Source organism: Microbacterium sp. NPDC055599, assembly GCF_053618975.1.
Window position 1 is genome coordinate 119290 of the sequence record NZ_JBSHIM010000002.1, and the last position, 56326, is coordinate 175615.

A 56326-nucleotide genomic window follows, 5' to 3' on the forward strand; every position below is an offset into this window, starting at 1 on the left:
AGCCCAGGGTCGCCAGGGCCGCCGCCCGCACCGGGGCCGCGTTCTCGCCGACGCCCGCCGTGAAGGAGATCACGTCGACCCCGCCGAGCTGCGCGATGTACGCCCCCGCATAGGCGCGGAGCCGGTGCACGTACACGTCGAAGGCCAGCACCGCCGCCTCGTCACCCTCCGCGACCCCGGCGAGGATGTCGCGCATGTCGCTGCGCCCCGCCAGCCCCGCGAGTCCGCTGCGGGTGTTCAGCAGCGTGTCGAGGTCGTCGATCGTGTACCCCGCGCGTCGCGACAGATGCACGAGTGCCGCGGGGTCGAGGTCGCCCGACCGCGTGCCCATGACGAGCCCCTCCAGCGGCGTGAGCCCCATCGACGTCTCGACCGAGCGACCGCCGTCGATCGCGGTGACCGAGGCCCCGTTGCCGAGGTGGAACACCAGCTGGCGCAGCTCCCCCAGCGGTCGGTCGAGGAAGCGGGCCGCGGCCTCGCTCACGTACTGGTGGCTCGTGCCGTGGAACCCGTAACGGCGCACCCGGTGCTCGGCGGCGAGCTGCGCGTCGATCGCGTAGGTGTAGGCCGCGGGCGGAAGCGTCTGGTGGAAGGCCGTGTCGAACACCGCCACGTGCGGGACGGCGTCGAACACCGCACGCGCGGCCCGGATCCCGGCGAGGTTCGCGGGGTTGTGCAGCGGGGCGAGGACGGCCAGCTCGCCGATCTGCCGCTCCACGTCGGCGTCGATCAGCGTGGGGGCGTAGAACCGCGCCCCGCCGTGCACCACCCGATGCCCGACGGCGACCGGCGGGTGCGCGTCGAGGGAGGGCCCGTGCGCCGCGAACTGCTCGCGCATCACCTCGAACGCGGCCGCGTGGTCAGGGATCGGCCGCTCCTCGCGGTACGTCGCATCGAGCATGGTCGGCACCGCGTCGGCGGCCATGACCGGGCGGACGGTGTGGGCCACCGGGCTCGACTCCTGGCCGATGCGCTCGATCAGCCCGCTCGCGAGCTCGTCCTCCCGCTCGACGTCGATCAGGCTGTACTTCAGCGAGGAGGATCCGCTGTTGATCACCAGGATCGCGCTCACGCCCGCTCCCCCTCTGCGCTCTGCGCCTGGATGGCGGTGATCGCGACCGTGTTGACGATGTCGTCCACGAGCGCCCCGCGCGACAGGTCGTTGATCGGCCTGTTGAGACCCTGCAGCACCGGACCGATCGCGACCGCTCCCGCCGACCGCTGCACGGCCTTGTAGGTGTTGTTGCCCGTGTTGAGGTCGGGGAACACGAAGACCGTCGCGCGGCCGGCCACCGCGGAGTCGGGCAGCTTGGCCTTGGCGACCGCGGCGTCGGCGGCGGCGTCGTACTGGATCGGGCCCTCCACGGGCAGCTCCGGCGCGCGCTCCCGCACGAGCGCCGTGGCCTGGCGCACCTTGTCGACGTCGGCGCCGCTGCCGGACTCCCCCGTGGAGTACGACAGCATCGCGACGCGCGGGTCGATCCCGAACTGCCGCGCCGTCGTCGCCGACGAGATCGCGATGTCGGCCAGCTGCTCCGCCGTGGGGTCGGGGATCACGGCACAGTCGCCGTACACCAGGACGCGGTCGGCGAGCGCCATCAGGAACACGCTGGACACGACCTCGACCCCCGGCTTGGTCTTGATGATCTCGAACGACGGGCGGATCGTATGGGCTGTCGTGTGCGCAGCCCCCGACACCATGCCGTCGGCGAGACCCAGGTGCACCATCATGGTGCCGAAGTACGACACGTCGGTGACCGTGTCGGCCGCCCGCTCCAGCGTGATGCCCTTGTGCGCGCGCAACCGGGCGTACTCCTCCGCGAACCGCTGCACCAGCTCGGGGTCGGTGGGGCTGAGGATCTGCGCGTCGGCGATGTCGACGCCGAGCTCGGAGGCCCGCGCGCGGATGGCGGCCTCGTCGCCCAGGATCGTGAGGTCGGCCACGTCTCGCGCGAGCAGCGTCGCGGCCGCGCGGAGGATGCGGTCGTCGTCGCCCTCCGGCAGCACGATCCGGCGACGGTCGGCCCGCGCCCGCTCCATCAGGCCGTACTGGAACATCAGCGGCGTGACCACGTGGGCCTCGGCGAGCCCGAGCTGCTCGGTCAGCTCGGCGATGTCGACGTGCGCCTGGAAGAGACCGAGCGCCCGCTCGTAGCGCCCGCGGGCATCGGCCGTGATCCGTCCGCGCGTCCCCATCACGCGCACCGCCGTGTCGTAGGTGCCCAGGTCGGTCGTGATGATCGGCACGGACGACGCGAACCCGTCGAGAAGCTGCAGGATGGGCGCGGGCAGCGGAAACGGCCCGTTGAGCACGATGCCGGCGATGCGCGGGAAGGTCCCGGAGGAATCGGCGAGCAGGGCGGCCAGGAGGACCTCCGTGCGGTCGGCGGGGATCACCACCACGGCCTCCTCCGTGATCCGCGGCAGCACGTTCACCATCGACATGCCGGCGACGACGATCGACAGGGCGACCGCGGTCAGGCGCTCCTCGTCGCCCGCGAGCAGCGTGCCGTCGATCGCTGCGAGGATGCCGCGGATGGACGGCGCCACGAGGGCGCGGTCCTCCGGGATCGCCCACACTGGGGTGCGGTCGGCCGGAAGCACGGCGCGAACGGCGGCGACGATCGGCTCCAGCGCCTCGGGGTCGGCGCGGTTGACCGCCACGGCGAACAGCTCCGCCCGTTCCGCGGCGAGCTCGGACAGCGCGAGAGCGGCGATCTGCCCCACGGCGGCCGGCGTGCGGGCGGTGGTGGTGCCCAGCTGCTCGGCCTGACGCTGCTGGTCGCGGCCGCTCAGCACGAGCAGCACGGGCGCGGCGAGGTTCGCGGCGATGCGCGCGTTGAACCCGAGCTCCGCGGGGCTCGCGACGTCGGTGTAGTCGCTGCCGACGATCACGACCGCGTCGCACTGCGCCTCGACCGCCTTGAACCGCGCGACGATGGTCGCCAGCGCGGCCTCGGGGTCGGCGCGCACGTCGTCGTAGGTCACGCCGATGCAGTCGTCGTAGTCGAGCTGCACGCCGTCGTGCGCGAGCAGCAGCTCGAGGATCTCGTCGCGCTCGGCGACCGACCGCGCGATGGGTCGGAAGACCCCGACGCGCGGGGAGACGCGCATCAGGGCGTCGAGCGCCCCGAGGGCGATCGTCGACTTCCCGGTATGGCCTTCGGCCGAGGTGATGTAGATGCTCCGCGCCACGCCCCCAGCTTAGGCGGGGCGCCGTCGGACGCGCCCGGACGGTGCCGTGACTAACGCGCCGTCACTCGCACGGTCCGGACAGAGCGTCGACCACGGCCGTCGCATCCTCCTGGTAGCGGGCGTAGTACTCGCGGTCGGTGTTGATCTGCACGCGGTGGATCGCGTGCGACGCCGGCATCGACTGCCACTCCGGAAGCCGCCCGAGACGCTCGTAGAACAGCGTGGCCGAGGCCGCGGGGTCCATCCGCTGCTCGACGCTGCCCCACCAGTCCTGCTGCTGGAACAGGCCGATGCTCGTGGTGCGCGAGCCGTCGGGGTTGGTCCAGCCGCGGGTCTCCCAGTCGCCGTAGTCGATCGCGCGCAGGCTGCTCTCCCCCATCGCGGTCATCACGCCGAGGATCTGCCCGTCGCGCCCGAAGCCGAGCGCGGAGGCCGTGCGGATGATGGTCGCCGCGTTCTCCAGCTGTTCGCCGCGCCACCCCTGGATGCCCGCCGCGGGGAAGGTCTCCGGGCGGTCGATGCAGACCGGCGCGGGGTCGCGGGCCAGGCCGAGCGGGATGAGCACCAGGAGCCCCGCGACCACGGCCACCACGCCGGCGGACACGAGCAGACGCCGGCCGCGCGTGCGCCAGCGCGCACGGGATGCCGTCCGGCGCCGCGCGGCCGCGCGACGCCGAGCCGCCGGAGACCTCTTCGCCGCGGGCCTCCGCCGGGCGGCGGGCTTGCCCGCCCGCGGCCTCGCGCGGGACGCGGTCACGGGCGCACGGCTCCCGCCGCCGGATGGGAGCGCCGCCCGATGAGCGCCGCGACGCCGCCGCCGATCGCGCCGAACAGGTGCCCCTGCCACGAGACGCCGTCGGCCACGCCGATCACGCCCGCGAGCATCGTGCCGCCGTAGACGCCGATCACGACCACGGCGATCACGGCGTAGAGGATGCGATGGGCGACGCGCCCCGGCGCGAACACGCGCATCACGACGTAGCCGAAGTAGCCGAACACCAGGCCGGAGGCGCCGACCGTGAGCGTGCCTGGAGCGTTCACGAGCCAGGTGCCGACCCCGCCGATGACCGCGACGATCACGGTGACGGCCCAGAAGCGTCGCGCCCCCTCGACCGCGACCAGGCAGCCGAGCACGAGGAACGGCACCGAGTTGGCGATGAGGTGCGCCCAGCTCGCGTGCAGCAGCGGGGCGAGGACGATGCCGCTGAGCCCCGACAGGTCCCACGACCGCAGACCGAAGCCCGTGAACGATCGGGGCAGCACGGCATCGGCGAACTGCACGAGCCACATCACCGCCAGCAGCAGCACCGGCGAGGCGAAGCGGGCGAGCGGATGCGGCGGCCGCGAAGGAGGGGGGACGGTCACCGCTCGATTGTCGCAGGCCCGTCCGACGAACGCCTGTGTACCGTGCCCGGCAAAAGAAAAGACCCTCCGCGCACCCAGCAGAGCCCGGTTACCCTTGCTGCGTTTCCGCCCTGGGGGAATTGGCCTGGATGCCGCCACGCGGAGAGCCGTCGTCCACTCTACCCGACCAGCGGCGGGGCGACGAACCCACGCGGGCATGGTCCCGCACGCCGCGCGGAGCGTACGATCGATTCACGCGCATCGTTGCGTCGACGTGAGAGGGATCGCATGCCTGAGAACGCCCCCCTGACCCCGGTCACGATCGACGCCGAGCGATTCGCCGCCCAGACGGCGGCGATTCTCGGCTCGATCAGCCAGGTCATCGACGGCAAGCCCGACGCCGTACGCAGCGCGCTCGTGTGCCTGCTCGCCGAGGGCCACCTGCTCATCGAAGACGTGCCGGGCGTCGGCAAGACGATGCTCGCCCGCGCACTGGCCGCGAGCATCGACGCCACGGTCCGCCGCATCCAGTTCACGCCCGACCTGCTGCCCGGCGACGTCACGGGCGTGTCGGTGTACAACCCGGTCGACCGGGAGTTCGAGTTCAAGCGGGGCGCCGTGTTCGCCCACATCGTGATCGCCGACGAGATCAACCGCTCCTCCCCCAAGACGCAGTCCGCGCTTCTGGAGGCCATGGAGGAGGGCCAGGTCACGGTCGACGGCTCCACGCACCGCCTGCCCGACCCGTTCCTCGTGGTGGCGACGCAGAACCCGCTGGAGATGGAGGGCACCTACGCCCTCCCCGAGGCGCAGCGCGACCGCTTCATGATGCGCATCTCGATGGGCTACCCCGACCCGGGCGCGGAAGCCCTCATGCTGCGGCAGCGCGACGTGGTGAACCCGCTCGCCACCGTGACGCCCGTGGCCGACGCCGCGTCCGTCGCGCAGCTCATCGCGTGGGCGCGGGCCGTGCACGTGGCCCCGGCCCTGGAGGAGTACGCGGTCGCACTCGCCCAGGCCACCCGCTCCGACCCGAGCCTGCATCTCGGTGCCAGCCCCCGCGCCACCCTCCAGCTCGTCCGCGCGGCGAAGGTGTGGGCGGCCCTCGACGGCCGCGACTACGTCATCCCCGACGACATCACGTCGCTGCTCCTCCCCGTGTTCGCCCACCGCCTGCTCCCCGCGCGCGGCGCCCATCGCGCCGGAGCCCAGCCCATCGAGGCCGCGCTCACGCAGATCGCCGAGCGCGTGCGCGTCCCGGTCGCCACCCGCTCCTGAGACCCCCGCCATGCGACGACGCCGCCTCCTCACCCGCCGGGGCACCGGCACGCTCGTCGCGGCGTTCGGCTGCCTGGTCGCGGCGAACGTGCTCGGCGCGCGCATCCTCCTCTTCATGGCCGTGTTCCTGGCGGCCCTCACCCTGTTCTCCGCGCTGGCGGTGCGGCTGCCACGGCGCTCAGGGACGGTCGCGCGACAGATCTCGACCGACCTGCTCACGGTGTCGGAGGCCTCGCGGGTCACGGTGCGCTTCACGCTGCGGGCGCTGCGGGTGCCGCACGGCCTGTGGCATGACGTGCTGCCCGACGCGGTCGCCGGAGACTCCAGCGGCGAATATCCCGCCGAGACCGCGCAGCTGAGCTACCTCATCACGGGGGTGCGGCGCGGCGTCTGGCCGCTCGGCCCCCTCATGCTCCGCACGGTCGACCCGTTCGGACTCGCGCAGCGGGAGCAGGCGTTCGGCGACACCCGGACGATCACGGTGGTGCCGGAGGTGTTCGCCCTCACGCCGCTCGCCGTGCGCATCGGGGCGGCGGGAGGGACGGCCCACACCTCGTCGACCCGCCTCGGACAGGGCAGCGACAACCTGTCCCCCCGCGGCTACGCCCCCGGGGACTCCATGCGCCGGATCCACTGGCGGGCCACGGCCCACCGCGGCGAGCTGATGGTGCGCCAGGAGGAAGAGGAGTCCAGCCCCGACGCGCTGGTCGTCCTCGACCGGAGCTCCGGTCGCTGGGACCCGCAGGGCGACGCCGCCGACCCGGCCTTCGAGTCCGCGGTGTCGCTGTGTGCCTCGGCCGCCCTGCACCTCGCCGCCGAGGGCTACAGCGTCGACGTGATCGACACCGCGGGCACGCTGCTCGGCGCGCTCCGCGGACACGAGGACGACCGCGACGGCCTGCTCGTCGCACTCGCCCTGGTGACCCCGCGCGGCGAGGCCCGGGAGCTCGCGGCCCTCGTCGGCGGCACCCCGCCCGGGCCGCTCGTGTTCGTCACCGGACGCGTCGACGAGGAGGACGCGGCGCTGCTGCGTCCCGCGGGAGCCGCGGCCCCGCTGCTGTTCGCGACCGAGCCGCTGCCGGGTGCGGCCGACGCGGCACGACAGCACGGGTGGACCGTCGCCGCCCTCGGCACCGACGTCGCCGAGGCCTGGGACGACGCGCTGGCCGCGCGGAGCGGAGCGGGCGATGTTCCGCGCTGAGCAGCCGCGCGCCGCGACCCCGCCGCCGCGCACCGTGCCGCGGTGGCACCGCGACCGCGACGAACCGGATCGCGTCGTCGCCACGGGCGTGCTCGCCGCGGTCGGAGCGCTCGTGGCCCTGTGGCCGTTCACCTCGGTGATCACGCCGGGGGCCTGGTCGTTCACGGTCGTGCTGATCGTGGTGGCCGTGGTGGGCACCGGGATGCTCGCCCGTCACCTCCTCCGCCGCCGGCGCGCGGGACTGGGCGACCTCGGCGCGCTGCTCGCCCAGGTCGCGGTCGCGGTCGCCGTGCTCACGCTGCTGCTCGCGGGCGACACCGCGATCCTGGGGGTCGTTCCCACCGCGACGACCCTCGCGGTGTTCCAGGGCCTGGGGGCGGCCGCATGGGAGCAGATCGTGTTCGGCTCGGCGCCGCTCGACGCCTCCCCCGCACTGGCGGGTGCCCTCGGTGCGGGCTTCGCCGTGGTGGCGATCCTGCTCGACCACCTGGTCGCCCAACGCTCGGCCGTGCTCGCCACCGTGCTGATCGGCGTGATCGGCGCCGTGCCGATGATCGTGACCTTCGGCGACCCGAACGTCGCCTGGTTCGTGGCCCTCGCGCTCACGGCGCTGCTGCTGTTCCGGGTCACCGCGCAGCGCGACGGCTCCTCTCCGCGCCGGAGCTCGCTGTCGGTCGCCGTCGGGGTCGGCGCGGCCGCCGTCGTCTCCGCGCTCGTGGTGACGCCCGCGCTGCCCGTCGCCCCCACCATGGCCGGCACCGGCGTCGGCGTGACCGTCGACGCGTCGCTGCGCCTCGGCGACGACCTGCGCCAGCCCAACCCGGTCGAGGTGCTCACCCTCGCCACCGACGCCGCCTCCGCGCCCTATCTGCGCCTGACCACGCTGTCCCGCTTCGACGGCCGTGTGTGGCAGCCCGACCGCGGCGACCTGCAGTCGCAGGCGGACGGCTTCGGGGAGCCGGAGTGGAGCGAGGGCGTCGCGACCGAGGACGCCACCACGTCCATCCGCATCCTGCGCATGTCGAGCGCCTGGCTGCCGGTGCCGTACCCCGCCACCGACGTGTCGGGATTGAACGGGTCGTGGCGGGTGGCCCCCGAGAACCGCACGCTGTACTCGCGTCGGTCCGACGCCGCCGGCAACGACTACACCGTGAGCTCCACACGCGTCACGCCGACGCTCGAGCAGATCCGTGCGGTCGACGCGGCCCCGCCGCTCGCGGATCCCGACATCGAGGACGTCGAGCTGCCCGGGATCATCGGCGAGCTCGCGGCCGAGGTGACCGCCGACGCGGACACCGACTACGACCGGCTCGTGGCGCTGCAGAACTGGTTCCGCGCGCAGTTCGACTACTCGCTGGAGACGCCGGTGGAGGAGGGCTTCGACGGCACCGGCGCCGACGCCGTCGCCCGCTTCCTGGAGGAGCGCTCCGGGTACTGCGTGCACTTCGCCGGCGCGTTCGCCCTGATGGCCGAGAGCCTCGACATGCGGGTGCGGATCGTGGTCGGGTACCTCCCCGGTTCGCTCACCGACGAGAAGCGCGGAGACGAGTCGATCTTCTCCGTGACGAGCGACCAGCTGCACTCCTGGCCCGAAGTCCTGTTCCCCGGCATCGGCTGGGTGTCGTTCGAGCCCACCGCGTCGCTCGGCGTTCCGACGGCGTTCCGCGCGGGCGAGGCCCAGGGCGGTGCGACCGGCGGGATCACGGAGCCCGCGCCGACCACGGCGCCGCAGACGCAGGAGACGCAGGGCCCCGACGTCGACCGGGGTGACGCGGACCCCGGGTCCGCGGGATCCGGAGAGCTGCGCCGCCTCGACCCGACCCCGGTCGCGCTCGTGACGCTCGGGGTGGTCGTGCTGCTCCTGCTCCCCGGGATCGTGCGGCTCATCGAGCGGCGGATGCGGATGCGTCGCGCGGCCCGAGGCGACGCGGCCGCCGCGTGGGCGGAACTGCGCGACACCCTGCTCGACCTGGCGCTGCCGGTGTCGCACGCCGACAGCCCCCGTGCGCGAGCCGCCGCCCTCGCGCGCGACCGTGGCGCGGACGCCGCAGCCCTGCAGCGCCTCACCACCGCGGTCGAGCGCGCCAACTACGCCCGCCCCGGCGCACAGGGGACCGACGATCTCGCGGAACCCCTGCGTGCGGTGCTGTCGAGCCTGCAGCACAGCGTCGACGGCCCGACCCGGGTGCGCGCGCGACTGCTGCCGCGGTCGCTGTACGCCCCGCGCGGAGCGGATGCGGCGCTGCTGGCCTGAGCGCCCCCGCGGGTGATCAGGACGCGGCGGCCTCGGCGGGGTGCGCGGCACAGCGCACGGTGTCGCAGTCGTCGCACACGACGAACTGCGCCCGGCACGAGAGGTCGGGGCAGTTCGCGGTGCGCTTGGTCGCGGCGCCGCAGCCCGCGCAGCGACCGATCACCCGGGCGTGATCGCTGAAGTCGACGGAACCGCGGCCGTCGAACACGTACAGCGAGCCGTCCCACAGTCCGTCGTCGCCGAACTTCTCGCCGTAGCGCACGATGCCGCCCTCGAGCTGGTACACCTCGCCGAACCCGCGGGCCGTCATCAGGCTCGACAGCACCTCGCAGCGGATGCCACCCGTGCAGTACGTCACGACGGGCTTGCCCTTCAGGTCGTCGTAGACCCCGGAGTCGAGCAGGTCCACGAAGTCGCGCGTGGTCTCGGTGGCGGGCACGACCGCGCCGCGGAAGCGCCCGATCTGCGCCTCGAGCGCGTTGCGACCGTCGAAGAACACGACCTCCTCGCCGCGCTCGGCCACGAGCTCGTGCAGCTGTTCCGGGGTGAGTCGCGCTCCGCCGCCGACGACGCCGTGCTCGTCCACGCGCAACTCGCCGGGCGCCCCGAACGACACGATCTCGTCGCGCACCTTCACGCTCAGCTTCGGGAAGTCGAGGCTGCGGCCGTGCTCGTCCAGCCCTGTGCCCTCGCTCCACTTGAGGTCGACGTCGCGGAACGGCGCGTACGACCGGAACGAGCGCGCCCACTTCTTGAGTGCGGGGAGATCGCCACCGAGGGTGCCGTTGATGCCGTCCTTCGAAATCAGCAGTCGTCCCCGCAGTCCCAGCGCCTCGCCGAGGTCGCGCTGCCACACCCGTATCGCCTCGGGATCGGCGAGCGGGGTGAAGGCGTAGAAGAGGACGATCTTGGGGGTTGCCACCCCGGAATCCTACGTCGCCGACCTGACCGCGGCCGGGGTCAGAGGCGGTCACGTGACGTCGCGGCTCAGGAACGCGAGGCTCCCCCCGCCGACGGCCGCGAGCACCCAGGCCGCCGTCAGCCCGGCCGGGAAAAGGCCGTACAGCTGATCGCCCGTGGAGAGCCCGACGGCGGTCACGTCGAACCCGAGGGTCTGGAGGAACGCGAGCAGCGGAAGACTCGCGGCCCCGGCGCTCCAGAACAGCGCGACGAGCGTCGCGACCCCGAGCGACAGGGACGTGACGAAGAGCGCGACGAGGTGGGCCTGGACGATCATCCCGATCCCCACTCCCCACAGGCCGGCGAGGGCACCGAGCGCGAGAGTGGCGCCCACCGCCGCTGCGTCCAGGGGAATGCCGCCCATCGTGGCCCACAGCACGACGTGGCCGCCGAGGAGTGCGACGAGCGCGACGGCCGCTCCCCCGATCGCCGACGTCGGCAGCCGGACCAGAAGGACCGCCCACCGCGGCAACAGCATCAGACGCTGCGCGATGACGCCGTCGCGCCGATCGACCGTGTACCGGAACGAGCCGTAGACCGCCGCGAGAACGGCCGCGGAGGTCGCCAGGACGGTGTGGAGCGGCGCGGTGAGGGTGTCACGGACACCGGCAGGGGCATCCGCGAGCTCTGAGGGAATGCTCGCCGCGAGCGGGAGCGAGATCACGAGCGCCGCCACCGCCGCACCGAGCAGTACGAGGTCGCCGCCGACGTCGCGCGCCTGCGCACGCAGAGCCCGACCGATCACGCGACGGCCCGGCGTCCTCGCGCCCACGCGATCCCGACCAGACCGCCCGTCCACACGAGCGCGACGCCCAGCGCCGGAAGGAGGTCGAGCAACCGCCCCTGATACGCGGGGGCTCCGATCGCGGCGAGGACCATGCCGGGCGAGTACCTCGCGACCTCCGGCGCCGTCCGCAGCAGCGCGAACTCCACGGCCAGCGGATAGGCGAGGAGGATCGCCGCCGTCACGTAGTAGTTCCGGGTGATCCAGCCGATCGCACCTCCGAGGAGAGCGCCGAGGACGGCGCCGACGAGCGCGCCTCCGTACATTCCCCAGGCGTCGTCGCCGAGGACGAAGGACTGCCCCTCCCGTGTCAGGAGGATCGCGGCGGCCGCCGTCCAGAGCACGCAGATGACGAGAGAGGTGCCGACGGCGACCAGCGCCCCCGCCACGAGCTTGCCCGCGAAGGCGCGCCGGAACCCCACGGCGACGAGGGTACGGTCCATCGAGCCGTAGTAGTACTCGCGGGTGACGGTGTAGGCGCCCACGAACGCGGCCGAGAGGGCCGTCCAGGCGAGGGGCTGCAGAACCTGGAGTGTCGCGGCGGCGGGCTCGAGGCCCGCGAGGTCGAAGTGCGAGCCATCCGAGCAGAGAACGTACACCGGCAGCAGGACGGCGACCAGGAAGATCGCGAGCACGGAGAAGCCGCTCACCGAACGCAGCAGCTCGCTGCGAATCACCGACGTCACGCCGACACCCCCTCGATCAATTCGAAGTACCTGCTCTCCAGCGACTCGGCGTCGCTCGTGACGAGATCCCGCAGCGGCCCCGCGAACAGGGCGCGACGCTTGAGCACGACCACCTCATCGACCACCTGTTCGAGCTCGGGAAGCTGATGGCTCGCGATAAGCACCGTGCCGGCACGGTCGGCGAAGCTCCGTAAAAAGCCGCGAAGCCAACGAATGCCGTCCGGATCCAGCCCGTTCGCCGGCTCATCCAGGATCAGTGTCCGCGGCGAGCCGACGAGCGCGGTCGCCAAGCCCAGTCGCTGCGCCATCCCCGTCGAGTAGGTCTTGACGCGGCGGCGGGCGTCGGGCGCGAGTCCCACCTCGTCCAGCACCTCATCCACGCGCTGCGACGGAGCCCCCGCCGCCAGCCGGGCGATCTCCAGATGCCGTCGCCCCGTGATGCCCACCTCGAACCCGAACCCGTCCATGTGGACTCCGACGTGCGTCGCGGGGTTCTCCAGCGACGCGAACGGGCGGCCGTCGATGAGGCACTCCCCCTCCGTCGGTCGCAGCAGCCCGACGATCGCTCGGAGGGTGGTCGACTTACCCGCCCCGTTCGGGCCGAGCAGCCCGACGATCGACCCGCGCGGCACCCCGAATGAGAGCCCATCGACCGCCGCCCGATGGCCATACCTCTTGGTGAGCCCTCGGACCTCGATCGCCCGATCCTTCCTGTTCATCCTTCTCCTACCTTTCGTCCATGAGAGTCGACAACGGCTCGGTCACTCCCGCCGTCCAGAGCGCGTGCCACAGATCGGTCGTTCCCAGATGAGCACGCGCCTGCCCGGTGCCCGGCGGGGCCGGGTGGTCTGGGGATAACTCGACGACGCCGATACTCACCGCGGCGACGGAGACGTCGGGGGCGGACACGGGGACCAGCGCGTCCAACGGCACCGTCACCGGGGTCGGGGACCGGTGCACGACCGTCCCGGTGCCGATCACCGCGCTCCCGAGGATCCCGCTGGTCATCAGGTCGACGCGGGTGCCGTCGGGGATTCCGGAAGCGCGTCCTCCTCCGGCCTGCACGAGCGACATCCGGCCGTCATGCGTCCAGAAGCCGAGCGTGACCGTGCGTGGCACGGGGATCAGGGCACCGGCGATGACGACAGCGCCGGTCATCACGGCGAGCACGGTCGCGAATCGGACTCGGGACACTCCGGCCCGGAGCACGCGCACGAGCGCCCGAAGCACGATCGTCAGCCCGGTGATCGCCACGATGACCTCCAGAGCGAGCGTGAGGACGGAGAGCACCGGGCCGCCCGCGGTACCCGCCTTCGCCACCCGTGCAACAGCGAGGAACACCAACACGCACGGCGTGAACAGGCTCGCCAGACCGAACGGCACGCTCCACCACGGCGGCACTCGCTTCTCCGACCGCCCACCCCCGAAGAGGAGCCGGACCAGGCGGTCCGAGGCATCGCGGATCGTGCGTTCGCGCAGATTCGGCTCGTCGAGAGCACTCATGAGCGCGATGTATCCGTCGAAGCGCACGAAGGGGATGAGATTGATCAGGACGATGAGGACGCACGAGACACCCGCCAGCAGCACGGCCTGACGAAGCTCGGACGGCGGGAGCGCGAGAGCGGCGACCAGAGCGACTCCGGCGGCCACCACGTGCACGGCTGGTCCGGCGAGGGCGACCGACACGCGTTGCCCACGGTCGCGGAGACGCCAGCCGTCCGTCACATCGACGAAGAACGCGGGAGCGAGATAGAAGATCATGAAACCGGCCCGACGGGGCGTGCCGCCGAAGCCGGTGAGTGTGAGGCCGTGGGCCGTCTCGTGGAGCAGGGTGAGCAGCCCGAGCACGATGACGGTGCCGAGGAGGGCGGCCAGCGGCACCGGTGTCACGACGACCCGGACGACATCCGCCGCCTGAAGAAGGGCGGCAACAGCCCCGAGCCCGGCCATGACGACCGGGATCAGCATCACCCTCTTGGGAAGCGACGGGAGCAGACGGTGCAACCGTCGGAAGAGCTCGGGCGCACGCAGGGTCGCGACCTGCAGGGTGAGCGGGGCACGATACGACAGCCGCCCCGGCGGGATTCTTCCTGCGCCCTCCAGCAATCCGCTCGCTCGGAAGCGCTCGACGAGTCGAAGGAAGCTTTCCGAGGACTCGGACGGTGCGAAGCGGGTGCGGAGGACGTGGAGCGGTGTCTCGCCGTCCATCGCCTCCAGCAGATCGACGACGGAGCGCGAGACCCGCGACGTCGGAACGCCGTGCACGGACGCGACCCACACCGCGTCCTCCCCGACACGTTCGAAGGAGACGTCTGCGGAGCGCACGGGACGGTCCTCGGCACCCAGCGGGGCGGTCCCGCGAAAGCGCTGCCGGTGGGGCGGCTCAGGCGACGGCATCGTCAGCCGCGATCGTCGTGGAGGAAACCGCGGACGTCGTCACCATCACGATCTCCGCACCCTGCGGAGACCGTACGGGAGAAACGTTCGGTTCCTCGAACCCGGCGTCCGCGATCTCACGGCAGATCTCATCCAGGCCGAGAACCTGCAGGCGGCTCGTGAACACCGTCACCCTTCCCCCCGGTACCAGATCGTCCGCGCGCAGCCAGTTCACGAGTCGGGCGGAGCCGTCGTCCTCGATCTGCTGGCTGAACAGATACCTCTCCGCGCCATCCGGCCCCGGGACCCAGATCTTCTCGGTCCTCGTCACGCGCAGTTCCGCTTCCGCGATGGCCCCCGCCAGCGTGAATGCGAAGAGACCGCCCGGAGCGAGGTGCCGCCGAACGGCGGCGTACAGCGCAGCGCGGTCTTCCCCGTTCAACAGGGTGAGAGAGGTGGCACCCAGGATGACCAGGCGGAAGCGTCGCGCGAGCGTGAAGTCGCGCATGTCCGCCACGACGCACTCCACGGCGGATTCCCCCGGGAGGACGTGCCGCACGAGGGCCAGCATGTCGGCCGACAGGTCGAGCGCGATCACGCGCCGGCCCGAGCGCACCAGAGGGATCGTGAGCCGTCCGCTTCCCGCCGCGAGGTCGAGGATCGGACCCTCGGTCTTCCGCGCGAGCGCGAGCACCTCCCGGATCTCGGCACGATCGGAGCCGACGAGCCGTTCGTAGAAGGTACTGCCCGCAGCCGCGTACAGGTCCTCCGGCACGGCGTGCGCGCCGACCGCGCGGAGCCGTGCGGCCACCGCCTCCGTGATCAGATCTGCCATTCGTCTTCGCCTTCCCGGTGTGAGCGGGCGCGGGCCCCCGCCTGCGGCCCGCACCCTTCTGTCAGGTGGCGATCGCCACCGCCCCGCCGATGATGGCGATGATGTAGCTGGCGTGCTCCCACCACTCCATCGGTGTGTCGAGTTGCTCGAGCTCCACGAACTCGATCGATGCCTTCTGCACTGTGCACCTCCTTGGGCACTCGTCCGAGTGCGTCTCCTACGTCAGAGCGAGGATCCCGATGATCACTCCGACGGCGAAACCCCGCATGAAGTCATCGCCGTCGTTGAGCGCGTCCATGGCCTCGAGTTCTGTGAACTCGAGCGTCGGCGTCGCAGCGTGCATGCTCACCTCCCTTCGCTCTCTCCCGCCGTCAAGTCAGATCACGTGGCCATCGCCGCGCCCGCACCGATGAGGATCAGAGCACCGATGACGCCCTTGTAGAAGCTGTCCCAGCTCGGGGCCTCCATGGGATCCAGCTCTTCGAATCGGATGCACGTGTCACTGCGTGGTTCCATCTCGTTCACCTCCTTCCTTCGTCGATCGTCCGGCTTTCGCCGCTGCGTTTCGGAGGCTCCATCTGCCGTCGCCCAGCACAGCGCGGAGGTCTCCCGCGTCGAGCCCGTGGAGCATCGGCCGACGCCCGCCCCACGACTGCTCGGCGGCCTCGGCGATGCTGTGCAGGAGCGCTGCGGCCGGCCGGGGCGGACTCGGAATCCGCCACCGCTCGAGCAGCGCGTCGATGCCGTCCGCCGGGTCGAGGGGAAGGGCCACCGCGTGAGCGACACGCGCCCAGAAGTCCGCGAGACTCTCCCGGTCACCCCAGCGAGCGTCGCCCGCTCCGATTCGGCGCCAGACCGCGCCGATGACCGCCGCCGTCGCGACCATCTTGCGCACGCCCAGGTGAGAGGAAACCTCGTTCGCCAGATACCAGTGCCGCGCGCTGAAGGGATCGCCTCCACGCAGCGCCGCGCTGCGCTGCGTGGCTCCGCTCAGACGCGCGAGGCGCTGTCTCCCCGAGGGCGATCCGGCGTCGTGCGCCGCGGTCTCGAGCAGGGCCCTTCCGAGAGCGACGGCGTCGCTGTCGGCCCTCGGGCTTCGTTGGACGCTGGTCGCCGCACCCGCGATGCGCAAGAACGCCTCCAGCGCTCCCTCGCGCACCGCACCCGGGCTGAGGGTGGAGAAGTTCCACGGGTCGACCAGGGCGTGGCGGGGGCGGAGGGCGCGGCCGACGATCAGTCGAGAGCCCCGTTCGTTCGTGAGGATGCCGACGCCGTTCGTCTCCGACGAGGTCCCCAGCGTCGTCGGCACGGCCACGAGGTCGACGGGCGGGAGTGCGTCGGGCAGGACGGTGAGCGCGGACAGCCGCGCGTGCCCGATGGCGTAGTCGAGGAGATGACCCCGGGCCAGCGCGAGCGCGGCGATCTTGCCCGCGTCGAGGATGCTTCCACCTCCGACGGCCACCACCACCTCCGGCGGGCGGTCCATCATCTCGCGAGCGATCGCGAGGACCGCTCTGACATCGGCGCGCCCGGTGTCGAGTGTCCGCGTGCGCACCGAGCGTCCGGTGGGAAGCGGGAGCACCGCGGCCGGATCTGCGATGACGAGCGCCTCACGCCCTGCCGTCAGCTGACGCGTCATCCGACGGGCGATCCCCGGTCCGTGCCAGAGAGTCGGAACGCGACCCGCGAATCCGCTGGTCATGAGAGCGCCCCACGTGCCTCGGCGAGGCCGGCGCGGACGGCGGTGTCGACCTCTCGCAGCTCCGGCGCGCCGAAACCGTACGCCGGGATCAGCTCGATCGCACTGGGCCCCGGATGCACGACGACACCGTGATCGGCGATCGCGGAGACGACCCGCAGGACGGCGGCTCCGGAGAGCTCCTGACCGTGCTCGTCACGAAGGGCAAGCCCGACGAAACACCCGCGACCGGTGCTGTCGGCGATCAGCTGCTCCGTCTTCCACGACCGCACCAGGTTCTGCAGTTCGACGGCCAGCGCCTGTGTCGCCGACTCCACGTCGATACGACGCAGCTCATCGATCACGGCGAGGATCGCTGCCGCGCACATCGGGGTCCCCGCTTGCGTCTCCCCGTGCACGAACGTCCATCCGCCGTCTGTGAATGCGACGGCGATCTCTTGCCCCACCAGGAGTGCGGCGGCCCCCATCGCGCCGTTGGTCAACGCTTTCGACAGGATGAGCACGTCGGGTGCGGCGGGCCAGGTGTCGGTCGCGAACATCGTGCCCGTGCGGCCGAAACCCGTCGCGACCTCGTCGGCGACGACGAGGAAGCCGTACTCCTCGCGCAGGGCGAGAAGGCGATCGACGAACGCGTCGGAGAGCGCGTGCGCGCCGCTGCCCAGGATCGGTTCCACGACGACCGAGGCCACCCGCGAGCCCTCCCGTGCCATCAGGGTCGCCAGCTCCTCACCGTCGTCGTGCGCCGACACGTGCCGCACGGAGCGGCGGTCGACGGCGTACACGGACTGCAGGAGATCGTCACCGCTCAGGGCGTGACTGCCGTACATCGTGCCGTGATAGCTGCCGCGGAGGCCGACGCTGATCGTCCGGTCCCGGCGCCCCTTCTGCGCCCAGTACTGGCGGACGAGTTTCATGGCTGCGTCGTTCGCCGCCCCGCCGGAGGTGGAGAAGATCACGCGGCGGTAGCGGAGCGAGCCGGCGAGGTCGATGAGAGCGTCCGCAGCGTGTTCGGCGTAGCGATGCGGAGCCCGGAAGAGGGAGAGATACGAGGCGTCGCGGCTCGCCCGACTCACGGCTTCGGCCACGGCAGGGTTGCCGAAGCCCAGCGGGACGTTCCACAGCCCGCTCGTCGCACAGAGCCGCGTCGAGCCGTCCGCGAAGGCAATCCGATGACCCGCGGCTCCGACCGCGACCCGGTCCGGCGCGAAGGTCGTGTCCGCCGGCAGCATCGAGGTCCAGAGGGCGTGCGGCGCGCTCACCGCACGGCTCCTGTCGTCGAGGACGAGTCGACGGCTCGCCGCCCGCAGTGCACGCCGAGCGCATCGATCGCTTCGAGGCAGAGCGAGAGCGCCTGGGACTTCGGCACCTCGAGCTGTCGCGCCACGCGCGCGGCCGCACTCTCCGTATCGCTGGACGTCTGCGTGACCGCCACGACCCTGGCCGTGTCGGGGGACAGCAGCTGCCGGCGCCGCGTCGTGAGATCCGCGAGCAGAAACCCGTCCCCCGTCTCGAGGAGAAGCGGATCGGCGGTCCGGGGTTCGGCATCGCAGAGCCCGTCGTCGAAGGGCGTCCAGCCGAAGCCCGCGATCGCCGCGTCGGTGCTCGCGAGGGAGAGGGTTCTCATCAGCTCCAGTGCCGTGAGGTATCGCCCGACCCAGCCCCGCGTGCGGAGGTCGTCGAGCACCCTGTCTCGGGGCATGACTCCGCCCACCAGGGCGGCCCCCGGCAGCGCTGCAGCGAGAAGAGACGGCAGCTCGGTGACCGCACCGACCACCTCGCCCTGCATGCCCGCCGAGACCCGCCCGTCGCTGCGGACGCGGACGGCACTCGGACGCATCAGCGCTACGGGAGAAGCGAGCGCGACGCGGTCCGCGAGGAGCACGCGGGCATCGAGCAGGGCGGCGGGAAACACGCCGGTGCGTCGAGCGAGCTCCGCATCGTCGAGGAATGCCCGCCAGCTCGTCTCATCGGAGAATCCGACGACGATCGGTCCCACGATCTGTACGAAGGCCGCCGCGATGTAGTCCTGGCGCTCGACGCCGTGCGGGCCGAGGAACAGCTCATCGCCGATGTCGTCCCACCCACCCCCGTAGCGGATGACCTCGGCGTGGGTCTCGCACGGCTCACTCCCATCCGGCAGGAAGACCGCGTCGCGGCCTTCGGCGGCCGCCAGGACCTGGCGGGCGGGGGCGTTCCGATCCACGAAGAACACCCGCGAGTAATGATGGCGCTCACCGGTTATCCACTCGCGCAGAGCGCGCGCACCGAAGATCTCATCGCCCGACATCAGGGCGTCCCTCTTTCTTGCGCTCGCATGATTCCCCCGGGGTGCGACCTCCCCAGTGTCGGTCGCGTCCTCACTTGAGGTTATACAGCACCCTCGTGAGGTGCAATATTACACATCTGCCTCTTCGGATGACGTCCCCGGGCCCGGTCACGCGCACCACATCGCATCGGATAGGATGGACAGGTTGTTCCCTGGTGACGTGTCCGAGCGGCCGAAGGAGCACGCTTGGAAAGCGTGTGTTGTGCAAGCAACCGCGGGTTCGAATCCCGCCGTCACCGCCAGAAAGCCAGAAGGGTCTCCGCGCCAGCGGGGGCCCTTCTGGCTTTCTCCCGAGCATCGTGGGATTCGGGGAGGAGTGAGCGCAGCGAGCACCGGAGTCCCGCGTCACCGCCAGAAACGAGAAGGCCCCCGACGTTGCGGGGGCCTTCGTCGTCGGATGGGGAGGCGTCAGCGCGCCCCGGCCTCGTCATCGAAGCGCACGCCGTAGGTGATGCCGCCGGGGGTCTCCGCGAGACGGGTCATGCCGAGCCGGTCGTAGAACGCCGCCGCACCCGCGTTGGCCGGATCCATGCCCAGGTGCAGGGCGGGCACACCGCGGCGGCGGAGCTCGTCGAACAGCGTCTCCACCAGGCGTCGCCCCATCCCCTGCCCCTGCGTCTCGGGCAGCAGGTCGATGTGCAGGTGGGCCGGGTACGCGGCGGCGTGCGGCTCGGCGCCGGGCTCGCGCGTGTAGGCGTAGTCGATCAGGCGGCTCTCGCGTCCGTCCACGGCCTCGGGGCGCGGGTAGCGCTCGCGGAACGGAGGCCACCACACGTCGCGGAACCAGGCGTAGAACGCGTCGGTGTCGTCGGTCGCGACGAGGTAGCCGATCGCCCGGCCGTCGTCTCCCTCCACGACCCACGCGAGGTCGGGGTGGCGCTCCACGTACGGCACGGCGAACAGCGCGCCCCACAGGTCGTCGTCCGACAGGATGCCGGTGGCGTCACCGCCGGCATCGGCGGTCTTGAGACAGATCTCGTACATCGCGGCACGGTCGGTGGGCCGGTAGGGGCGGATACGCGCCACGGAGCACTCCTCGGGTCGGGTCAGGTCTGGCTCAGCCTATCGGCGCGGGCCGCACGGTCCGCCACGTCGGCGCGCACCCACGGCAGCAGCCAGGCGGCGAGCGCCAGCACCACACCCGCACCGACGAGAGCGCCGCCGAGCGTGTCCGTCGCCCAGTGCACCGACAGGAACGTGCGCGACAGCGCCATCGCCAGCACCCAGACCGCTCCGGCGATCGCCGTCCAGACGCGGGGGAAGAGGACCCAGACGACCACCGCGATGGTCGCGGCGTTCGCGGTGTGCCCGGACGGGAAGGAGCCGTAGTCGCTCACCACGAGCATGTCGTCGGGACGAGCGCGCCCGAAGATGTTCTTCAGCAGCTGCACCGCTCCGGCACTCGCGAGGAAGCAGATCGCTGCGAACAGCGCCCCTCGCCAGCGCCGCAGCAGCAGGAGGATCAGGATCGCCAGGAGCGGGACCCCGAGGATGGCGACCCAGCCGCCACCGATCCAGTTCAGCACCAGGGCGAAGTCGAGCATCCAGTCGGCACGGATGCGCACGATCGTCTCGTTCCACCACCGGTCGAACCCGAAGGTCTGCGGGGAGGTGAGCACGACGACCGCGCCCAGTGCGGTGGCCAGGAGCAGGCAGGCGACGCCCCACCAGAGCAGCATCCGTCGATTCATCGTCCTATTCTGACCGATGCTCGGGCGACCTCAGGGCGTCAGCATGCCGACGGTGCGCGGGCGCACCACGAACCACAGGGCGAGGATGCCCACCGCGGCGCAGCCCACCATGACCGAGGCCATGGTGGTCGCGGTGATCCCCGCGTCCTGCGAGATCCAGCCCACCAGCGGCGAGATGAGCCCCGCGACGCCGAAGTTCGTCGCGCCGATGATCGACGCGGCGGTGCCTGCGGCCTTGCCGTGACGGTCGAGCGCGAGCACCTGCACGTTCGGGAACGTGAAGCCGCAGGCGGTCATGAACACGAACAGCGGGATCACGGTCCCCCACAGGCCGAGGCCGAGCTGGTCGGTGATGACGATGGCGGAGGCGGCGAGTAGCAGCACCGCAGTGGAGTACGCCATGACCCACTGCGGCCCGAAGCGCGCGGCGAGGCGCGACGCGGTCTGCACGCCGATCACGACGCCGAGGGAGTTCACCGCGAACAGCAGCCCGTACTGCTGCGGGTCGAGCCCGTGCGTCACCTGGAACAGGAACGGCGACGCCGACAGGTACGAGAACAGGCCGGAGAACGTCATGCCGCCGATCACGAGCACCCCGAGGAACACCCGGTCGGTCAGCACGGACCGGTACCGCTCGCGCATGGTCGCGCCACCGGGGTCCTTGCGTCGCGCGACCGGGAGGGTCTCCCGGATGAACAGCACCGTCGAGACGAGCATCACCACGCCGTAGGCCGCGAGCACGCCGAAGATCCCGCGCCAGGGCATGAGCGTCAGCAGCCACGAGCCGATCAGCGGGGCGATCACGGGTGCCACGCCGGACACGAGCGCGAGCCGCGAGAGCATCACCACCAGGCGTCGCCCGCCGAACAGGTCGCGCACCACGGCCATCGCGACCACGCCGCCCGCCGCGGCGCCGATGCCCATCAGCACCCGGGCAGCACCGAGCAGCGGCAGGTCGGGGGCGAACGCGGCACCGAGGCTGGCCAGCACGTGCAGCGCGGTCACGGCGATGAGCGGAGTGCGGCGGCCGATCTTGTCGCTGAGCGGTCCGACGATGAGCTGACCGAGCGCGAAGCCGATCATGGTGCCGGTCAGGGTGAGCTGGATCGCGGCGGCCGTGGTCTGGAAGTCCTCCTCCAGCACGGGGAACGCGGGCAGGTAGAGGTCGATCGTGAACGGCCCGAGGGCCGTGAGGGCTCCGAGCAGAATGATCGTGAGCGTGCGACGTCCGAGCGGGATCGCGTCGCCCGGGTGCAGCATGATCGGCGCGGTGGCCGGGTTCGATCCGAGCGTGCGGATGGCGCCGGTGGGCGACGAGGTGCGGATGCTGCCGGTCGCGGTGCGTTCGGGCGCGGGCCCGGGGGTGGTCGGAGTGCTGTCGGTGCGAGGGGCGTCGGACACGAGGTCCTTCCAGAATCGGCGGAGCGTGGTCGAATCGATTCGGCCAGGGGAACCCTTCATGCTACCGTCGCCGCCTCGTCCAGCGGGACGGCAAACGCACCCCCGGAGCGCTCCGGGGGTGCGTCGTCGATCCCGTACGGGGAGTGCTGAGGCCGGTCAGCCGAGGCGCGCGAGGCCCTCCTCGAGATCCGCGATCAGATCCGTGACGTCCTCGATGCCGACCGACAGCCGCACCACGTTCTCGGGCACCGCGAGCTCGGTCCCGCGCACCGAGGCGTGCGTCATCTCGGGCGGGTAGCCGATCAGCGACTCGACCCCGCCGAGCGACTCGGCCAGCTGGAACACGCTCGTGCTCTCCGCGAACGACCGCGCCGCCTCGGCACCGGCCGCGAGCCCGAGCGACAGCATGCCGCCGAAGCCGCTCATCTGCCGCGCCGCCACCGCGTGACCCGGGTGCGACGACAGGCCCGGGTAGTACACCTCGGCGAACTCCGGTCGCGCGGCCGCCCACTCCGCGATCGCCTGGGCGTTCTCGGAGTGCTGCCGCATGCGCACCGCGAGGGTCTTGATGCCGCGGGTGGTGAGCCAGGCGTCCAGCGGCGCCGAGACCGCACCCACCGCGAACTGCTGGAACTTGACCGGCTCCACGAAGCGGTCGTCGCCGAACACCACGGCCCCGCCGAGCACATCGGAGTGCCCGCCGAGGTACTTCGTGGTGGAGTGCACGACCAGGTCGGCGCCGAGCGCCAGCGGCTGCTGCAGCGCGGGCGACGCGAACGTGTTGTCCACCACCACGAGCACCCCGGCCGCGTGGGCGATCTCGACGATCAGCGCAATGTCGACCACCTTCAGCAGCGGGTTGCTCGGCGTCTCCAGCCAGACGATCCGCGTCTCGGGGCGGATCGCCGCCCGGAGGGCATCCGGGTCGGACAGCTCGGCGGTCGTGGTGACGATGCCCCACGGCGCCAACACCTTCGTCAGCAGACGGTAGGTCCCGCCGTAGACGTCGTTGCCGAGCAGCACGTGGTCGCCCGGCTTCAGGATGCCGCGCAGCAGCGCATCCTCCGCGGCGAGCCCCGACGCGAACGACAGCGCGCTCACGCCGCCCTCCAGAGCCGCGAGCTGCGTCTCCAGCGACGACCGCGTCGGGTTGCCCGCGCGGTTGTACTCGTAGCCGTCGCGGAAGCCGCCGATGCCGTCCTGCACGTGGGTCGAGGACTGATAGATCGGTGGGATGATCGCCCCGGTGGTCGGGTCGGGCGCTTGGCCCGCGTGGATGGCTCGGGTGGCGAAGGCGTGCTCGGACATGTCTTCAGCCTACGACCGGGCTTCGCGCGCCGACGGCCCCTGTTACGCCCCGCGTCAGCGCGACAGGTACGCCAGCAGGTCCTGCCGGGTGAGCACCGTGTGCGGCTTGCCGTCTTCCGTCACCAGCAGCGCGTCGGCCTCGGCGAGGGCCGCCCTGGCCTGCGCGACCGGCGCGTGGATGCCGACCAGCGGCAGCCGCTCCCCCACGTGCGCACCGACCGCATCGCTGGGCTCGGCGTCGCCGCGGAACAGCAGGTCGAGCAGGCCCTTCTCGTCGACGGTGCCCACGACCTCGCCCATCATCACGGGTGGCTCGGCGCTCAGCACGACGAGCTGCGACACGTCGTACTCCGTCATCATGCGGATCGCCTCCAGCACGGTGTCGGTGGGATGCGCGTGGACGAGGTCGGGCAGCCCGTGTCCCGTCCGCGACGGGCGGGCGGCCAGCACGTCCGCGACGGTCTCGCCCTCCTCCACCTCGCTGAAGCCGTACGAGCGCATCCAGCCGTCGTTGAAGATCTTTCCGAGGTAGCCGCGCCCCCCGTCGGGCAGCAGCACGACCATCACCGCCTCCGCGGGCAGGTCGCGGGCCACCCGCAGGGCGCCGACCACGGCCATGCCGCTCGACCCGCCGACCAGGATGCCCTCCTCGCGCGCCAGCCGTCGAGTCATCGCGAAGGCCTCGGCGTCGCTCACGGCCACGATCTCGTGCGGCACGGAGGGGTCGTAGGCGCCGGGCCAGATGTCCTCCCCCACGCCTTCGACCAGGTACGGCCGCCCGGTGCCTCCGCTGTAGACGCTGCCCTCTGGATCGACGCCGACGATGCGCACGCGGCCGTCCGACACCTCGCGGAGGTAGCGCCCCGTGCCCGTGATGGTGCCGCCCGTGCCCACTCCGGCGACGAAGTGCGTGACCGTGCCCTCGGTGTCGCGCCAGATCTCCGGCCCGGTCGTCTCGTAGTGGCTGCGCGGACCGTTCGGGTTCTCGTACTGGTTGGGCTTGAACGCCCCGGGGATCTCCCGCGCCAGCCGGTCGCTCACGCTGTAGTACGACTCGGGGCTGTCGGCGGCGACGGACGTGGGCGTGACCACGACCTCGGCCCCGTACGCGCGGAGCACGTCGATCTTGTCCTCGCCGACCTTGTCGGGCACGACGAACACGCACCGGTAGCCGCGCTGTTGTGCGACCAGCGCGAGGCCCACCCCGGTGTTGCCGCTGGTGGGCTCGACGATCGTGCCGCCGGGGGCGAGGTCGCCGTTGGCCTCGGCCGCATCGATGATCCGGGTCGCGATGCGGTCCTTCGCCGAACCGCCGGGGTTGAGGTACTCGAGCTTGACGAGCACCGTGCACGCGATGCCCGCCGTGACGCGCTGGAGCTTCACGAGGGGCGTGTCGCCGACCAGGTCGACGATCGATTCTGCGTAGGCCATGAGCCCAGAATACGGCGGCACCACGGCGCCCACGCGGGTGTGACGACGCCGACGGGCCGCCCGTCGTGGCGGGTATACCGGGTGATCGCCGCTGCGATGCTAGCCTGCCCGCGCGGCGGGGAGTCCATCGGAAGCGGCGGGGACCCCGTGAAGGAGCACCACCATGTCCATCCGACCATCGAGCCCCTGGATCCGCGCCGCCGCCGCCCTGGCCCTCGGCTGCCTCCTGCCGCTCGCCGCGGCCACCGGCGAACAGGCTCTCGCCGCGAGCGGGTCCCCCGCGCGACCGGCCACCCGCGACGCCGGCACCTCCCCCGACCGTCATCGCCACGAGCCGCTCATCATCGCCCATCGCGCGGGCACGGCCGACTACCCCGAGAACACCCTGGAGGGCATCCGCGGCTCGCTCGACGACGGCGCCGACGGACTCTGGCTCACGGTGCAGCTGTCGAAGGACGGCGTGCCGGTGCTGTACCGCCCGGTCGACCTCGCCGCGAACACCGACGGCACCGGCACGGTCGCGGAGCACACCGCCGACGAGCTGACCGGGTTGAACGCCGGCTGGAACTTCCACCCCCGCGGCAGCACCGACACGCCCTACCGCTCGGGTGCGGCACTGCTGCCCACCCTCCGCCGGGCGCTGGCCGAGGTGCCGGCGGATCGACTGCTGTTCCTCGACCTCAAGCAGGCGAACCCGGAGCCGCTCGTGCAGGCCGTGCTCGCGGTGCTGCGCGAGACCCACCGCACGGCGAACACGGTCGTATACTCCACCGACGCGGTAGCGAGCGGCGCGGCCAGGACGGCCGGAGACGTGCAGGTCGCCGAGGACCGCGACCTCACGCGCGAGCGGCTGCTCGAGATCGCCCTGGCCCACCACTGCGACGCGCCTCCGGCCGCGGGGACGTGGATGGCGTTCGAGGACCGGCGGACGGTCGCCGTGAGCGAGACGTTCACCTCGGGCACCGCGACGACCGAGGTGGAGGTGACGCCGTGGGACCGCGAGTCGGTCGCGTGTCTCGACCCGAAGGACCGCGTGAACCTGATGGTGATCGGCGTGACGGACGCGGAGCGGTACCGCGAGCTCGGTCGCCTGGGCATCGACGCCGTGCTGGTCGACTCTCCCCGCGACGCGGTGGCGTGGCGAGACGGCCGCTCCCGCTGAACCGGCACGGGTATGACCGAAGGGGCCGGGCACCTGGTGGTGTCCGGCCCCTCCGTGTGCCCCCTCGGCTTCGGCTTCTGTTCCTCCTCACGACCGCGGCGGGTGCCGCGGCGCGTGTCCGTGGCGGGTTATCGCGGCATGGTGAGGGCGGCGTCGAAGGTGAGGTCGGGTGTGCCGCGGTAGTTGGCGTGGACCGACGCGGCCAGCACGTTGGTCCCCTCCTTCACCAGCGTCGCCGGAACCTGGAACGTCACCCGCGCCCCCGCCGCGGTCGTCGCCCGCGGCGCCGCCGTCGCATACGTGTTCTGCGTGATCGACCCGGCGGGCAGGTTCGCCCGCCCCAGCTCCACCCCGTTCAGATACAGCACCACCCCGTCATCGGCGATCACCGACACCGTCCCGTCCTTCACCGACGCCGCATCCGACACGGTGAACGACGTCCGGAACTGCGCACTCAACGGGTTCGTGGCCAGGTTCGACGGATCGATGTTCGTCGCCACCGTCGCCCCCCGCCCCAGCACGCCCTTGCCGACTGCCCACGACGACGCATCGAACCCTGTCGTGTTCCAGTCGCCCGGCAACGCATCACCGGAGTACCGCCACGACCAGGCCGACCCGTTCGGCACCGACACCGCCGGGCCCACCGGAGCCGCAGCCGTCGTCGTCGCCTGCACCGTCGCCGGAGTCGACGCCACCCCCGCAGCCGACACCGCCGTCACCGCATACGTATACGCCGTCCCCGCCACCAAACCGGTATCCGTGAACGAGGTCGCCGGGGCCGTCACCGTCCCCACCTTCACCCCGTTCCGCGACACCACATACGACGCCGCCGCCGTCGAACCCGCCGGAGCCGTCCACCCCAACGCCACCGACGTCTGCGCCGTCGTCGCCACCAGACCCGTCACCGCGGCCGGAGGTGCCGCCCGCTCGCCCGTGAACGCCAGGTCGAACCCGAGGTCCGCGGTCGTGCGGTAGTTCGCGTGCACCGACACCGCCAGCACGTTGGTGCCCTCCGACAGTGCGCCGGCCGGAACGGTGAACACCGCGCGCGTGCCCGCCGCCGACGACTGCGTCACCGCCGCCGTCGCGTACGTGTTCTGCGTGACCGCGCCGGCCGGCATCCGCACCCGCCCCAGCTCACGGCCGTTCAGGTACACCACGGCGCCGTCGTTCGCGATGAGAGAGACCTTCGCATTCGTCACGCTCGCCGCACTGGTCACCGTGAACGTCTTGCGGAACTGCGCGCTCAGCGGCTTGGTCGCCAGGTTCGACGGATCGATATTCGTCGCCGCCCCCGACACGCCCCGCCCGAACAGCGCCTTCCCGACCGGCCACGACGACGCGTCGAACGTGGTCGCGTTCCACGTGGCCGGCAGCGCGTCCGACGAGTACCGCCACGACCACGAGTCCCCGTTGCCCACGAACGTCAGCGCGTTCGCCGGGGCCGGAGCGACCGTGAACGCCGCCGTCGACGCCGACCGGTTGCCCACCGCATCCCGCGCCCGCACGAAGTAGTTCGCGGCGGTCGAGGTCACCGGCACGGTGTACGAGGCCGAGGTCGTGGAGGCGATCACACGGTTGCCCTGCAGCACCTCGTACGTCACACCCGAACCCGCATCCGTCGACGCGCCCCACGTCAGCGTCGCCGTCTTCCCGTCTGCCGATGGGGTCGACGACACCGCCCCCGGGGTCGTCGGCGCCACCGCATCCCGCGGCGCGAAGCGGATGAACCCGCCCGACCACTGCTCCGCACCACCCGGAAGCTGCGACCGGTTGAAGTCGCCACCCACCCACAGGGTGCCGGTGCTGTCGAAGAACGTCCCCCACGCGCCGTACCCCGCACGCGCCTCCACCATCGGCGACCAGTCCGGGATGTAGGTGCCGGACTTCGCGTCCCACGCCCCCACCAGATTGATCTTGTCCGCCCGGCTGAATCCGCCGACGAGCGTCTGGCTGTAGGCGTCGTCGTAGACGTAGTCCCCGCAGTGGCAGCCGCCGATCACCACGGAGCCGTTGGTCTCAACCGTCTGCATGTCGCCGCCCACCTGCGTGATCCAACCGCCCACGCGCTGGAGCGTGTTCCGGTCGTACGAGAACATCGAGTGCTGCGAGCCGCCCATCCACACACGCCCGCCGACCTCGATGATGCCGAGCTGCCACACCGCGTTGACGTACGCGCCGTTCTCGTCCTTGCGGTCGTCGCTGAACTCCGGCGTCCAGGTGGTCGCCAGCGGTGCGCCCGCCGTCGTCTGCAGCACCGCGGCCGACGGCGCCGGGGTCGACGACTTCATCAGGAAGTAGCCGGAGAAGTACGCGCGGTCGCCCTGGGCGTTCGCGTCGACCGAGGCCGCCGTCCCGTTGAGGTTCGCGTTCCACGCGGTGTCGGGCTTGCCGGTGGCCAGCACGATACGGCCGCCGTTCCACGCGCCGCCCGTCGTCGGTGTCGTGCCGACGGAGGTCAGGTGCGTGAACGAACCGGCGACGTACAGGTAGCCGCCCTGCACGTCCAGGTCGCGGACGAAGGGGACCGCACCGGTCGCGCGGTGCTCGACCTTGACCTGCCAGCCCGAGAGCTGCCCGGTCGCAGGATCGAGGATCGCCAGTCCCGGCTGCGCCACCCCGTTCACGGTCGAGAACTGCCCGCCGATCGCCAGCCGGCCGTCCGGAAGCGCCTGCACCGACTTCACCTGTCCGTCGAGCTTCGGCCGGAAGGTCGGGACCCACGCGCCGGTGTGCACGTCGAACGCCGCCAGGTACGGCTGCGGCGTCTGCCCCGCGCCGTCCTTGGTCTGCTGCACGTTCAGGAAGTTGCCGCCGACGAAGACCTTTCCGGCGACCTCGCCGAAGTCCGAGACCTCGACGTTCGTCTCTCCGGACTGGCCGTTGGCGAGCCCCGAGACCCCCCACGACGTCTTCACGGCGTACGAGCTCGGGATCGACGGGAGCGTGCTCGCGGGCGTGCCCGTGGTCGGGACGGCACCGAAGTCGAGCGTCGACAGGGTGAGCTGCGGCCGCAGGAACACCTGGGCGAACGGCGTCGCGTACCCCTGCCCCGCCGGAGCCCACAGGTAGGAGGACGCGTCCGTCGTGCCGGTCACCGCCGAGCCGTACGCCCAGCCCATCCGGTAGCCGTGCGTGGCCCGCTGCGAGAACACGACGTTGTTCATGCCCGCGTCGTCGTTGAAGGCGGCGGTCACGCCGCCGGTTCCCGTGGTGTCGATGCCGCCGCTGATGCCGAAGCCCCAGTCGGCGAGGTCGTGCTTGGCGCCGAAGGTCCACTCCCAGCGGTCACTCTTCGCGAGCGAGAACCGCACCTCCTGCCAGGCACTGCCCGCGGCGTTGGTCGCGCGCCGCACGCGGATCCCGTCGGGCAGAGCATCGGGGCGGCCGTTGTTCAGCAGGCCGTCGACGGTCTTGGCGGGCAGCTCGGCCGGAGCGAACGCGGCCGTTCCCGTGGGCGTGTTCGCCACCTGATCCGGCGTGCCGAGACCGTTGTAGCTCTCCTTCCACGCCTCCCGACCCCGGCCCACGAGCACCCACCCGCCGCCGTCGGTCGTCTGGTCGCAGTAGAACTGCTGCGGGTAGACCAGGCCCGGCGTCACCAGCCAGTACACGCCGTCCGCCGCCGCCGGGTTGTTCTGCTTGATCTCCCAGCACGACGCCGCCGCCGTCTCCTGCGTGCGCCCGTCCGGGCCCGAGGCGACCACCGCCGACGCCGCGCCCGGCGTGAGCAGGGCGCCCACCACTGCGAGGGCTGCGATGGCAGCCCCCATGACCGCGCGGCCTCCCCAGGCGCGCGCGCGATTCCCCACGATGTTCATCTGTTGTTGTGTCTTTCTGGCTTCCGACATCAGCTCTCGCTGCGGACGCGCCGCCGCGGCACACTCCTGCCACGGCGAAACGCAGACACGACACTGCAGACTGCCGGACCGGATGCCCCAAACATCCGGACCGGATCGCTCCACCCCCGAGCGGACGTCCCCAGATCGTCCCTATGCCATGAGACGGGATCGGGAGCGGTCCATTACGCAGAGACACCCGTTCCGATCATGTGAAGTTCCTGCATGCCGCCGCCGGGACGCCCCGCCGAGCCTGTCCGCGACACACGGAAGGGGCCGGCCACCGCGACGGTGACCGGCCCCTTCCGGCGAGCGCTCCTGTCTCGACTACCCCTTGGTGGACCCGGCGAGCAGGCCGCGCACGAAGTAGCGCTGCAGCGCGAAGAACACGATCAGCGGGATGATGATCGACACGAACGCACCCGCCGTGAGCAGGTACCAGTCGTTGCCGCGCGTCCCGGTGATCTCGGCCAGCAGCTTCGTGATCGGCGCGGCCGCTCCGTCGGCGAACACCAGCGCCACGAGCAGGTCGTTCCACACCCACAGGAACTGGAAGATCGCGACCGAGGCGATCGCCGGCATCGTCAGCGGCAGCACGACGCGGAAGAAGATCTGTCCGCGCGAGGCACCGTCCACGCGGGCCGCCTCGATGATCTCACCGGGGATCTCCGACATGAAGTTGTGCAGCAGGTAGATCGCCAGCGGCAGCGCGAACATCGAGTGCGCGATCCACACCTGCGCGTAGCCGTCCGATGCTCCGAGCGGCAGGGTCACCTGCAGACCGAACAGGTTGAGGCCGCGCGAGAACGAGCTGAGCAGCGGCACCAGCGCCATCTGGATCGGCACGATCTGAAGCGCGAACACGAAGATGAACAGGGCATTGCGGCCCTTGAAGTCGATCCACGCGAACGCATACGCCGCCATGGCCGCGATCATCAGCGGCACCACGGTCGCCGGGATCGTGATGGCGATCGAGTTGATGAACGACTCGAGGATGGTCAGCTGCGTCGTGCCGGACTGCAGCACATCGACGTAGTTCTCCAGCGTGACCTGCGGGTTCGTGAAGAACGTCCACCATCCGGTCGACTGGATCTCGTCGCGCGGACGGAACGACGAGATGAACAGCCCGAGCGTCGGGATGGTCCACAGGACCGCGATGACGATCGACGCGGCGGATGCCCACGGACGGGACAGCTTCTTCCTGGCGCGTCCGGCGGCGCCGTCGAGGCCACCCCCGGTCGTGACGGCGCGCGTGCTGGCCGGGGTCTCGGTGCCTACGGTGTCGGTCATCGGATCTCCCGCTGCTTCTTGATCTGGCGCGCGTTGTAGATGACGATCGGCAGCACCAGGATGAACAGGATGACGGAGAGCGCGGCGCTGCGCCCCGCCTCGAACTTCGAGAACTGCGTGTACATCTCGTTCGCGAGCACCGACGTGCCGTAGTTGCCGGCGGTCATGGTGCGGACGATGTCGAACACCTTCAGCGAGGCGATCGAGATCGTGGTGAGCACGACGATGAGTGCCGGGCGGATCGCCGGTACGGTCACCGAGATGAACCGCTGCCACGCGTTCGCGCCGTCGAGCTCGGCGGCCTCGAGCAGCTCGGCCGGGACACCCTTGATGGAGGCCGACAGCACGACCATCGCGAAACCGGTCTGGACCCAGATGAGCACGACGATGAGGAACAGGTTGTTCCACGGCTGGTTCAGCAGCCACTGCTGCGGCGTCCCGCCGAACCACACCAGGATCTGGTTCAGCAGACCGATCTGCTCGAACTCCGGTCCGCGGTACTCGTACATGAACCGCCAGATGATGCTCGCGCCGACGAACGAGATCGCCATGGGCATGAACACCAGCACCTTGTAGATCTTCTCGCCGCGGGTCCTGTCGATGAAGACCGCGTACGCGAGACCGACGATCGTCGACACCGTCGGCACCAGCAGCACCCAGATGATGGTGTTGACGACCGAGGTGATGCCGTCCGACTGCGTGAAGATCCACACGTAGTTGGCGAACCCGACGAACGTGTTGCCCGAGGAGTTCCAGAACGAGGTGTACATGGTCTGGATCGACGGGAGGATGAGGCCGACGAGCAGGAGCAGCATCGCCGGAGCCATGAAGGCGACGAGCTGGATCAGGTAGCCCGCTCCATCGCGGGACCGGTAGTCCAGGAAGAAGAAGACGGCGCCGACGAGGACCGCGACCCCCATCGCCCAGTAGTAGGAGTTGAAGAACCACATCACGGCGAGCGGGATGAGCAGGCACATCGCCAGCCGGATGATGGTGTACTGCGTGCCCCGGCGTGGAGCGATGTCCACGAGCAGCAGGATGATCGCCACGACCACCGCGAAGGCGATGACCACGGCGACGGCCTGCAGGATCGGCGGGAGCGAGCCGATCCATTGGAAAAAGACTGTCGCGTTCACGGATTCCCCTTACGTCACGCGGATCGGATCACGGCGCCCACGTCGATGTGGGCGCCGAGGGAGCAGAGGGGCCGCCCCTGGTGCGGGGCGGCCCCTCTTCCCCCGGGATCAGCTGGAGGGCCAGCCGGTCTCGATCTGCGTGAGCACCTCGTCCGTCGAGGTGCCGTTGACCCACGCGACCATGCCCTTCCAGAAGGTGCCGGCACCGACGGCACCGGGCATCAGGTCGGAGGCGTCGAAGCGGAACGTGGTCTCCGGGTCCTGCAGGATCTTGATGGTCTCCTGGAGGATCGGGTCCTTGGCGTTCGCCGGGTCGAGCCCGTTGTTGGCCGAGGTGACGCCGCCGAGGCTCACGCGGCTGTTGGCCCACTCGGGGCTGGACAGGTACGCGAGCACCTTCTGCGTGGCCTCGGACTCGCTGAACGCGCCGACGATCTCACCGGCGCCCGTGACGGCCGTGTCGCCCTCGGACTCGCCGGGGAGCATGAACGCCCACACGTCGCCGTCCTCGGCGATGTTCGTGCCCTCGGGGAAGAAGCCCGACAGGAACGAGGCCTGGTGCGTGAGCGCGCACTCGCCGGCGGCGAGCTTGGGTGCCACGTCGCCGAACGCGGTCGAGTTGATCGAGCGCACGTCGCCGAAGCCCGCGTTGACGTTGGCCGGGTTGAGCAGGATCTGTCCGACCGAGTCGAACGCCTGCTTGATCTGCGGGTCGGTGAACTTCACGTCGTTGGTGACCCACTGGTCGTAGACGTCGGGTCCGGACTGGCGCAGCACGTAGTCCTCGATCCAGTCGGTGCCCGGCCAGCCGGTCGCGGTGCCGGACTCGAAGCCGGCGCACCAGGCGGGCGTGCCCGTGGCGGCCTGGATCTTCTCGGTCAGCGCCGTCATCTCGTCGAGGGTCTTGGGGACCTCGACGCCCCACTCCGCGAACTTGGCGGGCGAGTACCAGATCCAGCCCTTGACGTTCGCCATGAGCGGCGCACCGTAGAAGGTGTCTCCGACCGTGCCGTAGTTCACCCAGTCTTCGGTCCAGTACTCGTTGGCGTTCTTCTCGACCTCCTCCGGGGCGGGCTTCAGGAAGCCGCGGTCGGCGAAGTCGGCGAACAGACCCGGCTGCGGGAAGATCGCGATGTCCGGCGGGTTGCCGCCCTGGGCGCGCGTGCCCAGCTGCGTCTCGAAGTCCTGGCTGCCCTCGTACTTGATGGTGATGCCGTTCTCGTCGGCCCAGTCCTTCCAGGACTCCTGGAGGAGTTCCGCCTCCGAGTCGACGATCGTGCCGTAGATCGTGACGGTGGCGTCGTCGCCTCCGCCGCCTCCGGTGCTCGGCGCACCTCCCGGAGCCCCGCAGCCGGCGAGGGCGATGCCCGCGACGCCCATCAGGGCCAGCGGCACGACCAGCCGGGAACGCTGTGACAGAGCCATGTGAATTCTCCTCTTCGAGTACAGGGTCCCGCTGTCCGTCGCCAGCACCGGCGTCGATTAGGGAACCGATTCCAGGCCAACATACTGGCGGCCCGCTCCCCGCACAACACGCAAGGGTCACAAGCTCGCAACCATTCCGATGCGCCGCCTCGTCGCGGATGGGAGCGCTCCCTCCGGATCCGTGTGGAACCGGTTCCTTTTCCACGGTCGAGCCGCTACGCTGTCACCCGGCGAGCCCGGGCGTCGCCGTCCCCACATCGAAGTGGACCCTGGTCGAGGAGGACCGATGAGCACGATCGCGGACGTCGCGTCGCGTGCCGGGGTGTCCAAGGCCACCGCGAGCCGGGCGCTGAGCGGACGCGGCTACGTGTCCGACGAGACACGGCAGCGGGTCATGGACGCCGCAGACGACCTCGCCTACGTCGCCCACTCGTCCGCCACGAGCCTCGCGACCGGACGCACGCAGACCGTCGGCCTCGTGATGCCGCCCATCGACCGCTGGTTCTTCGCCGAGCTGCTCGCCGGGGTGCAGGAGTCGCTCCTCTCCGTGGACTACGACCTGTCGCTGTACGGCGTTCCCGAGGGGACGCAGACCAGGGAACGGCTGTTCGAGACCGTGCTGCCCGGTCGGAGGTTCGACGGCATCATCGCGGTGGGCATCCAGCCGAGCGCGCGCGAGCTCGAGCGCCTGCACCGCACGGGTCGCCCGCTGGTCAGCGTCGGGCCGTACAGCGAGGGATCGAGCGCGGTCTCGATCGACGACACCGCCGCCGCCCGCATCGCCACCGAGCACCTGATCGAGCTCGGCCACGAGGACATCGCGTTCGTGGGGGGCGCGACCGACGCCGCCGCACTGAGCTACGGCGATGCGCAGCGGCTCGAGGGGTACCACGGCGCGCTCCGCGCGGCGGGCCTGCTCGCCCACGCCCGCGTCGTCGGCGCGGCACCGACCATGCCCGGGGGCTATGCCGCGACCGCCGGGCTCCTCGGAGACCGGCGGAACCGGCCCACCGCGATCGTCGGAGTCTGCGACGAGGCGGCGATCGGGGCGATCATCGCCGCTCGACGCCTGGGCATCGCCGTGCCCACCGAGCTCAGCGTGGTCGGCATCGACGACCACGCCCATGCGGACATGTTCGCCCTCACCACGATCGGGCAGTCTCCCCGCGACCAGGGTCACGAGGCCGTGCGGCTGCTGATCCGACGGATGGCGGAGCCGGAGGCCCCCATCGAGCGGGTGACCGCCCCCTCGTCGCTCGTCGTGCGCAGCTCCACCGCACCACCCCGCTGAGCACCCCTCCCCGGACGCACGAAGGCCCCGGGCGGAACCCGGGGCCTTCGCAGAAGCGCTGGTGCGCTGGAATTACTTGAGGGTGACGGTCGCGCCGGCCTCTTCCAGAGCAGCCTTGGCCTTCTCGGCGGTCTCCTTGTTGGCGCCCTCGAGGACGGCCTTCGGAGCACCGTCGACGACGGCCTTGGCCTCGCCGAGGCCGAGCGAGGTGAGCTCGCGGACAGCCTTGATGACCTGGATCTTCTTGTCGCCGGCAGCCTCGAGGATGACGTCGAACGAGTCCTTCTCCTCCTCGGCAGCGGCCTCGCCTGCGCCACCGGCGGCACCGGCAACGGCGACGGGGGCAGCAGCGGTGACCTCGAACTTCTCCTCGAACGCCTTCACGAAGTCGTTCAGCTCGATGAGGGTGAGGCCGGCAAACTGCTCGAGCAGCTCCTCGGTGGTGAGCTTCGCCATGATGTATCTCCTAATAGATGGGGTGGTGGTGACGAGATCGCCGGTCGCTTACGCGGCCTCTGCGGTCTCCAGCTTTTCGCGAAGCGCGTCGATGGTGGCGGCAGCCTTGCCCATCGTCGCCTTCATCATTCCCGCGGCCTTCGCCAGCAGAACCTCACGGCTCTCGAGCGAGGCGTACGTGTTGACCTCGTCGGCAGAGAGGGCCTTGCCCTCGAAGATGCCGGACTTGATCACCAGAAGCGGGTTGGCCTTGGCGAAGTCACGCAGAGCCTTGGCAGTGGCGACGAAGTCACCGTGCACGAACGCGACGGCCGACGGACCCTTGAGGTCGTCGTCCAGCGAGGAGATGCCGGCCTTGTTGGCGGCGATCTTGGTCAGCGTGTTCTTCACCACGGCGTACTCGGCGTCCTGACGGATGCTGTTGCGCAGCTGCTTGAGCTGGGCAACCGTCAGACCGCGGTACTCGGTCAGCAGGACGGCGTTCGAGTTCTCGAATGACTTCGTGAGCTCGGCGACCGATGCATCCTTCTGCGCCATGGTCACTCCTTGATGTGTACGAGGCGCCGCACGGTGGTGGGGCGCCGGCCTCCGACCCCCTGCAAAGAGAAGAGCTCCGGCGCAAGCGCACGGAGCTCGGAAGTTCGTGACACCTGCGCGGGCCCCTGCGATGCAGAGCTTCGATCCTGCGTGCTTGCGCACACACGATGACCAGCGGTCTTCGGTTGCCACCCACTCTACCTCAGCGCGCGCCCCTCCCCAAATCCCCGGCGGCCGTGCGGGGACGCGGCGTGTGCGGGGAGGGAGCGTCGGCGGACGGGGTTAGGGTTTTCAGGTGACCCCCGAACTCCACGCCCGTATCGTCGCGGACTCTCGCGACCGGGTGGCGTGGATGCGGGCGCGGTCCCGCGGCATCACCGCGACCGACGTCGCCGGGCTCACGAGCGAGCGCTCCATCGCCCGTGCCGCCGACTCCAAGCTGGGCGGCGGCCCCCGCTTCGGCGGCAACGCGTACACCGACCACGGCCGACGGCGCGAGCCGGAGATCGCGGCCTGGGTCGCAGCCACGCACGGGATCCTCCCCTCCTCCGCGCTGTTCCGCGCCGAGGTGGAGCACCGCCACCTCGCCACGCCCGACGGGATCGCGGTCGACGCCGACGGGCGCATCCGCCTCGCCGAGATCAAGACCACGAACAAGGCGTTCCGCGGCATCCCGCGCACCTACCTGCGACAGGTCTGGTGGCAGCAGCACGTGCTCGGTGCCGAGCGCACGCTGTTCGTGTGGGAGGAGCACGTCGACTTCGCTCCGGTGCACGACGAGCCTCGCTGCGTGTGGATCGACCGCGACGACCGCGAGATCGCCAAGCTGGTCGACCTGGCCACCGCCCTGATCGACGAGCTGTACCGGCGCACCACGGGCCGCGACGTTCCCGCCCGCACGCAGGACGATTCCGCCAGCCGCCGCGAGCAGCTGCGCGAGCGCGACCTCTTCCGCGCCCTCGCCCTCGCCGACTGAACGCCGCACCGCCGGCACGACCTCACGTGCAGGTGTTGTTGCCCCCGAGCCCCAGCAGTCCGCCCACCGACAGCGTGCGGGTCGCCGCGGGCGACACCCAGGCCGTGCCGGGCAGGACGGCCTCGACCCGCACCGTGTTCGACGAGCCGAGCAGACTCCCCAGCAGCGTGCTGAGCACACCGGAGCTGATCGTCGCGGAGTAGGAGTAGGGGCCGCTGCCGCTCTGCGTCACGTTCGCGTTGTCGACCGCGACGTTGTTGATCGACAGTCGCTGCTGCGGCTTGAGGTATCCGGAGCTCCACGTGATCGTGAAGCCCGTGAACGTGCCGAGCAGGTTGGTCACGCTGCACGAGGTGATCGTGGGCGTCGTCAGCTGCGACGCGGTGAACGACCCCGCCGCGTACTCCGGGTCGGTGAACCGCGCCTCGGTCGGCTGCACCGCGGGCAGCAGCGCCACGCCGACCAGGACCCCGACCCCGAGGACACCGGCGATCGTGCGCCGCCACGGCCGTGTCATCCTCGCCCCTCCCCGCGCTCTCCTCCGCGACGCCCCCGCGCCACGAGAGCCCCGGTCAGCAGCAGTCCGCCGCCCACCGCCGCCAGCGGCAGCCACGGCGACGGACCCGTGACCGCGAGCGCGCCGTCGGAGCCCACCGCCGCGCTCTCGCCCGCGCCGTGAGCCAGCACGCGCACCTCGGTGCTGCCGGAGCCGTCCGCCGGGTCGAGCGCGATCGTCAGCCGCAGATGCGCGGTCTCGGTGTCACGCATGGCCGTGAGCGGCACCTCGGCGCCGTCGCGCGGGACGCTCCAGTCCGTCCGCAAGACCGTCGCCCCCGCCGGGCACACCGCGTCCTGCCACGGCTCCGCGCACAGGGCGATGTCGAGCCGCAACCGCGCCGACCCGGACGCGCTCACGCCGAGCCGCACGACCCCGGGATCCGGCGCGTCGGCGCTCACCTGCACGTCCCACTGCACCGGCCGGTCGGGTCGCAGGTCGCGGGCGGCGTCCCAGTCCGCGACCGACACCAGGCGCAGCACCTGGCCCTGCACCACCTCGGTGGAGGGGGCAGCGACCGCCGCCGCCGGTGCCGCGAGGGCCAGGCAGACGGACGCCAGGACCGCGAGCGCGACGCGGGGCCTCACGGCGGACCGCCCTCGGTGCGAGCGCGTCGCGGCGACCGCGGCCAGAAGGCCCACACCACCAGCGCGGCCGCGGCCACGGTCATACCGCCGAGCACGACGGGATGCCCGAGTGCGACGATCACGGTCGCCAGGCCCGGCACCGCGAACAGCACGGTGCGCACGGAGGTCACGGTGTACGGAAACGGGTCGTCGACCGCGTTCGCATCGCCCCGCAGCGTCAGCACGCGCTCCCCCGCCGCGGCGCCCGGCTGCACCGCGGTCACGCGGTGGGTCACGGGCAGGTCGCCGGGGCGGTCGACCGTCACGACGTCGCCTACCTCCACCGCGGCGGCAGGGACCCGCTGCACCACGGCGACCGATCCGGCCGGGATGGTCGGCGACATCGAGCCCGTGCGGAACAGGATGAGCGTGATCTGCGCCGTGGCCGCCAGCAGCACCAGCACGATGCACACGACGCCCGCGGCGGCGGCGAGCCACAGCAGCGCATCGCCCAACGCGCGCGCGAACCCAGGGCGCCGGATGGGGTGCTGCGCCCGCGCCCCCGCTTCCCCGCTCTGCTGCGCGCGCGCCTCGCGGCGGGTGAGTGCCGTCACGACCCCTCCTCTCGCTCCTGCCCCGCCGCGGCTACGACGACGTGCCCTGGATCTGCCATGTCTGGGTCATCGTCAGGCCCTGCGCGGTGTTCGGCGCCGTCGTCGGCAGCGTCACCGCGAAGCAGTAGTTCACGACCGACGCGCCGTTCGCGGACACCGCCTGCGTCGAGGCGCCGCCGGCCGTGAGCGCGGAGCCGTCCGCGACCACGGCGGTGCCGCCGGGGTAGGTCGCCGCCGAGCACGTGGTCCCGGCGATCGCACGCACACCGTAGGTGAGCGACGACGCGAGACCCGTGCCGCCCGGCGTCCCGGCCGTGAGCTGGAGCACGCCGGCGACCGAGGGCGACGCGGTCTTGACGCTGAACAGCGCATACGTCGTGGTGCCGGGCGCCATGGCCGTGGGCGGGAGCTGGAAGTTCAGGGCGGCCGCCGCCCCCGTGGTCGCGTGGCTGGAGAACGTGATGCCGTCGGTCGCCCCGACGAGGTCGAACCGGCCGGCCGTGAACGTGGCCGAGCCGAACTCCGAGTCGTTCCAGGCGGCGAGTGTCGCGGTCGCCCCGATGCCGAGCACCAGACCGCCCGCCAGGAGGGCTCGGAGGCGGCGGGAGCGGAGCCGGATCCTCTCCCGCCGCTGCCTGCGGGTACCCATGGCCCGCTCAGCTCGTCGACGTGGCCGTGAACTCCCAGGTCGCGTTCGTGACCAGGCCGGGTTCGAGCGCGGCGGCGGCCGTGACCGCGACGCACAGCTGCACGGCGGTGCCCGGGGTGGCGGCGGAGGCTCCTTCGGTGAGCGTCACGGCGGTCACGCCCGTCTGTGCGTCGAGCGTGGCCCCGGAGGCGACGGCGGTTCCGGTCGCGCTGGCCGCGTTGCAGGTGGCGCCGGGAGCGAGCGGGTAGATCGCGTAGGACAGATGATCGGTGTTGGAGCTCGCCGCGGGATCCGCGGTCGTGCCCGCGGCGACGAGGCTGGCCCCGGTGGTCGTGCCGGCCGCGAGACGCACCCAGAAACCCGCGTAGACGGTGTCGCCGGGCGACATGTTGCCGACGATGCCGGCGGGGAGCGTGAACGCGAGGGTGGCGGCCGTGTCGCCGTCGTCGACGTTGTGGTCGGTGAAGGCCGTGCCGTCGGTCGAGCCCTCCAGGTTGAACGAGCCCGCGGTGAACGTTCCGGTCGCGAACTCGGAGTCGTTCCACGCGGCGAGCGTGACCGCCGCTCCCACTCCGAGGACGAGTCCTCCTGCCAGGACCGCGCGGACCTTTCGCCGGGTCGTGGTCGTCGCCATGTCGTTCCCCCTCCGTCGTCGATCTCGGGGAACGCCGGCGAGCGGAACTCGGAGGATTCTCCCGCGTCCTCGCATCCTCTCCGAGCCCCTCGGACCAGACAAGGCGGATCCGCGCGCAGCCGTGGCACAATCCGCGCAGCCGGGGATCGTCCTGTCAGCGGCGCGACCGGCGGGCGGGCGCGACCGGGGCGAGCACCCGCCGCGCCTCGGCGGCCACCTCGGCGGCGATGGTGTCGAGCAGCGTCGACCGCAGGTTCCACTGCTGCCAGTACAGCGCGACCTTCAGCGTCGGCCCCCCGAGCGCGACCAGTCCGGGCGTCTCCTGCAGCCGAGGGACCATCCCCCAGCCGAGGCCGAGCGACACCGCGATCGCGTAGTCGTGGGACGCGGGGACGTAGTGCCGCGGCACGCCCTGCTGCGTGACGGACATGGCGGCGAGCCACTCGTGCTGCAGCGTGTCGCGACGGTCGAAGTCGACGAACGGCGCGCGGGCGAGAGCGGCGGCGCTCACCCCCTCGGCGAACCACCGGTCCGCGAAGCCCTGCTCCGCCATGGCGCGATACTCGAGCACCCCGAGAGGTGCGACCGAGCATCCGGCCACCGGGGTCTCCTCGCTCGTCACCGCGGCCATCACCGTGCCGGATTCCAGCAGCCGGGCGGTGAAGTTCTGATCGTCCCGGTGCAGGTCGACGTCGATGTCGTGCGTGGCGGAGAGTCGTGCCATCGGCGCGAGGAACCACGTCGCCATCGAGTCGGCGTTCACGGCGAGCGGAACGACGATGCGCCGCTCGGAACCGTCGTCGCCGATGCCCACCCCGGCGAGCGCGTCGTGCTCCAGCAGCGCCACCTGCCTGGCCAGTCGCACCACCGCCTCACCGGCCTCGGTGAGCCGCGCGGGCTTGCTGCGCACGAGCAGGATGCGCCCCAGCTGTTCCTCCAGGCTCTTGAGCCGCTGGCTGACCGCGGACGGCGTGATCCGGAGTCGGCGCGATGCCGCGTCGAGAGTGCCTTCGTCGGCGACGGCGGCCAGGGTCGCGGCGAGCTCCGAATCGATCCTCACATCAGTGATGCTAATGGTTCGGAAGGAATCTTCGCTTTCTCTGATGGCAGTCGCTTCCTAGGCTGGTGCCATGCTCACCGTCCTCGCCGGTCTCGGACTCGGCCTCTCCCTCATCGTGGCCATCGGCGCCCAGAACGTCTTCGTCCTGCGCCAGGGCATCCGGCGGGAGCATGTGCTGGCGGTCGTGATCGTGTGCGCCGTCTCCGACGCCGTGCTGATCGCCGCCGGTGTCGCCGGGCTGGGCTTCCTGCTCCAGGCTGCGCCGTGGCTCGTGGTCGTCGCCCGGGTTGCCGGGGCGCTGTTCCTGTTCGGCTACGGGCTGCTCGCGGCACGCCGCGCCTGGCGCGGCGGTGAGGTGCTGGCGGTCGATGCGTCCTCCCCCGCCGACGGAACGGGGACCGGTCGATCGGCCGGCGGCACCGCGACCGCCACCCGGAGCGGAACACGTCTGGCCCCCGTGCTCCTCACCGTCCTCGCGCTCACCTGGCTCAACCCGCACGTGTACCTCGACACCGTCCTGATGCTCGGGTCGATCGCCGCGACGCACGGCGAGCAGCGCTGGCTGTTCGCCGCCGGGGCCATCCTCGCCAGTGTCCTGTGGTTCACGGCCCTCGGTTTCGGGGCACGCTACCTCGGGCGCTGGCTGCGCACCGAGCGGTCGTGGCGCGTTCTCGACGCGGTGATCGCCGTGATCATGGTCGCGCTCGCGGTGAGCCTGATCCTCCCCGTGTTCGGCGGCTGATCCGGCTCAGGCTCCGTCGATCTGAGCCAGCCGCGCCCGCACCAGCGCGCGCAGCGTCTGCTCCGGGATCGGATGCTCCGGCTGGAAGCGGATCGTCCCCTTGTCCACGCTGGCGCCGGGATGATCGGCCAGCGCCGCCGCCACGGCCGCGACCGCGTCGGGGCTGAAGGGATACACGCCGATGTGCTTCTTGGCGCGCATCACCGACAGCAGCGGTCTGCCCCCGTGGACGAGGGCGGGCATGCCGTACCCGGTGCCCTGCTCGGCATCCGGCTCCTCCTCCCGCGCGATCGCGTACACGCGGTCGATCGCCGCGCGGTCCGCGGGGGCGAGCCCGGTCAGGTAGTCGTCGATGGTTCCCACGACCGCATCCTGTCACCGATCGGCGGCGCGCACGAGCCCCGGGCCTCAGGCGCCGTCGAGCGGGCGGAGGATGCGCGTGAGGAACCGCTGCGTGCGCTCGTGTCGCGGGGCGCGGAAGATCTCGGCCGGCGGCCCCTCCTCGACCACCACCCCGCCGTCCAGGAACAGGACGTGGTCGGCGACCTCGCGCGCGAAGCTCAGCTCGTGCGTGACGACCGCCATGGTCCACCCCTCGTCGGCGAGCTCCTTGATCACCAGCAGCACCTCCCCGACGAGTTCGGGGTCGAGCGCACTCGTCGGCTCGTCGAACAGCAGCAGGTCGGGCTTGAGAGCGAGAGCACGCACGATCCCCACGCGCTGCTGCTGCCCTCCGGACAGCTGATGCGGACGGGCGTCCGCCTTGTCCGCCAGGCCCACCCGGTCGAGCAGGGCCAGGGCCTCGGCCACGACCTCCGCCCTGGGCCGCCGCTGCACACGCCAGGGCCCCTCGATCACGTTCTGCAGCACCGTCAGATGCGGGAACAGGTTGTGGTGCTGGAACACCATCGCGGAGCGATCGCGGAGGGCGAGCCGCTGCTGCTTCTGCGCGCGAGGCCGCGGCCGCTCGGCGGGGGCGAAGTCGAGCTCGGGCCCGCCGTCGACCGTGATGGTGCCGGCGTCCGGCGTCTCGAGGCCGTTGAGCGCGCGCAGCACGGTGGTCTTCCCCGAGCCGCTCGGGCCGATGAGCACCAGCACCTCTCCGCGGTGCAGCGTCAGGTCGATCCCGCGCAGCACCTCGGTGTCGCCGAAGCTCTTGCGCAGTCCGCGGGCGGACAGCAGCGGGACGGGTGTCTGGTCAGTGGGCGACACGGCGGTCGAGCCTCCTCTCCAGGGCGCTCTGGCCGAACGACAGCACCAGGCAGAACACCCAGTACACCAGCGCCGCGGCGAGGTAGATCACCATGAACTCGAGCGTCGTCGCCGCGATCTGCTGCGCGACCTTGAACAGCTCCGTCACCAGGATCAGCGACGTGAGCGAGGTGTCCTTCACGAGCGAGATGAACGTGTTCGACAGCGGGGGCACGGACACCCGTGCCGCCTGCGGCAGGATGATCCGCGTGAGCGTGCGGGTGCGGTTCATCCCGACCGTGTACGCCGCCTCCCACTGCCCCTTCGGCACCGACAGGATCGCGGCCCGCACGACCTCGGCGCCGTAGCCGCCCACGTTGAGCGACAGCGCGATGATCGCACTCGGCCACGGGTCGAGCGTGATGCCGATCGACGGCATCCCGTAGAAGATCACGAACAGCTGCACCAGCATGGGCGTGCCGCGGATCACGGAGATGTAGAAGCGCGCGACGCCCGCCACCACCGGATGCACCGAGATCCGCATCAGCGCGACCCCGACCGCGATCAGCAACCCCAGCGCGAACGACACCAGCGCGAGCGGCACCGTCGCCGTCAGGCCCGCCCAGGCGATCGGCCAGAGCGAGTCGAGAAACAGCTGCCAGGGGTTCGCCATCGGTTACTGCGAGACGTCCTCGCCGAAGTACTTCTCGCTGATCTCCGCCAGGGTGCCGTCGGCGCGCAGCTCCTCGAGAGCGCCGTCCACGGCCTCGACGAGCGAGGTCTTGTCCTTCGTGAACACGAACGCCTGCTCGCCGGCGTCCTCGGTCTCCGCCGCGATCTTCAGCCCCGTCGGGCTGTTCGTCGTCTCGTAGTCGAGGAACGTCAGCTTGTCGTTCACGGTCGCGTCCACACGGCCCTGACGCAGCAGCTCCACGGCCTGCGCCCAGCCCTCGACGGCCTCGACCTTGGCGCCGGAGTCGGTCGCCAGCTCGTACCAGTTGCTGGTGAGCGACTGGGCCGTGGTCTTGCCGGCCAGGTCGTCGAACGAGCTGATCAAGTCGTCGTCCTCGGCCACCACGATGACGCCGGGCGACACGGTGTAGGGCGCGCTGAAGAGGTACTTCGCCTCGCGCTCGTCGTTGATCGAGACCTGGTTCGCGATCACGTCGAAGCGGCCGGCGTCGAGACCGGCGAAGATCGCGTCCCACTGCGTCTCCTGGAACTCCACCTCGAGGCCCAGCTTGTCGGCGACGGCCTGGATGATCTCGACGTCGTAGCCGGTCAGGTCGCCCGAGCCGCCGTCGTCGTGGAAGCTGAACGGGCGGTAGGTGCCCTCGGTCGCGACCGTGAGCGTGCCGTCCTTCACCAGGCCGAAGTCGGAACCCGCGGTGCTCTCCGCACCGGACGTGCTCGCGGGCGTGGTGGAGCCGCTGCAGGCGGTGAGCGCCGCGGCGGCGACGACGAGTGCGGTGACGGCGATGAGACGACGGGACATGGACCCTCCTGGGGTGAGAGGCGCGGTGCGAGTTTACGCGACCGGCGCGGGACCTCCCCACAGTACGTGCCGTCGCGGGATCCGCCGCATCCGATGACGCTCCGTGTCGACGCGGGGCGGAGGACGCGAAACGCCCCCGGGCGGAACCCGGGGGCGTTTCGGTGAGTCAGGCTCAGATGGCGTTGACGTCCAGCGGGATGCCGGGGCCGAACGTGGTCGACACCGCACCCTTCTGGATGTAGCGGCCCTTCGCGCTCGACGGCTTGAGGCGGACGATCTCCTCGAGCGCTGCGCCGATGTTCTCGTTCAGCTGCTCGGCGGTGAAGGACGCCTTGCCGACGACGAAGTGCACGTTGGCGTGCTTGTCGACGCGGAACTCGATCTTTCCGCCCTTGATCTCCTCGACGGCCTTGGCCGGGTTCGGGGTCACGGTGCCGGTCTTCGGGTTCGGCATCAGGCCACGCGGACCCAGCACCTTGCCGAGACGACCGACCTGGCCCATGAGCTCCGGGGTGGAGACAGCCGAGTCGAACGCGGTCCAGCCGCCGGCGACCTTCTCGATGAGCTCGGCGCCGCCGACCTCATCGGCACCTGCGGCGATCGCGGCCTCGGCCGCGGGACCCGTGGCGAAGACGATGACGCGGGCGGTCTTACCGGTGCCGTGGGGCAGGATGACGGTGCCGCGCACCATCTGGTCGGCCTTGCGGGGGTCGACGGCGAGCTTCAGCGCGACCTCGACGGTCGAGTCGAACTTCGCCGAACCGGTCTCCTTCGCGAGCGCGACGGCCTCGGCGGGCGTGTAGAAACGGTCTGCCTCGATCTTCTCGGCGGCAGCCTTGTAAGCCTTGGACTTGGTAGCCATGATTATTCTCCTCAGCCCTCGACCGTGATGCCCATGGAACGGGCGGTGCCGGCGATGATCTTCGAGGCGGCCTCGATGTCGTTCGCGTTCAGGTCGGCCTGCTTCTGCTCGGCGATCTGACGGACCTGGTCCTTGGTGATCTTGCCGACCTTGACGGTGTGCGGGGTGGCCGAGGCCTTCTGCACGCCGGCGGCCTTCTTGATGAGCTCCGCCGCGGGCGGGGTCTTCAGGACGAAGGTGAAGCTGCGGTCCTCGTAGACGGTGATCTCGACGGGAATGACGTTGCCGCGCTGCGACTCGGTCGCGGCGTTGTACGCCTTGCAGAACTCCATGATGTTGACGCCATGCTGACCGAGCGCGGGGCCGATCGGCGGCGCCGGGTTGGCGGCACCGGCGTTGATCTGAAGCTTGATCAGGCCGGTCACCTTCTTCTTCGGTGCCATTCTCTTTCCTTTCCTCGAGGCGGATGCGGACACCCGCTTCTCCCACGGACCCGGCATCTCCGGGTCGTGGTCGTCAGCGCGCACGCCGAAGCGGCGCACAAACCATAAGAGTCTACCGCATCCCGCGTCCCGCTTCCGCGCGGGGTCAGGGGTCGCGGTACTGCTCCGCGATCCGCTGCCCGAGCTCGCGCAGGGCTGCACGCACCTCGACCGGTTCGAGCACTTCCACGGCGCCCGTCCACCCGGCGAGCTGCTCGGCCAGAGCGTCCGCACGGTGGGCCCGCACCTCGACCAGTCCCTCGTCGGCATCCATCACCGCGGCCTGGCGCCCGAAGCGGTCGAGCACCGCGCGCACGGCCCAGGCCTCCGCGCGGATCACGGCGCGCGCCTCGCCCCGCAGCCCCTCGACCGTCTCGACCATCCGCTCCCACGCGGCAGGCGCGTCGAAGCCGTCCGGCCCTTCCCCCCGCTCGTCGATGAGGGCGAGATCCGCGATCCGGTCGACCCGGTACGTGCGCAGCCGGTCCACGTCGGCCCCGCCGTTCCGCCCCGGCGCCGCGAGCAGATACCACCGCGGACCGCGGCTGCCGACCACGAGCGGCACCACCTCGACCGGCCGCCCGGCGTCGCCGTAGCCGAAGCGCACCCGGCGGCGCGCAGCGATCGCCCGCTGCAGCTCCGACACCGCCGGCCGCTCCGGCGCATCATCGGGTTCACCCCAGGGCGCATCCCGCACGGTCGACTCCGCCACCCGCTGCGCGCCCTCGCGGAACGGTTCCGGCACGGCACGCATGAGCTTGCGCACCGCGGCCGTGTGCTCCGGCGCGGCGGTGCGGCTCTGACTGAGCGCGATCAGCAACGACGTCACCTCGCTCTCGGTCAGTCCCGTGAGATCGGTCCGGGCCCCTCCGATCAGGCGCCACCCGCCGCCGCGCCCCCGAGACGGATAGAGGGGCACACCCGCCATGGCGAGCGCCTCCAGGTCGCGGCGCGCGGTGGGCACCGAGACCTCCAGCTCGGCGGCCAGTTCCGCGGCGGTGATCCGGGGGCGGCCCTGCAGGAGCAGCAGAGCCTGGATCAGGCGATCGGCACGGATCGGGAACCTCTTTTCCGAAGTGATCAGAAGGTGATCACTTCACGGTCGAGCATAGAAGGAAAGCCGTTCCCACCAAAGGAGAAGATCCCATGTTCCGTGGTCTCGCCAACCTCAACCTCGTCGCCGAGGACATGCCCGCCGCAATCGACTGGTACGCGCGCGTGTTCGACGCTGGGCCGTACTTCACCCGCCCCGAACAGGGGACCCCGCAGTACGCCGAATGGCGCTTCGGCGACGACGACGACGAGTTCGCCCTGATGGACGCCCGCTTCCGCCCCGCCCTGCCGCAGCCGGGAGGCGCGCTCGTGAGCCTGCACGTCGACGACATCCACGCCGAGATGGACCGCCTCGCAGCCCTCGGCGCCACCCCGTTCGACCCCGTCACCCAGCGCGGCGAGGGGTGGTGGTCGGCGTCGGTCAGCGACCCGTTCGGCAATCTCCTCGGCCTGATCCAGAGCCCGCACTGGGCCGCACAGCACGCGAGCTGACCGACGGGTGCGGGGAGACCCGCGGCCGCACGCAGAACGCCCCGCCGGATGAGCCGGCGGGGCGTTCTGATGACAGCAGTGTCAGATCATCTTGGTGACCTGGTCGAACGACAGCTCGACCGGCGTCTCGCGCTCGAAGAGCGAGACGAGGACCGTGAGCTTGCCGCTCTCCGGCTTGATCTCGCTGATCGAACCGGGAAGACCCGCGAACGAGCCCTCCTTGATCGTGATGGTCTCGCCCACCTCGAAGTCGACCTCGGCCGGCAGCGGACGGGCCACGGCGACGCCGCCCTTCGCCGCGATGTTCTTGGCGGTCGGGACGTCCTTCACCTCGACGAGCGACTTCAGCATGTTGAAGGCCTCTTCGAAGCGCAGCGGCGTCGGGTTGTGGGCGTTGCCCACGAAGCCGGTGACGCCTGGGGTGTGGCGCACGACCGACCAGGTGTCCTCCGTGAGCTCCATGCGCACCAGCACGTAGCCGGGGATGCGCACGCGGGTGACCATCTTGCGCTGGCCGTTCTTGATCTCGACCACGTCTTCCATCGGGACCTCGACCTGGTAGATCTCGTCCTCGACCTCGAGCGTCGACTTGCGCTGCTCGATGTTGGCCTTCACCTTGCGCTCGAAGCCCGCGTACGAGTGGATGACGTACCACTTGCCGGGGAGCATGCGCAGGTCCATGCGGAAGGCCTCGTACGGGTCCTCCTCGGACTCGGCGTCGTCCTCCTCGGACTCGGCTGCGGGACGGTCGTCCTCGCCGTTCACGTCGGGACCGTCGTACGGGGTGACCTCGTCGGCCGCCTCGGCCTCCTGCTCGGCGGCCTCCTCGGCCACGGAATCGTTCAGGACCTCGGCGGCGGCCTCGGACTCCGCCGCTTCGTCCAGGTTGAGAGCGTCGTTCACGATCGCGTCCGCCTCCGGGTCGTCGATGTCGATGTCGATGTCGTCCGTGTCGTCCTCGCCGTCCTCGTCTTCGACGTGGACCGCGACGTGCTCGGCAGAGGTGACCGAGAACTCCTCAGCGGCGAGCACGTTGCCCTCCTGGGCCTCGTCCTCCTCGCTGGACTGCTCTGCGGCGGTCGCCCAGTCGGCGTCGTCGGAATATCGTTCAGACACGTTGCTTCTTCTCCATAGCTGCGGCTGCCGCCGCGGGGGTCATCAGCCAGGGATACCGAACACGTAGTGGGTCAGGAGCCCGAAGACGTAGTCGAGACCGTAGACGATGCCCATCACGATCACGACGAAGACGAGCACCACACCCGTGAACTTGAACAGCTCCTTGCGGGTCGGGGTGACGACCTTGCGCAGTTCGGCGATGACCTGGCGGATGAACAGGGCGATGCCCCCGAAGAACCGGGAGAAGGGGTTGCCCTTCTTCTGGCGCGTGGCGCCGGCCGCGACGACCTCGCCGCGCGGTTCGTCCTGATCCATCCTGAATGTACCTTTCGTGTGCCAGCGTTGCACTGACGCGCAGGGCGGACAGGAATCGAACCTGCAACCTGCGGTTTTGGAGACCGCTGCTCTGCCAATTGAGCTACCGCCCTAGAGACCCGGAGGCCTCGGGGTGCCCTCACATCCCCGCGCTGCGCCGAGATCCGAAGACCCGAGGCACGGCGAAAGAATGCAGAGAACAACTGCTCCACAAGCATACGGCATCCGCCCGACGGTGCCGAACCGGGCTCGATATACGGGTTGTTGCTAGGCTCGGCGAGCGGATGCCGGCGAGAAGGGGCGCGTGTGGGTGGGGATGTGCAGCAGTTCCAGGTGGATCTGCGCGGAGTCGTCGATCTGCTGAGCAGGCACATCTACTCGAGCCCCCGCGTCTACCTGCGCGAGCTGCTGCAGAACGCCCGCGACGCGATCACCGCCCGTCACGAGGTCGACGGCGGAGGCGGGCGCATCCGCATCACGCCGCTCACCGCGCAGACCGGCGAGTTCGCGCTCCGCGACGACGGCGTCGGCCTGACCGCCGCCGAGGTCGCCGACCTGCTCGCCACGGTCGGCCGCAGCTCGAAGCGCGACATCTTCGACCTCCCCCGCAGCGACTACCTCGGGCAGTTCGGCATCGGACTCCTCAGCTGCTTCATGGTCGCCGACACCATCGTCATCCGCTCGCGCAGCGCCCGAGGCGGCGCGGCCGTGGAGTGGACGGGCAGCGCCGACGGCACGTTCCAGGTGGTCGAGCTCGACGACGACCTCCCGGTCGGCACCAGCGTGCACCTCGTACCGCGGTTCGACGCGGACGAGCTGCTCCGGCCCGCCGCCGTGCACGAGCTCGCCACCACGTTCGGCGAGTTCCTCCCCGTGCGGGTCACGATCGACACCGGCGCCGGAGACGTCGACATCACGCGCGAGCCGCCGTTCCTCTCCCCCGCCGACGACCCCGAGGCGGCCGTCGCCTACGGGCGGGACCTGCTCGGCGCGAACCCCCTCGACGTGATCGAGCTCGGCGAACCGGGGACAGGCACGCGCGGTCTCGCCTACGTGCTCCCCTACGCACCCCCGCCCGGCGCGCGCCAGGCCACCCGCATGTACCTCGGCCGCATGCTGCTGTCCGAGCGCGTGGACGACGTGCTGCCCGACTGGGCGTTCTTCGTGCGGGCGGTCGTCGACTCCACCGGCCTCGCCCCCACCGCGAGCCGGGAGTCCCTCGTGGAGGACACGGCCCTGGAGCACGTGCGCGAGCAGCTCGGCGCGGGGATCCGCCGCTGGGTGCTCGAGCTCGGACTGCGCGAGCCGCACCGCCTCGCACAGTTCGTGGCGGTGCACGAGGTCGGTCTCAAGTCGCTCGTGCGCCACGACGAGGAGCTGGCGCGGTTCATCACCCGGTGGCTCACCGTCGAGACCACGCACGGCACGCTGCGCATCGGCGACCTGGTCGAGCGCTACCCGCACATCCGCTACGCGCAGACCGTGGACGAGTTCCGCCAGGTCGCCGGGATCTCGCCCGGCGATGAGGTGCTGGTCAACGGCGGCTACCTGTACGACGCGGACCTCGTGCGCCTGCTGCCCGAGCTCTACCCCGCCGTCACCGTGGAGAAGGTCGACGTCGCCGGCGAGCTCGACCGTCTCGATCCCCCGCCCCTGGACGACCGCGACGCCGCCGTGGCGCTCGAGACCCGCGCGGGGGCCGTGCTCGCCGCCTCCGACTGCGCCGTCGTCGTGCGCTCGATCGACCAGCCCGCACTCACCGGGCTGTACGTCGCCGACCCCGAGGTGCTGCGCGCGATCGACCGCGGCCGCACCAGAGGGGTCGCCGGGGCACTGTGGGGCGGCGTGCTCGACCGCATCGACCAGACGCTGTCCGCCGCCCGCGACGACGACCTCACCGCACGGCTGTGCCTGAACTGGTCCAACCGCGTGGTGCGCGCCCTGGTGCGCGTCGAGGACGACGCCGTGTTCGCCCGCACCGTGCAGCTGCTCTACATCCAGGCGCTCCTCGCCGGCCACCATCCGCTCCGTGACGCCGACCGGGCGCTCATGACCAGCGCGCTGGCCGACCTCGTCTCGCTCTCCGCCGGCATCGAGGGGGACTCCCTCCCCTTCGGCGACGCCCGCTGACACTCCACCGAAAGGCTCCCATGGCACGTCCGAAGAAGCGCTTCCAGCAGCTCATCGAGGAGATCGACCGCACCCCGTGGGGTCCGGAGGAGCAGGCCCTCGTCGCGGAGGCCGTGGCCCTCGCCGTCGAGCTCGGCGACGAGCGCCTGGAGTACGAGGCCCGCATGCGGCAGACCGCCTCGGCCAACATGGTCGGCGCCACCGACGTGATGCTCAACTCCTTCGCGTGGTGCCTCGCCCACCACGACGCCGACCCGCAGCGCTTCCCCGCCGACCTCGACAACGGCGGTGCCGACCTCATGTGGCAGTTCAAGTGGATGGCCTCGTCGCTGCGGTCGTCCCCCGCGTTCTCGCAGGAGCAGATCGCCGCCGTGCTCGACGACATGGAGGCCCACTACCGCGCCGCGGGCCTCGGCCTCAGCGGCGTGCTCACCGCCCGGTTCGAGGACGCGTGGGACGCCGGCCGGATGGACGACGCCGAGGCGCTGCGCGTGCAGCTGGAGGCCACACCCCGCGACGACCACAGCCACTGCGACGCCTGCGGCCGCAGCCAGTTCGCGGGCTTCTTCGCCGACACCGACCGCGACGCCGACGCCATCCGCCTGGTCGAGGAGATGATCGAGGGCGGCTTCTCGTGCGGCGAGGAGCCCGAGCACGCGCTCTCCCGCGTCCTCCTCCCCTACCTCCGCGCCGGACGCCTGGAGGACGCGAAGACCGCCCACCTGCGCAGCTACCGCCTCGCGAAGGACAACCCCGACAACCTCCGCATCGTCGCCAACAACATCGTGTTCGCGGCCGTCACCGGCAACGAGGCGCGTGCCCTCGCCCTGATCGAGCGGCACATCGGATGGCTCGCGCACGACGGCCTGAACGTCGACGCGCACTTCGCGGCCCTCACCGCCTTCGCCGTCGCACTGGACAGGGTCGTGGCGACCGGGCACGGCGACACCCCCGTCCGCGGTGCGGACGCCCCCGCCCTCGTCGGGCTCTTCGGAGAGCACGACGGCGCGTGGACCGCGGCCGAGCTCGCCACCGCCGCCTGGACGGCCGCCGAGCGCATCGGCGCGCAGTTCGACGAGCGCGACGGAACGGACGGGCACGCGCGGAGCCTCGCCCGCTCGCGCCGCCTGGCCGACGAGAGCTGGGACGTGCCGATCCGCTCCGACGCCTTCGTCGCCACCGCACCGGCCACGACCCCGACGGACGCGGACGGCTGGTTCGACCGCGCGATGCAGCTCGCCCAGTTCGGCGCCGAGCACGAGACGCTCGACGCCCTCCCCCGTGCGCTCGAGGTGACCGACCCCGGCAAACGCGCACAGCTGCTGTCGCTGCGCCTGGGGATCCTCGTGGCGCTCGACCGCATCGAGGAGGCGGAGCAGGTGCTGCCCGAGCGCATCGCCGCGCTGCGCGACGCCGGCCGCGACGTGCAGGCCGAGCTGGAGCTGCGCCTCGGCCTCGCCACGTTCGGGCTCGACACCGACGACACCAGGGCCGCCCTGGAGGAGGAACTGGCCGCCGCCGAGCGCCTTCCGGCGTGGTCGCGCGGAGACCTCGCCATCAGCCGCGCCTCGCTGCACCTGCACGCCGACGAGCCCGACGCCGCGCTCGACCTCGCCGAGCACGCCGCCCGCGCGTTCGCCGAGGCTGAGGACACCCGGCTGTCGAACACCACCACGCTCGTCGCCATCGGGGCCGTGCTCTCCAAGGGCGACCTGGAGGCCGCGACCGCTCTGCTCGACCGATTCCTCGCGCAGGACGACCTCTCCGCCGGGCATCGCGCCCAGGCGCTGCAGACCAGGGCCCGGGTGCGCGGAGGGACGGGCGAGCACCTCGACGGCGCCGCGGACGCCGACGAGGTCTGCCGCCTCCTCGCCGAGCTGGGCGCCACACGGGCCCTCGCCGACGCGCACGTGCTCGCCGGGGCACTGTGGGAGGACGCCGACCACCCCGACCGCGCCGTTTCGCGCTACCGCCTCGCCTCGCGCCTGCGCGCCGAGGCCGGAGGCGACGCGACCGGCGTCGACTTCCGGCTCGCCCGCGCCATGCTGCGCTCCGGCGACGCCCAGGAGGCGGCCGAGCTGTTCGGCGACGTGCTGCAGCGCGAGGAGCAGGCCGACGTGGCCCCCGCCTCCCGCGGCATGACTGCCACCCTGCTCGCGCGCGCTCTGGCCGAGTCGGGCGAGTTCGGACAGGCGGTGGGCGTGCACGGCTACGCCGCCGAACTGTTCGGCGAGGGCGCGGAGCACGCCGACCAGGCGATGGCGATGACCGAGCAGGCGAAGATCCTCGCCCGCTTCGAGGAGCACGACGACGCGATCCGCCTCCTGGAGGGCGCGGCCGAGATCGTCCGGGGCGCGCCGGAAGCGGTCGGCGCCCTCAGCGAGGTGCTCCACAGCCTGGGTCAGGCCTACGGCGGACGCGGCGACGAGCGGGCGTTCGCCCTGTTCGACGAGGTCGCCGCCCTCGCGCAGCAGCACGAGGCCGGGTGGCTGCACGCCGACGTGACGGACTCCCGCGCCCGCGCGCTCGCGCAGCTCGGACGGATCGACGAGGCCGTGGCCGCCGCGCTCACCGCCGCGGACGCGTTCGCGGAGCTGGGCGACCCGGGCTCCGCCGGAGGCTCCGAGCTGTTCGCCGCCCGGGTGCTCGCGGGCAACGAGCGCGCCGCCGACGCGGTCGCGGTCTACCGCAGCGCCCTGGAGCACGCCGAAGGCTTCCCGCCGCTGCGTCAGGTCACCGCGCTCGAGCTCGGCGACGTGCTCGAAGGGCTCGGCCGCCACGGCGAGGCGGCCGAGGTGCGGGCGCTGCTGGAGAGCTGAGCCCGCACCCCCGCGCGGCCGGAGGCGTCAGAACAGCTGGCGCCAGTTCGCCCGCGCCAGATCGAGGAGCTCGTCGCCGCGGCCCGACATGACCGTGCGGATCGCGTACAGCGCGAACCCCTTCACCTGCGCCGCCTCGATCGCGGGCGGCATCGAGAGCTCCTGACGCTCGGTGACCACGTCGAGCAGGGCGGGACCGTCGTGCGCCAGCACCTCGCGGACGGCGTCCGGCAGCTCGTCGCTGCGCTCCACCCGGCGGGCGAAGATCCCCATGGCTTCGGCGATGGCGGCGAAGCTCGGGTTGTCCAGTCCGGTGCCGTACGTGACGAACCCGGCGGCCTTCATCTCCAGCTCCACGAAGTTCAGCGAGGAGTTGTTCACCACGATGGTCTTCACGGGCAGACGGTTCTGCGTGAGCGTGAGCAGCTCGCCCAGCATCATCGACAGCCCGCCGTCGCCCGCGAGGGCCACGACCTGGCGCTGCGGGTGGGCGACCTGCGCGCCGATGCCGTGCAGCAGCGCGTTCGCCATCGAGCCGTGCGTGAACGAGCCGATCAGTCGACGGTGCTCGGTCATCGTCAGGTAACGCGCCGCCCACACCGTCGGCGACCCCACGTCGGCCGTGAAGATCGCGTCGTCCGCGGCGTGCTCGTCGAGCAGCCGCGCGAGGTACTGCGGGTGGATCGGGCGGTCGCCCTTCGCCGGGACCGCGAGCTCGTCGAGCTTCTTGCGCGTCTTGCGGTAGTGCGCCGTCGCGTCGTCGAGGTGCGTGCGGTCGTCCTTGCGGGCGAGGCGCGGCAGCAGGGCCTCTGCGGTGGCGCCGACGTCGCCCACGAGTCCGAGGTCGAGCGGGTGGCGCTTGCCGAGCTGCGAGCCGCGGATGTCCACCTGGATCGTGGTCGCGTGGTCGGGGTAGAACTGCTCGTACGGGAAGTCGCTGCCGAGCACGAGCAGCGTGTCGGCGGCCTCCATCGCCCGGTAGCCGGACGCGAACCCGAGCAGACCGGTCATGCCGACGTCGAACGGGTTGTCGTACTCGATGAACTCCTTGCCGCGCAGCGCGTGCACGATCGGCGCGCCCAGACGGTCGGCCAGCGCGATCACCTCGTCGTGCGCGCCCTCGACGCCGGCGCCGGCGAGGATCGTGACGCGCTTCGCGGCGTTCAGCAGCGTGGCCGCCTGCTCCAGCTCCGCCCCGCTCGGTGCCACCACCGGCCGGGCGCGGCGGACCACGACCGCGCGGTCATCCTCGATCTCCGCCAGCGCCACATCGCCAGGGATCACCAGCACCGCGACACCGCGCTGCTCGATCGCCGCCCGCATCGCGATCTCCATCAGCCGCGGCATCTGCTTCGGGTCCGCCACGTACTCGACGTACACGCTGCACTCGCGGAACAGCTCCTGCGGGTGCGTCTCCTGGAAGTAGCCGGTGCCGATCTCGGTCGTCGGGATGTGCGCCGCGATCGCCAGGACGGGCACGCGGGAACGCTGGGCGTCGTACAGCCCGTTGATGAGGTGCAGGTTGCCCGGCCCGCACGAGCCGGCGACGACGGCGAGCTCACCCGTGGTGCCCGCGTCCGCGGCGGCCGCGAACGCCGCGGACTCCTCGTGGCGCACGTGCACCCAGCGGATGCGGCCGTCCTTGCGCAGCGCGTCCGTGAATCCGTTGAGTGAATCCCCGGGGATGCCGTAGACCCGATCGATCCCGTTGGCGTGCAGAGTCTTGACGATGTTCTCAGCGACGTTGGCCATACCCCGACCCTACGCCCGCCCCTCCGCCCTGGTGCCGGGGTTGACGCGGGCCGGTCAGTACTCCTGGGGGCCGTCGCGCTCCGGCTCGGGATCACGATGGAACGCGCGTCCCGACACCGAGGCGGGTGCGATGCGGACGAACACCCGCTTGACGGTCGGGATCCACGGGCGCAGCCCCGCGGCCTCGGCGCGCGCGACATCGGCATCGGTCTCCAGCGCCGCGGCGTGCCCGCGCACGACCACGCTCCACGCGTCGACGTCGGTGTGGTCGTCGACCTCGAACAGCACATCGGCGTTCGCGGTCAGTTCGAACAGCTTGCTCCCCGGAGCGGTGCGGAACACGATGCCATCCCCGTCGACCGCGTAGTTGATCGGGAAGATGTCGATCGTGTCGCCGATGTGGGTCACGAGGCGTCCGAGCTCCTGTCCGCGCAGGCGCTCCCAGCTCTCGGCATCGGTCAGGGTCCGGACGGGGTCGCTGTGCACACTCATGCCGCCATTGTCACCCACGGACCCGCCGGCTGGACAGCACCCGTCCGAACGTCACAGGTCCGGACGCGACAGTGCCCGGGGGCCGATCGACCCCCGGGCACCGTCACCGCGTCGGACTCAGCCGATGCGGATGAGCTTCTTGTTGACGAACTCGTCGGCGGCGAGGTGTCCGAGCTCACGCGCGGTGCCGCTGCGCTTGATGCCCCCGAACGGCAGCTCCGGGCTGTCGGCGAGAACCAGGTTGACGTACACCATGCCGGCCTCGATCTTGTCGGCCACCCGCTCCGCCTGGGCCTCATCGGTCGTGAAGACGTACGACCCGAGCCCGAACGTGGTGTCGTTGGCCAGCTGCACCGCGGCGTCCTCGTCGGCCACGCGGTACACGACGGCGGCGGGGCCGAACAGCTCCTCCCGGTACACGTCCA

At 71.4% G+C, this 56326-nt stretch carries 55 protein-coding genes, 2 tRNA genes and 1 other RNA gene (2 of these 58 running past the window's edge); 11 read left to right on the forward strand and 47 right to left on the reverse strand.

What is annotated here, in order from left to right; all coding sequences use genetic code 11:
• From ACWGQ1_RS02125 to ffs, 5 genes are all read right to left on the reverse strand, one after another.
• Positions 1 to 1072: the 5' portion of an acetate/propionate family kinase gene (locus ACWGQ1_RS02125; RefSeq protein WP_452312261.1), read on the reverse strand. 149 nt of this gene lie to the left of the window's left edge; the window shows 1072 of its 1221 coding nt (coding positions 1–1072); it begins with the start codon at positions 1070 to 1072; the stop codon falls past the left edge of the window.
• Entirely contained in the window at positions 1069 to 3195 is a 2127-nt protein-coding gene (gene pta, locus ACWGQ1_RS02130; RefSeq protein WP_378823693.1) for a phosphate acetyltransferase, read from the reverse strand. The genes ACWGQ1_RS02125 and pta overlap by 4 nt, the downstream gene beginning before the upstream one ends.
• Positions 3196 to 3256: 61 nt before the next feature.
• Complete coding sequence (locus ACWGQ1_RS02135) at positions 3257 to 3952, reverse strand: hypothetical protein (protein WP_247982047.1); 696 nt, start codon at positions 3950 to 3952, stop codon at positions 3257 to 3259.
• A complete protein-coding gene (locus tag ACWGQ1_RS02140; RefSeq protein WP_452312262.1) occupies positions 3949 to 4560 on the reverse strand; it encodes a rhomboid family intramembrane serine protease in 612 nt (203 codons plus the stop codon). Before ACWGQ1_RS02140 ends, ACWGQ1_RS02135 begins: the two co-directional genes overlap by 4 nt.
• A 54-nt stretch (positions 4561 to 4614) precedes the next feature.
• Positions 4615 to 4711: signal recognition particle sRNA small type (gene ffs, locus ACWGQ1_RS02145), an RNA gene on the reverse strand.
• 116 nt (positions 4712 to 4827) lie between these two features.
• Here ffs and ACWGQ1_RS02150 point away from each other — a divergent pair.
• Genes ACWGQ1_RS02150 through ACWGQ1_RS02160 form a run of 3 tightly spaced genes read left to right on the forward strand, consistent with a single transcriptional unit; the run spans position 4828 to position 9272 of the window.
• Entirely contained in the window at positions 4828 to 5817 is a 990-nt protein-coding gene (locus tag ACWGQ1_RS02150) for an AAA family ATPase (protein ID WP_136028517.1), read from the forward strand.
• A 10-nt stretch (positions 5818 to 5827) separates the two neighbouring features.
• Complete coding sequence (locus tag ACWGQ1_RS02155; protein ID WP_452312263.1) at positions 5828 to 7018, forward strand: DUF58 domain-containing protein; 1191 nt, start codon at positions 5828 to 5830, stop codon at positions 7016 to 7018.
• Complete coding sequence (locus ACWGQ1_RS02160; RefSeq protein ID WP_452312264.1) at positions 7005 to 9272, forward strand: transglutaminaseTgpA domain-containing protein; 2268 nt, start codon at positions 7005 to 7007, stop codon at positions 9270 to 9272. The genes ACWGQ1_RS02155 and ACWGQ1_RS02160 overlap by 14 nt, the downstream gene beginning before the upstream one ends.
• Positions 9273 to 9288: 16 nt before the next feature.
• Here ACWGQ1_RS02160 and trhO read toward each other — a convergent pair whose 3' ends face one another.
• The 12 genes from trhO to mpaB form a co-directional block, all read right to left on the reverse strand.
• Positions 9289 to 10194 carry an oxygen-dependent tRNA uridine(34) hydroxylase TrhO gene (trhO, locus tag ACWGQ1_RS02165; protein ID WP_136037039.1) on the reverse strand — a complete coding sequence of 302 codons (906 nt, stop codon included), beginning with the start codon at positions 10192 to 10194 and terminating at the stop codon, positions 9289 to 9291.
• Between the two features lie 48 nt (positions 10195 to 10242).
• Entirely contained in the window at positions 10243 to 11004 is a 762-nt protein-coding gene (locus ACWGQ1_RS02170) for a hypothetical protein (RefSeq protein WP_452312265.1), read from the reverse strand.
• Positions 10974 to 11702: an ABC transporter permease gene (locus ACWGQ1_RS02175; protein ID WP_136037038.1), complete on the reverse strand. Its 729-nt coding sequence runs from the start codon at positions 11700 to 11702 to the stop codon at positions 10974 to 10976. The genes ACWGQ1_RS02170 and ACWGQ1_RS02175 overlap by 31 nt, the downstream gene beginning before the upstream one ends.
• Entirely contained in the window at positions 11699 to 12421 is a 723-nt protein-coding gene (locus ACWGQ1_RS02180; protein WP_136034221.1) for an ATP-binding cassette domain-containing protein, read from the reverse strand. The genes ACWGQ1_RS02175 and ACWGQ1_RS02180 overlap by 4 nt, the downstream gene beginning before the upstream one ends.
• A gap of 7 nt (positions 12422 to 12428) precedes the next feature.
• Positions 12429 to 14027: a daptide biosynthesis intramembrane metalloprotease gene (mpaP, locus tag ACWGQ1_RS02185; RefSeq protein WP_247637622.1), complete on the reverse strand. Its 1599-nt coding sequence runs from the start codon at positions 14025 to 14027 to the stop codon at positions 12429 to 12431.
• Positions 14028 to 14085: 58 nt separating this feature from the next.
• Positions 14086 to 14913 (reverse strand): daptide-type RiPP biosynthesis methyltransferase, encoded by an 828-nt coding sequence (gene mpaM / locus ACWGQ1_RS02190; RefSeq protein WP_136034218.1) that lies wholly within the window; start codon positions 14911 to 14913, stop codon positions 14086 to 14088.
• A gap of 61 nt (positions 14914 to 14974) precedes the next feature.
• Positions 14975 to 15094 (reverse strand): MpaA3 family daptide-type RiPP, encoded by a 120-nt coding sequence (gene mpaA3 / locus ACWGQ1_RS02195; RefSeq protein ID WP_323131762.1) that lies wholly within the window; start codon positions 15092 to 15094, stop codon positions 14975 to 14977.
• Between the two features lie 36 nt (positions 15095 to 15130).
• Positions 15131 to 15256, reverse strand: coding sequence for an MpaA2 family daptide-type RiPP (gene mpaA2 / locus ACWGQ1_RS02200; protein WP_275090548.1), 126 nt, complete (start codon positions 15254 to 15256; stop codon positions 15131 to 15133).
• Between the two features lie 38 nt (positions 15257 to 15294).
• Entirely contained in the window at positions 15295 to 15429 is a 135-nt protein-coding gene (gene mpaA1, locus ACWGQ1_RS02205) for an MpaA1 family daptide-type RiPP (protein ID WP_275090549.1), read from the reverse strand.
• On the reverse strand, positions 15413 to 16552 hold the full coding sequence (gene mpaC, locus ACWGQ1_RS02210) for a daptide-type RiPP biosynthesis dehydogenase (protein WP_240753239.1): 1140 nt from the start codon (positions 16550 to 16552) through the stop codon (positions 15413 to 15415). The genes mpaA1 and mpaC overlap by 17 nt, the downstream gene beginning before the upstream one ends.
• A gap of 59 nt (positions 16553 to 16611) precedes the next feature.
• The gene (mpaD, locus tag ACWGQ1_RS02215; protein ID WP_136045748.1) at positions 16612 to 17871 is read right to left on the reverse strand and encodes a daptide-type RiPP biosynthesis aminotransferase; all 1260 of its coding nucleotides are present in this window, start codon (positions 17869 to 17871) and stop codon (positions 16612 to 16614) included.
• A complete protein-coding gene (mpaB, locus tag ACWGQ1_RS02220) occupies positions 17868 to 18899 on the reverse strand; it encodes a daptide biosynthesis RiPP recognition protein (protein ID WP_136045749.1) in 1032 nt (343 codons plus the stop codon). Before mpaB ends, mpaD begins: the two co-directional genes overlap by 4 nt.
• A 193-nt stretch (positions 18900 to 19092) precedes the next feature.
• On the opposite strand from mpaB, the gene ACWGQ1_RS02225 reads away from it, so the two are divergent.
• Positions 19093 to 19180, forward strand: a tRNA-Ser gene (locus ACWGQ1_RS02225).
• Between the two features lie 166 nt (positions 19181 to 19346).
• On the opposite strand, the gene ACWGQ1_RS02230 is transcribed toward ACWGQ1_RS02225, so the two are convergent.
• The 5 genes from ACWGQ1_RS02230 to ACWGQ1_RS02250 all read right to left on the reverse strand — a co-directional run bounded on the left by ACWGQ1_RS02230 (position 19347) and on the right by ACWGQ1_RS02250 (position 24769).
• On the reverse strand, positions 19347 to 19964 hold the full coding sequence (locus ACWGQ1_RS02230) for a GNAT family N-acetyltransferase (protein WP_205812784.1): 618 nt from the start codon (positions 19962 to 19964) through the stop codon (positions 19347 to 19349).
• Positions 19965 to 19984: 20 nt separating this feature from the next.
• Positions 19985 to 20629: a phosphatase PAP2 family protein gene (locus ACWGQ1_RS02235; protein WP_206252914.1), complete on the reverse strand. Its 645-nt coding sequence runs from the start codon at positions 20627 to 20629 to the stop codon at positions 19985 to 19987.
• Positions 20630 to 20659: 30 nt separating this feature from the next.
• Positions 20660 to 22030 (reverse strand): multidrug effflux MFS transporter, encoded by a 1371-nt coding sequence (locus ACWGQ1_RS02240; protein ID WP_378802686.1) that lies wholly within the window; start codon positions 22028 to 22030, stop codon positions 20660 to 20662.
• A 156-nt stretch (positions 22031 to 22186) separates the two neighbouring features.
• Positions 22187 to 23338, reverse strand: coding sequence for a cystathionine gamma-synthase (locus ACWGQ1_RS02245; RefSeq protein ID WP_247637627.1), 1152 nt, complete (start codon positions 23336 to 23338; stop codon positions 22187 to 22189).
• Positions 23339 to 23392: 54 nt separating this feature from the next.
• Positions 23393 to 24769, reverse strand: coding sequence for a cystathionine beta-synthase (locus tag ACWGQ1_RS02250; protein WP_452312266.1), 1377 nt, complete (start codon positions 24767 to 24769; stop codon positions 23393 to 23395).
• A gap of 163 nt (positions 24770 to 24932) precedes the next feature.
• Between ACWGQ1_RS02250 and ACWGQ1_RS02255 the strand changes: the two genes are divergently transcribed.
• Entirely contained in the window at positions 24933 to 25931 is a 999-nt protein-coding gene (locus ACWGQ1_RS02255; protein ID WP_452312267.1) for a glycerophosphodiester phosphodiesterase family protein, read from the forward strand.
• A 128-nt stretch (positions 25932 to 26059) separates the two neighbouring features.
• On the opposite strand, the gene ACWGQ1_RS02260 is transcribed toward ACWGQ1_RS02255, so the two are convergent.
• The 4 genes from ACWGQ1_RS02260 to ACWGQ1_RS02275 all read right to left on the reverse strand — a co-directional run bounded on the left by ACWGQ1_RS02260 (position 26060) and on the right by ACWGQ1_RS02275 (position 33621).
• Positions 26060 to 29704, reverse strand: coding sequence for a fibrinogen-like YCDxxxxGGGW domain-containing protein (locus tag ACWGQ1_RS02260; protein WP_452312268.1), 3645 nt, complete (start codon positions 29702 to 29704; stop codon positions 26060 to 26062).
• 393 nt (positions 29705 to 30097) lie between these two features.
• Positions 30098 to 31060 (reverse strand): carbohydrate ABC transporter permease, encoded by a 963-nt coding sequence (locus ACWGQ1_RS02265; RefSeq protein ID WP_136034362.1) that lies wholly within the window; start codon positions 31058 to 31060, stop codon positions 30098 to 30100.
• The gene (locus ACWGQ1_RS02270; protein ID WP_136034364.1) at positions 31057 to 32196 is read right to left on the reverse strand and encodes a carbohydrate ABC transporter permease; all 1140 of its coding nucleotides are present in this window, start codon (positions 32194 to 32196) and stop codon (positions 31057 to 31059) included. The genes ACWGQ1_RS02265 and ACWGQ1_RS02270 overlap by 4 nt, the downstream gene beginning before the upstream one ends.
• A gap of 108 nt (positions 32197 to 32304) precedes the next feature.
• A complete protein-coding gene (locus ACWGQ1_RS02275; protein WP_136036965.1) occupies positions 32305 to 33621 on the reverse strand; it encodes an ABC transporter substrate-binding protein in 1317 nt (438 codons plus the stop codon).
• Between the two features lie 286 nt (positions 33622 to 33907).
• On the opposite strand from ACWGQ1_RS02275, the gene ACWGQ1_RS02280 reads away from it, so the two are divergent.
• Positions 33908 to 34912 (forward strand): LacI family DNA-binding transcriptional regulator, encoded by a 1005-nt coding sequence (locus tag ACWGQ1_RS02280; RefSeq protein ID WP_136034369.1) that lies wholly within the window; start codon positions 33908 to 33910, stop codon positions 34910 to 34912.
• A 72-nt stretch (positions 34913 to 34984) separates the two neighbouring features.
• Here ACWGQ1_RS02280 and rplL read toward each other — a convergent pair whose 3' ends face one another.
• A complete protein-coding gene (gene rplL, locus ACWGQ1_RS02285) occupies positions 34985 to 35368 on the reverse strand; it encodes a 50S ribosomal protein L7/L12 (protein ID WP_067194328.1) in 384 nt (127 codons plus the stop codon).
• 48 nt (positions 35369 to 35416) lie between these two features.
• Complete coding sequence (gene rplJ, locus ACWGQ1_RS02290; protein ID WP_136034371.1) at positions 35417 to 35905, reverse strand: 50S ribosomal protein L10; 489 nt, start codon at positions 35903 to 35905, stop codon at positions 35417 to 35419.
• A 295-nt stretch (positions 35906 to 36200) separates the two neighbouring features.
• Here rplJ and ACWGQ1_RS02295 point away from each other — a divergent pair, with 295 nt between their 5' ends.
• Complete coding sequence (locus tag ACWGQ1_RS02295) at positions 36201 to 36881, forward strand: YqaJ viral recombinase family protein (protein ID WP_136034373.1); 681 nt, start codon at positions 36201 to 36203, stop codon at positions 36879 to 36881.
• Positions 36882 to 36903: 22 nt separating this feature from the next.
• Here ACWGQ1_RS02295 and ACWGQ1_RS02300 read toward each other — a convergent pair whose 3' ends face one another.
• The 6 genes from ACWGQ1_RS02300 to ACWGQ1_RS02325 form a co-directional block, all read right to left on the reverse strand.
• Complete coding sequence (locus ACWGQ1_RS02300) at positions 36904 to 37398, reverse strand: hypothetical protein (protein WP_136034375.1); 495 nt, start codon at positions 37396 to 37398, stop codon at positions 36904 to 36906.
• Complete coding sequence (locus tag ACWGQ1_RS02305) at positions 37395 to 38024, reverse strand: hypothetical protein (RefSeq protein WP_452312269.1); 630 nt, start codon at positions 38022 to 38024, stop codon at positions 37395 to 37397. The genes ACWGQ1_RS02300 and ACWGQ1_RS02305 overlap by 4 nt, the downstream gene beginning before the upstream one ends.
• Positions 38021 to 38617 carry a signal peptidase I gene (locus ACWGQ1_RS02310; RefSeq protein ID WP_452312270.1) on the reverse strand — a complete coding sequence of 199 codons (597 nt, stop codon included), beginning with the start codon at positions 38615 to 38617 and terminating at the stop codon, positions 38021 to 38023. Before ACWGQ1_RS02310 ends, ACWGQ1_RS02305 begins: the two co-directional genes overlap by 4 nt.
• A gap of 31 nt (positions 38618 to 38648) precedes the next feature.
• Complete coding sequence (locus ACWGQ1_RS02315; protein WP_452312271.1) at positions 38649 to 39266, reverse strand: SipW-dependent-type signal peptide-containing protein; 618 nt, start codon at positions 39264 to 39266, stop codon at positions 38649 to 38651.
• A 7-nt stretch (positions 39267 to 39273) separates the two neighbouring features.
• On the reverse strand, positions 39274 to 39900 hold the full coding sequence (locus ACWGQ1_RS02320) for a SipW-dependent-type signal peptide-containing protein (protein WP_247637638.1): 627 nt from the start codon (positions 39898 to 39900) through the stop codon (positions 39274 to 39276).
• Between the two features lie 154 nt (positions 39901 to 40054).
• A complete protein-coding gene (locus tag ACWGQ1_RS02325) occupies positions 40055 to 40960 on the reverse strand; it encodes an ArgP/LysG family DNA-binding transcriptional regulator (protein WP_452312272.1) in 906 nt (301 codons plus the stop codon).
• Between the two features lie 70 nt (positions 40961 to 41030).
• Between ACWGQ1_RS02325 and ACWGQ1_RS02330 the strand changes: the two genes are divergently transcribed.
• Positions 41031 to 41702, forward strand: a complete 672-nt coding sequence (locus ACWGQ1_RS02330; protein WP_136045145.1) for a LysE/ArgO family amino acid transporter — start codon at positions 41031 to 41033, stop codon at positions 41700 to 41702.
• Positions 41703 to 41708: 6 nt separating this feature from the next.
• Here ACWGQ1_RS02330 and ACWGQ1_RS02335 read toward each other — a convergent pair whose 3' ends face one another.
• The 7 genes from ACWGQ1_RS02335 to ACWGQ1_RS02365 all read right to left on the reverse strand — a co-directional run bounded on the left by ACWGQ1_RS02335 (position 41709) and on the right by ACWGQ1_RS02365 (position 46816).
• On the reverse strand, positions 41709 to 42065 hold the full coding sequence (locus ACWGQ1_RS02335) for an iron chaperone (protein WP_136034390.1): 357 nt from the start codon (positions 42063 to 42065) through the stop codon (positions 41709 to 41711).
• Between the two features lie 45 nt (positions 42066 to 42110).
• The gene (locus tag ACWGQ1_RS02340; RefSeq protein ID WP_136034393.1) at positions 42111 to 42914 is read right to left on the reverse strand and encodes an amino acid ABC transporter ATP-binding protein; all 804 of its coding nucleotides are present in this window, start codon (positions 42912 to 42914) and stop codon (positions 42111 to 42113) included.
• Positions 42901 to 43566: an amino acid ABC transporter permease gene (locus ACWGQ1_RS02345; RefSeq protein WP_136034395.1), complete on the reverse strand. Its 666-nt coding sequence runs from the start codon at positions 43564 to 43566 to the stop codon at positions 42901 to 42903. The genes ACWGQ1_RS02340 and ACWGQ1_RS02345 overlap by 14 nt, the downstream gene beginning before the upstream one ends.
• 3 nt (positions 43567 to 43569) lie before the next feature.
• Complete coding sequence (locus ACWGQ1_RS02350; protein ID WP_452312273.1) at positions 43570 to 44388, reverse strand: transporter substrate-binding domain-containing protein; 819 nt, start codon at positions 44386 to 44388, stop codon at positions 43570 to 43572.
• Between the two features lie 172 nt (positions 44389 to 44560).
• A complete protein-coding gene (gene rplA, locus ACWGQ1_RS02355; protein WP_136034399.1) occupies positions 44561 to 45250 on the reverse strand; it encodes a 50S ribosomal protein L1 in 690 nt (229 codons plus the stop codon).
• An 11-nt stretch (positions 45251 to 45261) separates the two neighbouring features.
• Positions 45262 to 45693 carry a 50S ribosomal protein L11 gene (gene rplK, locus ACWGQ1_RS02360; RefSeq protein WP_025102337.1) on the reverse strand — a complete coding sequence of 144 codons (432 nt, stop codon included), beginning with the start codon at positions 45691 to 45693 and terminating at the stop codon, positions 45262 to 45264.
• Positions 45694 to 45838: 145 nt separating this feature from the next.
• The gene (locus tag ACWGQ1_RS02365; RefSeq protein ID WP_452312305.1) at positions 45839 to 46816 is read right to left on the reverse strand and encodes an HTH domain-containing protein; all 978 of its coding nucleotides are present in this window, start codon (positions 46814 to 46816) and stop codon (positions 45839 to 45841) included.
• Positions 46817 to 46878: 62 nt separating this feature from the next.
• On the opposite strand from ACWGQ1_RS02365, the gene ACWGQ1_RS02370 reads away from it, so the two are divergent.
• Entirely contained in the window at positions 46879 to 47277 is a 399-nt protein-coding gene (locus ACWGQ1_RS02370) for a VOC family protein (RefSeq protein ID WP_452312274.1), read from the forward strand.
• 81 nt (positions 47278 to 47358) lie between these two features.
• On the opposite strand, the gene nusG is transcribed toward ACWGQ1_RS02370, so the two are convergent.
• The 3 genes from nusG to ACWGQ1_RS02385 form a co-directional block, all read right to left on the reverse strand.
• Positions 47359 to 48393, reverse strand: a complete 1035-nt coding sequence (gene nusG, locus ACWGQ1_RS02375; RefSeq protein WP_136037470.1) for a transcription termination/antitermination protein NusG — start codon at positions 48391 to 48393, stop codon at positions 47359 to 47361.
• 42 nt (positions 48394 to 48435) lie between these two features.
• Positions 48436 to 48708, reverse strand: coding sequence for a preprotein translocase subunit SecE (gene secE / locus ACWGQ1_RS02380; protein WP_136034407.1), 273 nt, complete (start codon positions 48706 to 48708; stop codon positions 48436 to 48438).
• A gap of 40 nt (positions 48709 to 48748) precedes the next feature.
• Positions 48749 to 48821 (reverse strand) — tRNA-Trp (locus ACWGQ1_RS02385).
• Positions 48822 to 49014: 193 nt separating this feature from the next.
• On the opposite strand from ACWGQ1_RS02385, the gene ACWGQ1_RS02390 reads away from it, so the two are divergent.
• Positions 49015 to 50838, forward strand: a complete 1824-nt coding sequence (locus ACWGQ1_RS02390; protein ID WP_452312275.1) for an HSP90 family protein — start codon at positions 49015 to 49017, stop codon at positions 50836 to 50838.
• Between the two features lie 20 nt (positions 50839 to 50858).
• Complete coding sequence (locus ACWGQ1_RS02395) at positions 50859 to 53657, forward strand: tetratricopeptide repeat protein (RefSeq protein WP_136034412.1); 2799 nt, start codon at positions 50859 to 50861, stop codon at positions 53655 to 53657.
• Positions 53658 to 53684: 27 nt separating this feature from the next.
• Here ACWGQ1_RS02395 and poxB read toward each other — a convergent pair whose 3' ends face one another.
• From poxB to ACWGQ1_RS02410, 3 genes are all read right to left on the reverse strand, one after another.
• Complete coding sequence (poxB, locus tag ACWGQ1_RS02400; RefSeq protein ID WP_136034414.1) at positions 53685 to 55409, reverse strand: ubiquinone-dependent pyruvate dehydrogenase; 1725 nt, start codon at positions 55407 to 55409, stop codon at positions 53685 to 53687.
• Between the two features lie 54 nt (positions 55410 to 55463).
• Entirely contained in the window at positions 55464 to 55901 is a 438-nt protein-coding gene (locus ACWGQ1_RS02405; RefSeq protein ID WP_136034416.1) for a pyridoxamine 5'-phosphate oxidase family protein, read from the reverse strand.
• Between the two features lie 117 nt (positions 55902 to 56018).
• On the reverse strand, positions 56019 to 56326 hold the final stretch of the coding sequence (locus tag ACWGQ1_RS02410; RefSeq protein ID WP_136034418.1) for an NAD-dependent succinate-semialdehyde dehydrogenase. It continues 1057 nt past the right edge of the window; the window shows 308 of its 1365 coding nt (coding positions 1058–1365); its start codon lies off the right edge, out of view — the gene reads right to left on this strand; the stop codon is at positions 56019 to 56021.

Excerpts from the sequence above, each read along its gene's own strand:
- mpaA1 (WP_275090549.1), bottom strand. The coding sequence starts at position 15,429 with ATGGAACCACGCAGTGACACGTGCATCCGATTCGAAGAGCTGGATCCC.
- ACWGQ1_RS02405 (WP_136034416.1), bottom strand. The coding sequence starts at position 55,901 with ATGAGTGTGCACAGCGACCCCGTCCGGACCCTGACCGATGCCGAGAGC.
- ACWGQ1_RS02370 (WP_452312274.1), top strand. The coding sequence starts at position 46,879 with ATGTTCCGTGGTCTCGCCAACCTCAACCTCGTCGCCGAGGACATGCCC.
- ACWGQ1_RS02330 (WP_136045145.1), top strand. The coding sequence starts at position 41,031 with ATGCTCACCGTCCTCGCCGGTCTCGGACTCGGCCTCTCCCTCATCGTG.
- rplL (WP_067194328.1), bottom strand. The coding sequence starts at position 35,368 with ATGGCGAAGCTCACCACCGAGGAGCTGCTCGAGCAGTTTGCCGGCCTC.
- ACWGQ1_RS02350 (WP_452312273.1), bottom strand. The coding sequence starts at position 44,388 with ATGTCCCGTCGTCTCATCGCCGTCACCGCACTCGTCGTCGCCGCCGCG.
- ACWGQ1_RS02255 (WP_452312267.1), top strand. The coding sequence starts at position 24,933 with ATGTCCATCCGACCATCGAGCCCCTGGATCCGCGCCGCCGCCGCCCTG.
- mpaA2 (WP_275090548.1), bottom strand. The coding sequence starts at position 15,256 with ATGCACGCTGCGACGCCGACGCTCGAGTTCACAGAACTCGAGGCCATG.
- rplA (WP_136034399.1), bottom strand. The coding sequence starts at position 45,250 with ATGGCTACCAAGTCCAAGGCTTACAAGGCTGCCGCCGAGAAGATCGAG.
- ACWGQ1_RS02150 (WP_136028517.1), top strand. The coding sequence starts at position 4,828 with ATGCCTGAGAACGCCCCCCTGACCCCGGTCACGATCGACGCCGAGCGA.
- ACWGQ1_RS02180 (WP_136034221.1), bottom strand. The coding sequence starts at position 12,421 with ATGAACAGGAAGGATCGGGCGATCGAGGTCCGAGGGCTCACCAAGAGG.
- rplJ (WP_136034371.1), bottom strand. The coding sequence starts at position 35,905 with ATGGCGCAGAAGGATGCATCGGTCGCCGAGCTCACGAAGTCATTCGAG.
- mpaM (WP_136034218.1), bottom strand. The coding sequence starts at position 14,913 with ATGGCAGATCTGATCACGGAGGCGGTGGCCGCACGGCTCCGCGCGGTC.
- secE (WP_136034407.1), bottom strand. The coding sequence starts at position 48,708 with ATGGATCAGGACGAACCGCGCGGCGAGGTCGTCGCGGCCGGCGCCACG.
- ACWGQ1_RS02160 (WP_452312264.1), top strand. The coding sequence starts at position 7,005 with ATGTTCCGCGCTGAGCAGCCGCGCGCCGCGACCCCGCCGCCGCGCACC.
- poxB (WP_136034414.1), bottom strand. The coding sequence starts at position 55,409 with ATGGCCAACGTCGCTGAGAACATCGTCAAGACTCTGCACGCCAACGGG.
- ACWGQ1_RS02300 (WP_136034375.1), bottom strand. The coding sequence starts at position 37,398 with ATGACACGGCCGTGGCGGCGCACGATCGCCGGTGTCCTCGGGGTCGGG.
- ACWGQ1_RS02345 (WP_136034395.1), bottom strand. The coding sequence starts at position 43,566 with ATGGCGAACCCCTGGCAGCTGTTTCTCGACTCGCTCTGGCCGATCGCC.
- ACWGQ1_RS02155 (WP_452312263.1), top strand. The coding sequence starts at position 5,828 with ATGCGACGACGCCGCCTCCTCACCCGCCGGGGCACCGGCACGCTCGTC.
- ACWGQ1_RS02315 (WP_452312271.1), bottom strand. The coding sequence starts at position 39,266 with ATGGGTACCCGCAGGCAGCGGCGGGAGAGGATCCGGCTCCGCTCCCGC.
- ACWGQ1_RS02280 (WP_136034369.1), top strand. The coding sequence starts at position 33,908 with ATGAGCACGATCGCGGACGTCGCGTCGCGTGCCGGGGTGTCCAAGGCC.
- ACWGQ1_RS02250 (WP_452312266.1), bottom strand. The coding sequence starts at position 24,769 with ATGGCCTACGCAGAATCGATCGTCGACCTGGTCGGCGACACGCCCCTC.
- ACWGQ1_RS02235 (WP_206252914.1), bottom strand. The coding sequence starts at position 20,629 with ATGAATCGACGGATGCTGCTCTGGTGGGGCGTCGCCTGCCTGCTCCTG.
- ACWGQ1_RS02320 (WP_247637638.1), bottom strand. The coding sequence starts at position 39,900 with ATGGCGACGACCACGACCCGGCGAAAGGTCCGCGCGGTCCTGGCAGGA.
- ACWGQ1_RS02260 (WP_452312268.1), bottom strand. The coding sequence starts at position 29,704 with ATGGGGGCTGCCATCGCAGCCCTCGCAGTGGTGGGCGCCCTGCTCACG.
- mpaC (WP_240753239.1), bottom strand. The coding sequence starts at position 16,552 with ATGACGCGTCAGCTGACGGCAGGGCGTGAGGCGCTCGTCATCGCAGAT.
- ACWGQ1_RS02245 (WP_247637627.1), bottom strand. The coding sequence starts at position 23,338 with ATGTCCGAGCACGCCTTCGCCACCCGAGCCATCCACGCGGGCCAAGCG.
- mpaB (WP_136045749.1), bottom strand. The coding sequence starts at position 18,899 with ATGTCGGGCGATGAGATCTTCGGTGCGCGCGCTCTGCGCGAGTGGATA.
- ACWGQ1_RS02395 (WP_136034412.1), top strand. The coding sequence starts at position 50,859 with ATGGCACGTCCGAAGAAGCGCTTCCAGCAGCTCATCGAGGAGATCGAC.
- rplK (WP_025102337.1), bottom strand. The coding sequence starts at position 45,693 with ATGGCACCGAAGAAGAAGGTGACCGGCCTGATCAAGCTTCAGATCAAC.
- ACWGQ1_RS02275 (WP_136036965.1), bottom strand. The coding sequence starts at position 33,621 with ATGGCTCTGTCACAGCGTTCCCGGCTGGTCGTGCCGCTGGCCCTGATG.
- ACWGQ1_RS02265 (WP_136034362.1), bottom strand. The coding sequence starts at position 31,060 with ATGACCGACACCGTAGGCACCGAGACCCCGGCCAGCACGCGCGCCGTC.